Origin of the sequence: Mesorhizobium sp. M5C.F.Cr.IN.023.01.1.1, from assembly GCF_003997585.1 — a bacterium.
Classification (GTDB): Bacteria; Pseudomonadota; Alphaproteobacteria; order Rhizobiales; family Rhizobiaceae; genus Mesorhizobium; species Mesorhizobium wenxiniae.
Window position 1 is genome coordinate 1 of sequence record NZ_RZSU01000023.1, and the last position, 57382, is coordinate 57382.

A 57382-nucleotide genomic window follows, 5' to 3' on the forward strand; every position below is an offset into this window, starting at 1 on the left:
GCAATTCACTTCGGGCTCGCTCAGCGCCAGCGGCACTGCCAGCGCGACGGGCACCGACATCCAGGCCGACATCAAGGGCACGCTCGGTGACGTTTCTGTGCTGTCGCCGATGGTTGGCGTACCCGTCGGCGGGGCCGTCGATTTCGCGCTGACGGCGAGCGGCGCGCGCACGGCGCCGAATTTCTCGGTCTCGGCCGACAGCGACAGCCTGACGGCGTCGGGACGCACGGTCAGGACGATCAAGCTGGCGGCCACCGGCAAGGCCGACATTGCCAATCCCGCCGCCGATGTCTCACTGACCGGGTCCGTTAACGACCAGCCGCTCGATCTCAGGGCATCGTTGGTCACGCGTGACGGAAAGCGCTCCCTAAACGGGTTTAGCCTGTCGCTGGCCGACAACAAGGTCTCGGGCGATCTCGCTCTCGACGACAGCTTGCTGCCGCTCGGCACGCTGACACTCGAAGCGGCCGATATAGGCCCGCTGGCCGCGCTTGCCGGGCAGACGGCGGCAGGCGACGTGCAGGGCAGCATCCGCTTCTCTAATGATGGCGGCGCGCCGGCAGTCGCCGTCGATGCGACGAGCGGGTCTATTTCGCGCGGCGATCTGGCGGCGAAGACCATCACCGTCAACGCGCTGGTCGCCAACTATCTCAAGGCCCCGGCGATCTCTGGCACGATCAAGGCCGATACGGTCACATCGGGAACGACAATCATCAGCGGCATCGGTGTCGACCTGACGCGCGACGGCGACTGGACCGGGTTTTCCGGCGGCGCCACCGTCAAGGACATTCCGGCCACGGCCGAAGGCAGGGTGAAGATCGCGGACGGCACGACAAGCATCGAGATCGCTTCTGGTGACGCGACCATTCGCGGCATCAAGGCAGCGATCGCGCAGCCGTCGACCCTGAGCATCGCCAATGGCACGGCTAGCATCGAGAAGCTGATGCTCGATGTCGGCGGCGGATCGGTGACCGTGTCCGGCACCGCCGGCCCGACGCTCGACCTCGCGGCAGAGTTCTCCGCATTGCCGGCCGCCCTTGCCAATGATTTTTCACCCGGTCTCGACGCCGCGGGCTCGCTCGGCGGAACAGCGAAAGTGACGGGACCGTCGGCAGCCCCCAACATTCGTTTCAATGCGCAGCTCAGCGGCGCTGAGACCAGCCAGACCCGCCAGGCGGGGCTCGGGCCGCTCAATGTCGATGCGGCAGGCAGCTACTCCTCCGCCGGTGGCATTGCCATCGACCACGCGACGCTTGCCGGTAACAAAATTTCCGGCAAGGCCGCCGGCACCATCAATCCGAACGGCGCCAGCGATTTTGCGCTCGACCTCGCCTCGACCGGCCCGAGCCTGCCGCTGGCGCTTGGCAGCACCGAGAGCCCGATCAATCTCGAGTTGCAGGCGCTGTCGGTGGAGGTCGCGGGGCAGGGCATGCAATCGAGGCTGAATATCTCAGCTACACTGCCGTCGGTCGCCACCAATCTAGCCAAGGCCGAAGGCATCGCGCTTGCGCTCCATTCCGACGCCTTCGATCTGAAGGGCCGGACAGGGCCGATCTCCGGCACGGTGACGGCGGACAAGATCGGCCTGGACAACCCGACCATCGCGCCGCTGCTCGCCGGCAGGATCACTGCCAAGGTCGCCGGCGATCTCGCTGCCGATACCATCGTCATCGACAGCGGCTCGGTGACAAGCGAGGCACTGGACAGCGGCTTTAATGGAAGGGTCTCGCTGGCCGACGGCGCCATCGATCTCAACCTTAAGGCGGTTGCGGCTTCCGCAGCATTGCCGGCGGCAGTGCGCGGCGTGCTCGCCGAGCGGACGCAGCTCAGCGCGGCACTGAAGCGCGATGCCAATGGCAATATCACCGCCAACGCCATCAGGCTGGTATCAGGTGCATTCAGCGCCGACGGGCAGGCCAACCTCGCCGACAACAAGGTCAGCGCCGACGTCAAGGGCGTGCTGGCCGACATCTCGCTTCTGTCCGGGGATGCCAAGGGCGCCATAACGTTTGCGCTGAACGCGCAGGGCGCCGGTACAGCGCCGGACCTGTCGCTGACGGTCGACAGCGACCGGCTTTCGGTGGCGGCGCGAGAAATCACAGGGCTAAAGCTCATCGCGACGGGGAAGGGCGACATCGCCAGCCCGGCCGCCGATATCTCGCTCACCGGATCCGTCAATGACGAGCCACTCGATTTCAAGGCGTCGCTGGTAACGCGCCAGGGAAAGCGGTCCATAAACGGACTAAGCCTGTCGCTGGGCGACAACAAAGTTTCGGGCGATCTTGCTCTCGACGATAGATTCCTGCCGCTCGGCACGGTGGCGCTGGATCTGCCCGATATCAGTCCGCTCGCAGCCCTGGCGCTGGAAGAAGCTAACGGCGACGTGCGTGGCACGATCGCCTTCTCGAAGACCGGCAATGCGCCTGATGTCGCCATCAAGGCGACCACAGATTCAATTTCGCGCGGCGATCTTTCGGCAAAGACGGTCACCATCGATGCGCTGATCGCCAACTATCTCGCCGCACCGGTGATCTCCGGAAAAATCCGCGCCGACAGCGTCACCTCCGGCGGCACCGTCATTCGCGGCATCGATGTCGATCTCACCCGCGACGGCGACTGGACCGGCTTTTCCGGCGGCGCCACCGTCAAGGACATTCCGGCCAGGGCCGCCGGCCGCGTCAGGGTTGCCAACGGCGCTACAATGGTCGAGCTCACCTCCGGCCAGGCGACCATGCGCGGCATCAAGGCGGCGATCGCTCAGGCCTCGACCATCACCATCGCCAACGGCACCACCAGCCTGGACAGGCTCGCGCTCAACCTCGGCGGCGGCACGGCGACGGTTTCGGGCAAGGTCGGGGAGGCGCTCAATCTCAACGCGACGCTGGCGCGGGTGCCGATGTCGCTCGCCAACAGTTTCTCGCCGGGCCTCGATGCTGCCGGCTCGATCTCCGGCACGTTGAAGGTGACGGGCGCGCCGGCCAATCCGGCCGTCGCCTTCAAGATCGACGCCGCAGGTGTCCAGACGTCGCAGACTCGCGATGCCGGTTTCGGCGGCATGGGAATTTCGTCCTCCGGCACGTATTCGGGCAACAGACTGACCTTCGACGCCAACATGAGCGATGCCGCCGGTCTCGGCCTCAAGGGCGGCGGCACGATGACAACATCAGGCACGCCCACCCTTGATCTCGACTTTTCCGGCAAGGTGCCGTTCGCCTTCCTCACCCGGACACTCGCCGCGCAAGGCCTGTCCTTGAGCGGCACGGCCGACGTCGATTTGAAGGTGCGCGGCCCGGCGACGTCGCCGGTGATTTCAGGCACGGTCCGCACGTCAGGCGCCCGCCTGATCGATGCACGCTCGGGACTTGCGATCAACGATATCACCGCCGATGTGGCGATCGCCAGTAGCGTGGCCAGGATCAACCGCCTGACCGGCAATTTGTCGACGCGCGGCAGCCTGTCGGCCAGCGGCACGGTCGGGATCAATCCGGCGCAAGGTTTTCCGGCCGACCTGTCGGTCAAGCTCGTCGACGGCCGCTACACCGACGGCAGGGTGGTCACCGCCAATCTCGGTGGCGACCTGACCATCAAGGGGCCGCTCGCGTCGGCGCCGGTGATCTCGGGTACGATCAACCTGGCCAAGACCGTCATCACCGTTCCCGAGAAGCTGCCGGGCTCGCTTGCGACGCTCAACGTCAAGCACAAGAACGCACCGGCCGCCGTGCGCGCGCAGGACAAGGCGTTGCGCCCGGCGACGGCGAGCGGCGGCAGCGGTGGGGGCGGCCTCAATCTCGATGTCACGGTCAACGCGCCGAGCCAGATATTCATCCAGGGCAGGGGTGTCGATGCCGAGCTCGGCGGTTCGCTGCGGCTGACCGGTCCGGCATCGTCGCCGCAAGCCGTCGGCACCTTCACCTTGCAGCGCGGACGGCTGACGATCCTCGCCAAGCGGCTGACCTTCACCGAAGGCACGGTCGGCTTTTCAGGCTCGCTGGTGCCTTATCTCAACCTCACAGCGACATCGACGACGAGCAGTGCCACCGTCACCATCGTGGTGTCGGGCGAGGCGACCAATCCGAAATTCAACTTCTCGTCGGTGCCTGCCCTGCCGGAGGACGAGGTTCTGGCGCAGTTGATCTTCGGCCGCTCGATGTCGAACCTGTCGCCGCTGCAGATCGCCCAGCTTGCCGAAGCCGCCGCGCAGCTGGCCGGTGTTGGTGGCTCGACGTCGCTGCTCCAGAACCTGCGCAGCGCGATCGGCGTCGACGATCTCGACGTCATCACCGACGAGGAGGGCGGCACCGCGGTCTCGGCGGGCAAATATCTCAACGACCGCACCTATGTGACCATCCAGAAGGGCGACAAGCCGGGTTCGGGCAAGGCGGCGATCGATCTCGACGTCGGGCGCGGCGTCAAATTGCGCGGCGAGGCCACAGACGCTGGCGAAGCCAAGGGCGGCGTTTTCTACGAGCGCGAGTACTGAGGCCGGGCCGACGCGAGAGGGCCTGGCAATCCGACAATTGTCGCCGTTCTGGCACCCTGTCCGGGATCGGCCGGCGCTGGGCAAAGCTTCGCGCATGACGCCGGAAATCGGAACCGATTTTCGGTTAGGGATTATGCGCAAAATCAAAGTGCTACAGCGTCTTTTGCGCGCCCCAGGGGACGCGCGGCGCTGTCGTAATGTCTCAGTTTGATCGATCCCGGAGATTCGAACGAAATCTGCCGGGCAATAGCAATTTTGCGCCAAGACTGTCGTTATCACGCGAACTGCTTCCCTTCCAAAGTTGCACATTCCTTGGCATGTTCCCAACCCGTGCCGTTTTTGACATCATGGCCCGGATGCGGAATGGTAAAAGGCAGAAAGCCAACAATGGGAGTTTCGTGATGACAATCTACAAGAGTAATGGCGATCGCGTTCCGGATCACATCCATGCAATGGCCGAAGAAGCCAAGGCCGGACGTGTCGACCGCCGCGAGTTTCTGGCTCTGGCCAGCGTCTTCGGCGCGTCCACGGCGATGGCCTATGGTATGCTCGGCCTCGCCGACCCGACGCCGGCGAGAGCGCAGGACGTACAGGGCAAAAAGGGCGGCATATTGAAGGTCGCCATGTGGATCAAGGATCCGAAGGATCCGCGCAAGGCCGACTGGTCGGAAATCGCCAATGCCGAGCGCCAGGCACTCGAGCCGTTGGTCAAGTACACAAACGAATTCACGTTCCGCCCCTACCTGCTCGAGAGTTGGGACGTCAACGACGACGCCACCGAATACACGCTGCATGTGCGCAAGGGCGTCACCTGGAACAACGGCGATCCGTTCACCGCGGATGACGTCATCTTCAACTTCAAGCGTTGGGCCGACAAGAAAGCCGAAGGCAATTCTATGCCCGGTCGTCTCGGCTCGCTGGTCAAGGACGACAAGCTGGATGAGAGCGCAGTCACCAAGGTCGACGAACACACGGTCAAGCTAAAGCTCAGCACGCCTGATATCGCGCTCATTCCCAACGTGTGCGACTATCCCGGCCTCATCGTCCACAAGACCTTCGACGAAAAGGGCGGCGATTTCAAAGCCTGCCCGATTGGCACCGGCCCGTTCGAGCTCGTCTCCTACGATGTCGGCCAGAAAGTCGTCTACAAGCGCCGCGAAGACAACAAGTGGTGGGACGGCGAGGTCTTCCTCGACGGCATCGAGTTCATCGACTACGGCACCGATCCCGCGGCTACGGTCAGTGCCTTCGAATCGGGAGAGGTCCATACCAATTTCGAGACGTCGGCCGACTATGTGTCGATCCTCGACGGTGTCGACCTAGTCAAGTACGAGGTGGTCACCGCAGCGACCATCGTCTGCCGCACCAATGTGGCCAACAAGCCTTATGACGATCAGAAGGTCCGCAACGCGCTGCAGCTCGCAGTCGACAACGCCGTCGTGCTGCAGCTTGGCATGGCCAATGCCGGTACTGTCGCCGAAAACCACCATGTCAGCCCGATCCATCCGGAATATTACGAGCTGCCGAAGATTGCCCGCGATCCGGCCAAGGCGAAGGCGCTGATGGAGGAAGCCGGTCAGGCCGATTTCGAGCACGAGCTGATCACGGTCGACGAAGACTGGCACAAGAATACCGGCGATGCGATCGCCGCGCAGATGCGCGACGCCGGCATCAAGGTGAAGCGCACGGTGCTGCCCGGTTCGACGTTCTGGAACGACTGGACGAAGTATCCGCTGTCGATGACCAACTGGAATATGCGGCCGCTCGGCGTCCAGGTTCTGGCGATCGGCTACCGCACCGGAGAAGCCTGGAACGAAACCGCCTGGTCGAATCCCGAATGGGATGCCAAGCTCAACGCCGCGCTCGCCGTTGCCGACGCCGCCAAGCGCAAGGAGATGATGAAGGACATCGAGCAGATACTGCAGGATTCCGGAATCATCATCCAGCCCTACTGGCGCAAGCTCTACAGTCACTCGGTGGCTGCCGTTAAGAACTACGCCATGCACCCGACCTTCGAGCGCGACTACGGCAAGGTCTGGCTCGACGAGGCCTGATCGGATCGAAGCCAAAGGGGAGGGAGGGCGTTGTTCCCTCCCTCCTGTTTCGAACATGATCCAAATGTGGGATCAGCGCAAAAAGGTGCTGACTTTTCAGGCCGGCTCATGCGACAAATCAAGGGTTGACAGCACCTGACCCCAACCCGATCGGCAGGGGGCCGCCATGCTTTCCTTCATCCTTCGACGCCTCGGCACCATGGCATTGACGATGCTGTGCCTGACATTGGTCGTCTTCTTCCTGATCAATCTCGACCCCAATCTGAAAAAACTGGCGATCAGCCAGACCGAAATGCACACCTCGGCCGAGCAGCTCGAAAGCTGGCTGGTCAACCATGGCTATCGCCAGAATTTCTTCTCCCGCTATGGCCAATGGCTGGGTATCGTGCCCAAACAGCCGGTCACAGACCCGGCAACGGGCAAACCCGCGCGACGTTTTTCGTTCTGCAACGATCCTGTCGAGCCAACGTTCTCCGGCGTGCTACAGGGTGATTTCGGCTGCTCGACCAAGTTCAAAACGACGGTCGCGTCGAAGCTTTTCCCGGCACTCGGCGCCACCGGTATTCTGATGTTCTGGGTGCTTGTGGTGATGGTGCCGATCTCGCTTCTGATCGGCATCCTCGCCGGCATGCGAGAAGGCTCGCGAACCGATCGAACGTTGTCCGTCGCCTCGATCGCCTCGACGGCGACGCCCGAATATGTGTCGGGCGTCATTTTCACCGTCATTTTCGCCTCATGGCTCGGCCTGCTGAACGGTTCGGCGGCTTCGGCCAGTCGGGGCATCACCTTCTACAATTTCACTTTGCCTGTGATGACGCTGGCGATCTACGGCATCGGCTACATCGCCCGCATGACCCGCGCCTCGATGGTCGAGGTGATGACGCAGCAATATATCCGCACCGCGCGGTTGAAGGGCCTCTCCTTCGGCAGCGTCGTGGTCAAGCATGCGCTGCGCAACGCGCTGATCGCGCCGTTCACCGTCATCATGCTGCAATTTCCCTGGCTGCTCACCGGCGTCGTCATCGTCGAGGTGATGTTCCGCTACCAGGGGTTTGGCTACACGCTGGTCGAGGCGGCCGGCAACAACGATATCGATCTTTTGCTTGGCTGCTCCCTGGTCTCGGTGTTCATCGTCCTGATCACGCAGCTCATTTCCGATGTCGGCTACGCGTTTCTCAATCCGCGCATCAGAGTTCAATAGGGGATCGAGCGGATGCAGCTTGAATATATCGGCGCCTTCGATGTGGTGCTTGGCGTGCTTGCGCGTTTCTGGCCGGTCTGGATTTCTCTCGTCCTGGTGATGGGGGTGAGCTTCGCCTACAAGAAGAGGCTTGGCCTCTACGGTCAGCTGTTCGACAGCAGCGTCGGCATCGTCGGCGTCGGCATCTGCCTGTTCTGGCTGTTCACGGCGATCTTCGCGTCGACCATCTCGCCCTTCAATCCGCTTGTCCAGATCCCGATCATGAAGGATGCGCTGCCGGGCGCGGTCGAGCCGCAATCGGGACTTGTCTATCTGTTCGGCGGCGACAAGCTTGCCCGCGACGTATTCAGCCGCATGGTCTATGGCAGTCAGATCGTGCTGATCATCGCGCCGGCGGCGACCGGCTTCGCGCTGATGGTCGGTATCACGCTTGGCCTGCCGGCCGGCTATTATGGCGGCAGGATCGATACGGTGCTGTCCTTCCTCGCCAATCTCGTGCTGGCCTTTCCGGTGATCCTTCTGTTCTACCTCTTGGTGACACCGGGCATCATGGAGACGCCGATTCCCTATGCGATGGCCGGGCTGTTCTTTCTGTTCCCGATCATCTTCTTCAGCGTGCTGTTCTGGACGCGCTACAAGAAGCGGCCCGACCGCCTTTACATCCTCCTGGGGCTGACGCTGATCATTGGCGGCTGGGTCTATGCCGGCTTGGTCTTCGATGCCGACCCGTTCAGGATCATCCATATCGATCCCAACCAGCTCAACATCTTCGTGGCGGTGGTGTTCGCCTCCAGCCCTGGCGTGTTCCGCATCGTGCGCGGCCTTGTCATGGACATCAAGACGCGCGACTATGTGGCGGCGGCGCAGACGCGCGGTGAATCGCCCTGGTACATCATGCTGTGGGAGATCCTTCCCAATGCACGCGGGCCGCTGATCGTCGATGCCTGCCTGCGTATCGGCTACACCACGATCCTGCTCGGCACGCTCGGCTATTTCGGCCTGGGGCTGGCGCCTGAGAGCCCGGACTGGGGCACTGCGATCAAGGACGCCAGCCGGCTGCTGCGCTCCTTCATCCATCCGGCGCTGCCGCCGACGATCGCGCTGATGTCGTTCGTGCTGGGCCTTAATCTCTTGGCCGACTCGCTGCGTGAACAATCGATGAAAGATTGATGGACGGGTTCTCGACCCGATATGCTTGAAAGAACAAGGATTGGAGCGACCCATGAATGAGGCAGTTCGAAATCCCGCCGAGCCGATTATCGAGATCGAGAACCTGTCGATCTCCTTCTTCACCCGCAAGGGTGAGATACCGGCCGTTATGGACTTCTCCTGCACGGTCATGCCTGGCGAAGCGATGGGCATCGTCGGCGAATCCGGCTGCGGCAAGTCGACCGTGTCGCTCGGCATCATGCGCGACCTCTCCAACATCGGAAAGATCGTCGGCGGCCGGATAAAGTTCCAGGGCAAGGACATGGGCGAGCTGTCCGACGAGGAACTGCGCGCCATCCGCGGCAACAAGATCGCGATGATCTACCAGGAGCCGATGGCCAGCCTGAACCCGGCGATGAAGGTCGGCCAGCAACTGATGGAAGTGCCGCTGATCCATGACAAGGTGTCGAAGGAAGAGGCTTATAGACGCGCGCTGGAAATGGTGCGCGCGGTCAGGCTGCCCGATCCCGAGCGCATGATGCGCTCCTTTCCGCACCAGCTTTCCGGTGGCCAGCAACAGCGTATCGTCATCGCCATGGCGCTGCTGTCGAAGCCGGCGCTGCTCCTGCTCGATGAGCCGACGACGGCGCTCGACGTGACGGTGGAAGCCGGCATCGTCGACCTGGTCAAGGGGCTCGGCGAGAAGTTCGGCACCTCGATGATCTTCGTGTCGCATAATCTCGGCCTGATCCTGGAAACCTGCGACCGCATTACGGTGATGTATTCGGGCGAAGCGGTGGAGACCGGCAAGATCAAGGACGTCTTCGACCGGATGCGCCATCCCTACACGCAAGGCCTGTTCCGCTCGATCCCGCTGCCCGGCGCCGACAAGAATTCGCGGCCTCTGATCTCCATACCGGGGCAATTGCCGCTGCCGCACGAGCGGCCGAAGGGCTGCAATTTCGGCCCCCGCTGCCACCATTTCGTCGAGGGCGTCTGCAACGCCGCCGAAATCCCGATGATCGCGGTCGACGGCCATGAAGGCCATTTTTCGCGCTGCGTGCGCTTCAACGAGATCGACTGGGAGGCGCTGCCGCCCGGCGCCAAGAAGGTCAACGAGCGCGTCGAGCCCGGCGCGCCGGTGCTCAAGATCGAGGACCTCAAAAAATACTACAAGGTCGGCGGCAGCGAAGTGTTCGGCTCAAGCGAGGGCCGCGTCGTCAAGGCCAACGAGACGATCTCCTTCATGGCGCGCGAATCCGAGACCGTCGCCATTGTCGGCGAGTCCGGTTGTGGGAAGTCGACGCTGGCCAAGGTGCTGCTCGGGCTGGAGACGGCAAGCTCGGGCAGCGTGACGCTCGGCAACCAACAGATCCAGTCGACCGGCGTCGAGAAGCGCAGTGTCGAGACGGTGTCGTCGATCCAGATGGTGTTCCAGAATCCGTTCGACACGCTCAATCCCAGCCATACGGTCGGTTCGCAGATCATCCGCACGCTGGAAAAGTTCAATGTCGGCAACACGGTCGCCGATCGCCGTCAGCGCATGCTGGAGCTTCTCGACCTGGTAAAGCTGCCGCGGGCGTTCGAGACCCGCAAGCCGCGCCAGCTCTCAGGCGGCCAGAAGCAGCGCATCGGCGTGGCGCGGGCCTTTGCCGGCGACGCCAAGGTGGTGGTGGCCGACGAGCCGGTTTCGGCGCTCGACGTGTCGGTGCAGGCGGCGGTGACTGAGCTCCTGATGGACATCCAGCGCAAGAACAAGACGACGATGCTGTTCATCAGCCACGATCTGTCGGTGGTGCGCTACATCGCCGACCGCGTCGTCGTCATGTATCTCGGCTATATCGTCGAGCAGGGCACGACCGACCAGATATTTTCGCCGCCCTATCATCCCTATACCGAGGCGCTGTTGTCGGCGATCCCGATCGCCGACACCAGCGTGATCAAGAAGCACATCGTGCTGGAGGGCGACATTCCGTCGGCGATGAACCCGCCAACCGGCTGTCCGTTCCAGACGCGTTGCGGCTACAAGAAGCTGGTGCCGGAGAATCTTTGCGAGACGCAGGTGCCGCCGGTGAAGAATCTCGGCGACGGTCATTTGAGCCTGTGCTGGCTTGCCGACGACGTGCTAGCGAAAATGGAGCCGGTAATCAAATTCGACAAGGAGCATGCCGCCCATGAGGGGTTGCCGGACGACGCGCCGCAAGGCATCGGTCCAGGCTTTGCCGGCGCTCCGCCCAAGCGTCCGCGCGGCAAAAGGCCGAAGCTGACGGATGGCTAGATCCTTGGCTTCATCAACGCGCGCATTGGCGTAGCTGCGCGGCGTAATCCCGGGCCATCTGTTCGGTGGCCCGCGCATAGCGCTGCACGCCGGCATCGCCGCGATTCCCACGGCCATAGGCCGTCCAGCCGAGATAATAGGCCAGATAGAGATTGTAGGTGTCGTTGCGGGCGACGCCGAGCGTGTCTGATGTCTTGGAATGATACCAGCCGACGAAATCGACGGCATCGGCAAAGCTGGTGCGGCGCGCCGCCCAGCTGCCGGTCTCGCTTTGATACTGCGCCCAGGTGCCGTCGAGCGCCTGCGAGAAGCCGGTGGCGCTGGAGACACGTTTCCAGGGAATGAAGCCGAGAAGCTTGGTGCGCGGCGGCCTGGCGTTGCTCTTGAAACCGGATTCCTTGCGCACCGTCGCCATCAGCACGGGAACCGGCACGCCGTATTTCTGCTCGGTACGCTCGGCCGCCGCCTGCCAGTTGTCGAACCAGCCGTCATTCTGGTCGAACACGGCGCAGACATCGTTGATATGGCGTGGCGGCGTCGCGCAGGCCGACAGCGCCAGCAACACTGTAACAGCTACAATTTTACTAAAACTCGACCTACCCATTGGAACAGGATTAGGCCGAAAACATAAAAGGAATCTTGCTGCGTTCCTTAACGGCCCATCGGCCGCTTTGGTCCCGGCAGAGGCGAGGGTAGATATTCCGACGTTTTCTGTCGCTTTTGTCGGCGTGAAATTCCCGATATGCCGCCTTGGCTAAAATCACGCCCGCATGTGGCGGATTTCTGACAGCCCGATCCTCGTGCCGGCGCTTTGATGCGCCGCATGAACGAACCGAGACGCAAGCGCGGCGCCGAGCGAACCAGCAACCGGGGACTGGCCGCCATTCCGCAACTGCCGTTGCGCCGCGTGACAAATCCCTATCCGCCAATGGCGATGCTCTCGGCCGACCAGATCGAGGCTATCCACCAGGCGTCGATGCACATTCTGGAGAATTTCGGCATCGAGGTGATGAGCCGGCGGGCGCTTTCGCTGTTCGAGAATGCCGGGGCCAAGGTCGATCAAGCGTCGATGACCGTCCGCATCGACCGCGGTATGGTCGACCGGGCACTGCGGACGACGCGGTCGAGCTATACGCTGACGCCGCGCAACCCCGGCCGTACCGTTCATCTCGGCGGCAACACCATCAATTTCACACTGGTCGCCGGGCCGCCCAATGTGCATGACATGGAACGCGGCCGCCGCGCCGGCAATTTGCGCGACTATTGCGATCTCACCCGGCTGGCGCAGCATTTCAACTGCATCCACATGCTGGGCAATCAGGTCTGCGCTCCGGTGGAACTGCCGGCCAATTCACGCCACCTCGACACCTATTTCGCCAATCTGACGCTGACCGACAAAAGTTTTCACGTCTCGGCGATCGGCCGCGGCAGGGCGCTCGACGGCATCGAAATGATGGCAATCGCGCGCGGACTGACGCTTGATCAGATGCGCGACGACCCCGGCGTCACCACCATCATCTCGGTCAACTCGCCGCGCCGCTTCGACGAGATGATGGCCGAAGGCCTGATGACCATGGCCGAGTTCGGCCAATCGGTTGCGGTGACGCCGTTCACGCTGATGGGGGCGATGAGCCCGGTGACGCTTGCCGGCGCGCTCGCCCAACAGAACGCCGAGGCGCTGTTCGGCGTGGTCTTGACGCAGCTTGTCCGCCCTGGCGCCCCGGTCATGTATGGCGCCTTCACCTCCAATGTCGACATGAAGTCCGGTGCACCGGCGTTCGGCACGCCGGAGAACACCAAGGCCAACATCGCCTCCGGGCAGCTGGCGCGGCGCTATGGACTGCCCTACCGGACGACGCCGGGCTCGGCCTCCAACGCCGCCGACGCGCAAGGCACCTATGAGACGCTGATGGCGCTGTGGGGCGCGGTGCTCGGCCACGGCAATCTCGTCTACCACGCCGCCGGCTGGCAGGAGGGCGGGCTGACCGCGTCGTTCGAAAAGTTCATCATCGACGTCGAGATGATCCAGCACATGATGGAGTTTTTGCGCCCGATCGAAGTCAACGAGGCCGAACTCGCCGTCGAGGCATTGGGGGCGGTGCCGACCGGCGGCCATTTCTTCGGCGAGCCGCACACGCTGGAGCGCTACGCCACCGCCTTCTATCAGCCGATGCTCTCCAATTGGCAGAATTACGAGGCCTGGCAGGAGGCCGGCGGGCTTGATGCCACGGCGCGGGCGACGCGGCTGTGGAAGAAAGCGCTGGAGGATCATGTCGAGCCGGCGATGGATATTTCCGTGCGCGAGGCGCTGGAGGCGTATGTGGCAAAGCGCAAGGAAGCGATCGGGCAGGGCGAGCCGTGATGTCTTTGGTATCGGGTCCGCTCAACTCCTGTCATCCCGATTCACTAAACCGTCCAACTCGCTAAAATAGACGAGAAAATCCATGAAATCGCATGCAAAGGTCGTGGTCATTGGCGGAGGCGTCGTCGGCTGTTCCGTGCTGTTCCATCTCGCCCGTCACGGCTGGACCGACATTGTGCTTCTGGAGCGTGACGAGCTGACCTCCGGCTCGACTTGGCATGCGGCCGGCGGCATGCATACGATCAATGGCGATCCCAACGTCGCCAAGCTGCAGAAATACACGATCTCGCTCTATAAGGAGATCGAGGAGCTGTCCGGCCAGGCGACCGGCGTGCATCTGACCGGCGGCGTGCTTTTGGCGGCGACCGAGGCGCGGCTCGACTGGCTGCGCGGCGTCGTTGCGAAGGGCCGCTATCTCGGCATCGATCTCGAGGAGATTTCGCCGAGCGAAGCGGCCGAACTGATGCCGCTGCTCGACCCGAAGCAGTTCGTCGGCGCTGTCCGCAACAAGGAGGACGGTCATCTCGATCCCTCGGGGGTCACCCACGCCTATGCCAAGGCCGCGAGAAAACTTGGCGCCGAGGTTGAGCGTTTCACCAAGGTCGAGGGCATCGTGCGCCGCCCCGACGGGCTGTGGCGCGTCATCACCAACAAGGGCGAGGTGGTGGCCGAGCATGTCGTCAACGCCGGCGGTCTATGGGCGCGCGAGGTCGGCCGCATGATCGGGCTGGAACTGCCGGTGCTGGCCATGGAGCACATGTACCTGATCACCGAGGACATGCCGGAAGTCGCCGCCTGGAACCAGAAGACCGGCACGGAGATCATCCACGCGGTCGATTTCGACGGCGAGCTCTATCTGCGCCAGGAGCGCGGCGGCATGCTGATGGGTACCTATGAGAAGGCCAATAAGCCATGGTCCGAATTTTCCACGCCGTGGAATTTCGGCCACGAACTGCTGGAGCCCGACATCGACCGCATCGCGCCGTCGCTGGAAGTCGGCTTCAGGCATTTCCCGGCCTTCCAGAACACCGGCATCAAGCAGATCATCAACGGTCCCTTCACCTTCGCGCCGGACGGCAACCCGCTGGTCGGACCGGTGCGCGGCCTGCCGGGTTTCTGGGTCGCCTGCGGCGTCATGGCGGGTTTCTCACAGGGCGGCGGCGTCGGCCTGGCGCTGGCGAACTGGATGATCGAGGGCGATCCCGGCGCCGACATCTGGGCGATGGATGTCTCGCGCTACGGCGACTGGGCGACGATGGCCTACACCAACGCCAAGGTGCGTGAGAATTATTCGCGGCGTTTTTCCATTCGCTTCCCCAATGAGGAGCTGCCTGCCGGGCGGCCGCTCAAGACCACGCCGGTCTATGACCTTTTGTCGGCCAAGGGCGCGCAATGGGGCGTGGCCTATGGGCTGGAAGTGCCGCTGTGGTATGCGCCCGAGGGCGTCAAGGACGAGTTCTCGTGGCGGCGCTCGAGCGATTTCCAGCATGTCGCAAAAGAGGTGAAGACGGTGCGGACACGTGTCGGCCTGTCGGAAATCTCGTCATTCGCCAAATACAGGGTGACGGGCGAGGGCGCGGCGGGCTGGCTCGACCGCCTGCTTGCCTGCAAGCTGCCAAAACCCGGCCGCATGACGCTGGCGCCGATGCTGAAGGAAGACGGCAGGCTGATCGGCGACTTTTCGCTGGCCAATCTCGGCAGTCCCAATTCCAACGGGGAGGACTGGTTCCTCGCCGGCTCCGGCATTGCCGAGCAGTATCACATGCGCTGGTTCGAGGCGCATCTGCCGCAAGATGGCTCGGTCCGTATCGAGGCGCTGGGGGCGAAGCTGACGGGCCTGTCGATCGCAGGACCCAAGGCGCGGGACGTGTTGGCCAGGGTTACGCGGGCGGATGTGTCGAATGCGGCGTTTCCGTTCATGGCCACGGCCAAGATGGATGTCGGCATGGCGCCGTGCCTGGTCGGCCGCGTCAGCTACACCGGCGATCTCGGCTACGAGATCTGGGTGGCGCCGGAATATCAGCGTGCGGCGTACCAGACCCTGATGGCGGCTGGCGAAGAATTCGGCATCGGCCTGTTCGGCTCGCGCGCGCTCAATGCGCTGCGGCTGGAGAAGAACTACGGCTCGTGGGCGCGCGAATACCGGCCGATCTATGGTCCGCTGGAGGCCGGGCTCGATCGCTTCGTCGCCTACGGGAAAGAAACCGATTTCATCGGCAAGCAGGCGGCACTCGCCGAGCGCCGGCAAGGCGGCAAACTGCGGCTGCGTGCCTTTGTCGTTGATACGGCAGACGCCGACGTCATCGGTGACGAGCCGATCTGGTTCGACGGCGCCGTGCGCGGCTGGGTCACGTCAGGCGGCTACGCGCATCATTCGAAGACGTCTGTGGCTATGGGCTACGTGCCGAAGGAAATCGCCGACAAAGCCGACGGTTTCGAGATCGAGCTCTTGGGTAAGCGCTTTCCCGCGCGCGTGCAGCCGACACCGCTGTTCGACGCGAATCTCGAGCGGATGCGTGGGTAAGGCGCCGCTGGTGGCGGCTCAAGCGCTGCGGCGGTTGTCCAGCGCCAAGGCGCCGGGACCGGCGAACACCAGATAGAGAAAGGTGAAACAGAAAGAGATTGTCGCATCGCCGCTATTGTTGGCGGGGAAGAAATCGCGCGGCATGTGCGCCATGAAATAGGCGATCGCCATCTCGCCGCAGAGCAGGGACGCCACCGGCCGGGTCAGGAGCGCAAGCGGGATGCCGTCGGCGAATTCGAGGTGCCGGCTGCCAGGGGCAGCCCGCTCAAGGTGCCGGCGTGTTTGCTGACCGGGAAAATTGAACAGCTTCTGTGTGCCGTGCTCGATGAACTGCAACGCGGTCATGATGCGCAGAGCGCTCAGCACCTGCGGCTGATATCTGGCGAGGTCGTCGAACGGCTTCAGCTAAACTCCATTTGCCCCGAACCGGCCATAGATTATCGCCCGGCAGGGACCATTCACTTCGCATGGCCTGCCACCAACAATCGGTGATTGGATGTTCCTCGCCCTTTAAATATTTTCTCTCTGGGGTTGTATTACAATCGCTATAGTTGTAGTAATAGCCAGACACTCCAAACCATGTGGGTTCCGTTTGCTATGAGAAAAGTTGTCGTGAGCCTATTCGCCATCCTTGCAGGGACCAGCGTCGCCATGGCCGACGACGCCGGCTGTGCTGCTTTCAAATGGCCGGTGACGCGCGAGCAGGCCCTGTTTGCGGCAGCGCCCGCCGCACAGTCCGGGGCTGGCCTTTCGGTTGGCGAGGCTGCAGATGTCGCGTTGGCGCCGGTCGACACGATCAGCTTCACCGTTCCGCCGGAACGCGTGCCGGCAGCCGGTACATTCGGCGCGACGGCAAGCGTGGCCGTGCCCCCTGAGGGAGAGCTCCAGATCAGCCTGTCTGATGAGGCCTGGGTCGATGTCGTTCAGGACGGCAAAGCCGTGAAGTCGGCGGCTTTCAGTCGTATGAAGACCTGTCCAGGGATCCGCAAGAGCGTGCGCTTCAAGCTGGCCGCCGGACCGGCCACCGTGCAGTTCAGCGGCGCGAAAAAAGAGACCCTCAAGGTCGCGGTGCTGACGCCGGAGTAATTCTCGAAGGGGCCGGAACGACAGGCTCCTCCTTGTCCTGCCGGACATTTCCCCCAATTGGGTCCCAATTGGGGGAGATCGGCCACTGCTGCCGACGTTGTTACCGCACCGGCGCCGTCAGTGCGAAATGGGCGCCTTGTGGGTCCGTGCACATCACAATCCAGCCGCCGCCGGGGACCTCCATCGGGCCCATATGGATCTTGCCGCCATTGTCGGTTACGCGCTTGGCTGCCGCGTCGATGCTAGGCACATTGAAATAGAACTGCCAGACCGGCACGGGAATCTGCTCGGGCTTGTTCATCATGCCGCCGATAGGTTCGCCGCCGGCGGTAAAGAGCTGGTAGATGCCCATCGGCCCCATATCCATGGCGTCGCCCTTGGTCCAACCGAACTGGTCGGAATAGAAGTCGAACGCAGCCCGCCAGTCGGTCGTGTAGAGTTCATGCCAGCCGACATGGCCGGGAGTAGTGGCCGGCACCGGCGGCTGGTCGGGGCCAATTGGCTGCAGGAAGTTGAAGGCCGCGCCTTGCGGATCGGCGACGACGGCAAAGCGGCCGACGCCCGGAATGTCATCGGGTTCGCGGTGAACCGCACCGCCGGCCTCCTTCAGCGATTTCGTCGAGGCATCGACATCCCTGGTGTGGATGTAACCGACCCACGCCGGCGGCATACCCATCTTGCGCACTTCATCCGGCTGCGCCATCAGCCCGCCGACGCCGCGCTCGCCGACATTCATGACGATATAGCGCGGCATGCCTGGTGCGCCGTCGAAGGCCTGCGCCTTCCAGCCGACCACGTCGGTATAGAATGCCTCGGCAGCGTCGAGATCAGTTGTCATCAGCTCGTACCAGAAGAAGGGCATCGGGGACTTTGACATTGTCATCCTCCTTGGGTTTCCAGTTGTGGATTGTGGTTCGATCCATCCTAGGACGATCTTGGCGACAGAAATCCGACATCTGGGCCACAAATCGATGGCGGCAAGGCGTCCCTCATTTCGCAATCTTGCGCATGTTGCGGTTTTCGACTTTGCTTGCCGTCAACGAGGGTTGTTGATCCATGCGCCGGATGTCGCTCACTTCAGAGCTTGTCGCGCAATGCCATCGGGAGGAGGCCGATCCCGGTCCCGATGGAAGTTGGACGCAACTGAACGATGAGGATTTCCAGACCCTCGCGTCGCGGCTATCGAGTGAAGCAGACGCGGGCCCCTTGTGGGTGTTCGCCTATGGCTCGCTGATCTGGAAGCCGGCTTTCGAGTCCGTCGAACAACAGCGCGCCACCGCTTTCGGCTGGCACCGGTCCTTCTGTCTCGACATTGCCCGCTGGCGCGGCAGCGCTGCGCAGCCGGGACTGATGATGGCGCTCGAACGAGGTGGGCGATGCGATGGTGTGATCTACCGCTTGCCGGAGGGGGAAAAGCCGCTGCAGATCGAAAAACTGTTGCGGCGCGAGATCGACGATCACGAGAGTGTCGGCTCGGTCAGATGGCTTCCGGTGCGTACGGCTCAAGGCACGCTCTGGGCGCTGGGCGTCGGCGTAACCGGCAGGGGCACCTCGCTCAATCAGCCCTTGGAAAATGTGGCGCGGGTGCTGGCCAGGGCATGCGGGCATGTCGGGTCCGGCGCCGAATACCTCTACAACACCGTCCATCACCTGGAAGCGTTCGGCATTCGCGACCGCAATCTGCGGCGGCTGCAGGAACTGGTCGCGCACGAGATCAGGTCGATCCATGGCGGTGCCCCTGATCTTGACCTCCCCTCCGCACAGTAATCGCGCGTAAAATCTCAAAAAACATGAGTATCTTTATCATGTTTTACTCAGCCTTTTCAGCGGCTTGCGTCAAAAATTGACCAATTGATAAAAAAACAAAACGTGCTAGCCTTCCCCAAAACAACAAGGAATGGGGAAGCGGAATGGCGACTGGTCATTTCAAGCAGGGCATTGCCGGCGGCCGGCTTTCGCCCGAACAATATGCGGATAATTTTTCCGACCTGCATCCGCCGCTCGATCATCATGAGGCGTTGGTCGAGTCCGATCGCTGCTATTTCTGCTATGACGCGCCGTGCATGAACGCATGCCCGACCTCGATCGACATCCCGCTGTTCATCCGCCAGATCTCGACAGGCAATCCGATCGGCTCGGCCAAGACGATTTTCGACCAGAATATTTTGGGCGGCATGTGCGCTCGCGTCTGCCCGACAGAGACACTGTGCGAAGAGGTCTGCGTGCGCGAAGTGGCGGAAGGCAAGCCGGTGCAGATCGGCCGCCTGCAGCGTTATGCCACCGACGTCGCCATGGCTGAGAATAAGCAATTCTATGCGCGCGCCGCCCCGACCGGCAAGACGATCGCCGTGGTCGGCGCCGGACCGGCCGGCCTTGCCGCCGCCCATCGGCTCGCCCGCCATGGTCATGAGGTGACCATCCTGGAAGCCCGCCCGAAAGCCGGCGGTCTCAATGAATACGGCATCGCCGCCTACAAGAGCATCGACAATTTCGCCCAGGCCGAGGTCGATTATATCCTGTCGATCGGCGGCATCGATATCCAGAACGGCAAGGCGCTCGGCCGCGACTACCAGCTGTCGGACCTGACAAGGAATTACGACGCGGTGTTTCTCGGCATGGGGCTTGGCGGCGTCAACGCGCTGCGCGCCGATGGCGAGGACGCGCAAGGCGTGACCAATGCGGTGGAGTTCATAGCGGAGCTTCGCCAGGCCAGTGACCTTGCCAGCCTGCCGGTCGGCCGGCGGGTCGTCGTAATCGGCGGCGGCATGACTGCGATAGATGCGGCGGTGCAATCGAAGCTGCTCGGCGCCGAAGAGGTGACGATCTGCTATCGGCGCGGGCAGGAGCACATGAACGCTTCCGACTTCGAGCAGGACCTGGCCGCCGCCAACGGCGTCATCATCCGTCACTGGCTGCAGCCGAAGCGGGTCATTGCCGCAGGCGGCAAGGTGTCTGGCATTGAACTCGAATACACGGCAATGGATGGCGACAAGCTCGTCGGCACCGGCGAGCGGCTGACGCTCACCGCCGACCAGGTGTTCAAAGCCATCGGCCAGAGCTTTGTCCCGGCTGCGCTCAACGGCAGCGGTGCCTTGCTTGCTTTGGAGGGCGGCCGCATCAAGGTCGATGTCGAAGGCCGCACTTCGTTGCCAAATGTCTGGGCCGGCGGCGACTGCATCTTCGGTGGCGACGACCTTACCGTCTCGGCCGTTGCACAGGGCCGCGACGCGGCCGAATCGATCCACCGGGCACTGACCTCGAACGGGAGGGCATGAGCATGGCAGACATCCGCAACAATTTCGTCGGCATCAAATCGCCGAATCCGTTCTGGCTGGCTTCGGCACCGCCGACCGACAAGGCCTACAACGTCATCCGAGCCTTCAGGGCGGGCTGGGGTGGCGTGGTGTGGAAGACGCTTGGCGAAGAGGGGCCGCCGGTGGTCAACGTCAACGGTCCGCGCTACGGCGCGATCTGGGGCGCCGATCGGCGCCTGCTCGGCCTCAACAACATCGAACTGATCACCGACCGCGACCTGCAGGTCAATCTGCGCGAGATCAAGCAGGTCAAGATGGACTGGCCCGACCGAGCCATCGTCGTGTCGTTGATGGTGCCTTGCGAGGAGCATGCGTGGAAGGCCATCCTGCCGGTGGTCGAGGAGACGGGGGCCGACGGCATCGAGCTCAATTTCGGCTGCCCGCACGGCATGTCGGAACGCGGCATGGGCTCGGCGGTCGGCCAGGTGCCGGAATACATCGAAATGGTGGTGCGCTGGTGCAAGGCCAACACCCGCATGCCTGTTATCACCAAGCTGACGCCCAACATCACCGATGTGCGCAAGCCGGCGCGTGCCGCCCTTGCCGGCGGCACCGACGCCGTCTCGCTGATCAACACCATCAATTCCATCACCGGCGTCAATCTCGATAGTTTCGCACCGGAGCCGACGATCGACGGCAAGGGTTCGCATGGCGGCTATTGCGGCCCGGCGGTGAAGCCGATCGCCATGAACATGGTGGCCGAGATCGCCCGCGATCCGGAAACGCACGGGCTGCCGATCTCCGGTATCGGTGGCATCACCACGTGGCGTGACGCCGCCGAATTCATGGCGCTCGGCGCCGGCAATGTGCAGGTGTGCACGGCGGCGATGACCTATGGCTTCAAGATCGTGCAGGAGATGATCGCCGGCCTGGAAAACTGGATGGACGAGAAGGGCCATGCCTCGCTGGACGACATTATCGGCCGCGCCACGCCCAACGTTACCGACTGGCAATATCTCAACCTCAACTACGTCGCCAAAGCGCATATTGACCAGGAGGCCTGCATCAAATGCGGCCGCTGCCACATCGCCTGCGAGGACACTTCGCACCAGGCGATCACCGCAATCGTCGACGGCGTCAGGCATTTCGAGGTGATCGAGGCGGAATGCGTCGGCTGCAATCTCTGCGTCAATGTCTGCCCGGTCGAGAACTGCATCACCATGGAGCCGCTCGCGGCTGGCGTGATGGACCAGCGCACCGGCAGACCGGTGTCGCCGATCTACGCCAACTGGACGACGCATCCGAACAATCCGATGGCCAAGGTGGCGGCGGAATAGGGCGCAGCCTGTTGTGGAAAAGCGGCGCCTGCGGGCGCCGCTTTTTCAAATCGTATTGCAGATAATAATTATCCACGATAATATGTATCCATGAATTGGAGATCAGCACAATGAAGCTGGGCGAGGGCGTCGAAGCGGCCATCCACTGTGCCGCGATGCTTGCCGGCATGGAAGGCGCGGCGACCATGCCGGGTGCTGCTATGGCGGAAGCGTTCGGCCTGTCGCCGAGCTATCTCCTCAAGCATCTCAACGCGTTGACGGCGTCGGGCATCCTGGAATCGGTGCCGGGGCCATCGGGCGGTTACCGGCTGGCGAGGCCGGCCGAGCGGATAACGCTGCTCGACATCGTGCTCGCCGTGGAAGGAGGCGAACCGGCCTTCCGCTGCGGCGAAATCCGTCAGCGCGGGCCGGTCAGGCTCGATGCATCGGTCTATGTCAAACCTTGCGGCATCAACGTCGCGATGCTGAAGGCCGAGCGCGCCTATCGCGCCGCTCTTGCCGAGGCGCGGCTGTCCGACATCGTGGCGGGATACATGAGCGATGCCGATCCTCGTTCAGTCGCCGCAAACTGCGCCTTTGTCGAGCGCCATCAACGACCGCGGAAATCGAGTGCAACCAAGCAAGCATGAAAGGTAAAGCGATGAAACAGAGGCTGCAATTTTTCGGTGCGGCGCCGGAGATCATGAAAGCGGTGTCGGCGCTCAACAAGACGGTCGACGAATGCGGGCTCGAGAAAAGCCTGTTGCACCTGATCAAGCTGCGGGCGTCGCAGATCAATGGCTGTTCGTATTGCGTCGAGATGCACAGCCGCGAGGCGCGCCATGACGGCGAGACCGAACAGCGGCTTTATCTCGTCTCCGCCTGGAAGGAATCGCCGCTGTTTTCCGCGCGCGAACGCGCTGCCTTCGCCTGGACCGAAGCGGTGACGAAGATCGCCGATAACGGTGTCTCGGACGAACTCTATGCGCGGACGCTCGAGCATTTCTCGGAAGAGGAACTGGTCAAGCTGTCTGTCGCGCTTGGCATGATCAACACCTGGAACCGGCTTTGCATCCCGTTCCAGGCCATTCATCCGATGCCGGCGGCGAACGCCGCCTGAGCGGTCGAACCGGCGCGCGGCCTTGCGCCGCGTGCCCTTTTTTTTTGGAGATCAATAAGATGTTGGCGAATTTTGAGAATGAGATTCTTCTTGTCGCCCGCCTGCTGCTTGGCGGCGCGTTCGTCTTTGCCGGTCTGCGCAACATCCAGAATGCAGGCTTCCTGACCAAGTTGATGGCGACGCGCGGCGTGCCGCAGGCGCGGCTGATGCTGTGGCTGGGGATCGTACTGCAGATCGTCGCCGGAGTTCTGGTGATATCAGGTGTCTGGACCGCCGCCGCCGCTCTGTGCTTGGTGCTGTTCCTAATTGTCGCCACCCCGATGTTCCACAATTTCTGGGATCACCAGGGTCCGGAGCGCGCCGCCCGCATCAACGGCTTTGTCGCCAATGTCGCGCTGACGGGTGGGTTCCTGGCGCTGGCGGCGCAGCCGCTTTAACGGTTCGGCGGCCGCCTCGCGGAGGCGCCACGGTCTTTGGCGACAGACAGCTTCCGCGCCGCGAGGCCGATGCGGAAGAGCCGCCGACGATCACGGCATGTGAGGATTTCTCGCTCGTGAAACCTATCTCGACGTTAAGGTAGCCGACTGATGCCCGACGAGATCGAGGCTCAGTGTCCGCAATTGCTGTCTCGCCTTTGCGTCATAGGCCTGCGCATCGGCGCGCGATTCCTTCTGGCCGTCGAAATAGAGGCCGCTCCGCCCTTCGAGCGCGGGCGACGTGGCAAGGTTGAGGATGGCATCGGCGCCGGTCTCGACCGAACTCCACGGCGTGACGCCGGCTTGCCGGACCATGGTGGTGTTCATGTAGCTTGCAGGATGCAGGCTGTTAGCGGTGACGCCGGTGTTCTTCAGTTCCTGTGCCAGGTCGATGGTGAACATGATCTGCGCCAGCTTGCTCTGGCAGTAGGCGCGGACGCCGTCATAGTTGCGGGTCAGCATGAGATCGTCGAAATCGATCGCCTGCTGGCCGGCCGAGGCGACATTGACAATGCGCGCCGGCGCACTCGCCTTGAGCAGCGGCAGAAGCTCTGATGTCAGCAGGAAGCCGGCGAGATAGTTGACGGCAAAGCGCAGTTCGTAGCCGTCGGCGCTGACTTGTCGTTTGGTGCCGGCGGTGCCGATGCCGGCATTGTTGATGAGGATATCGAGCCGGCCCGTGCGCGCGCGAACAGCGTCGGCGAGACGCCGGACTTCGGCCAGGGACGAGAGGTCGCCGACGAGAAGCTCGGCCTTGCCGCCAGCGGCTTCGATCTCAGCGACGACATTCTTGCCCCGTGTCGCATCACGGCCATGCACAAGGACCCGCGCGCCGCCGGCGCCGAGCCTTTGCGCGACCACGCGGCCGACGCCGTCCGTCGATCCGGTGATGAGGACGGTCCTGTCTTTCAGTTCCATGCCTGGAGCCTCCATGTTGTTGCTCTGGGTGAGATGTGGCATCCGATACACCTGTAAAGCATGTCAGATATCCGACGGCCGGCAGCATGGCGTTCGAGCATATGAGTTTTTCGATAGAGGACGGCTCGGATATGAAGCTGATCGTCTACACGCCACTCTCCGAGCAGAACTTGATCGCCAAGCTGGAAAAGCTGCTGGAAGCATTGCGGCCGAGCGGCGCAGCGCCTGAACCATCGAGGTCAGGTTTTCGGTTTCAGCCCTTCGATGAACAGCTGCTCGAGAAATCTTGCCGCATCCTCGAAACGGCCGTCACCGCCGCGGTTGGGCCCGAGCACGGCGCGGACCTGAACGTCGAAATCGGCATAGTGCTGCGTCGTCGCCCAGATCGAGAAGATCAGGTGCCAGGGGTCGGTGCGGGCGATCTTGCCGGCGCGCATCCAACTCTTGATGATGGCGGCCTTCTCGTCGACCAGCGTCTTCAGCTCGCCTTCAAGCATCGGCATGATGCGCGGCGCGCCCTGCAGGATCTCGTTGGCGAACAGCCGGCTTTCCCTAGGAAAATCGCGCGCCATTTCGAGTTTGCGCCTGATGTAGCTGCGCAATTCGGTTAAGGGATCGCCGATGTCGTCGAGTTCGCGCAACGGCGCCAGCCAGGTGTCCAGAAGCCGCTGCATCAGCGTCTCGTGGATGTCCTCCTTGCGGCGGAAATAGTAGAGCAGATTCGGCTTCGACATTCCGGCGGCTTCGGCGATCTGGTCGATGGTCGAGCCGCGAAAGCCGTTGGTTGAGAAGACCTCGAGCGCCGCCCCCAGGATGAGCTCGCGCTTTTCCTGCTGGATGCGGGTGCGGCGCGGGGCAGGGGTGTCCATGCCTGTCGTCATCCTCGCAGGACATTGCCGCGAGGGTCATCTGGACCAATTCTCTGGACCAGTTTTTCTCCGGCCTGTGGAGCGCGCCTCAGCTGCCGCATTTCCGCTAGTAATCCCTTGACCGCCGTCAGGGCGGTGCTAACGTTTGTCCAATCGGTCAAAATTTGCGTAGCACGAAAACGCAGCAGAGACCAAGTGTCGGGAAGACCAAGCGTTAGCCGCACCGAAACAGGTTACAAGGGGAAGTCTTGGTCATGTCCAACCGGCTAAAGGTCACGCCGAACGATCTCAGCGCATTCTGGATGCCGTTCACGGCGAACCGGCAATTCAAACAGGCGCCTCGCATGATGGTGTCCGCCAAGGACATGCATTACACGACCAGCGACGGGCGCAAGGTTCTCGACGGCACCGCCGGCCTGTGGTGCGTCAATGCCGGCCACTGCCGGCCGAAGATCACCGAGGCGATCCAGCAACAGGCCGCCGAACTCGACTATGCGCCGGCCTTTCAGATGGGCCACCCGATCGTCTTCGAACTGGCGAACCGTTTGGTCGACCTCGCGCCGAAGGGCATGGACCACGTGTTCTTCACCAATTCCGGATCGGAATCGGTGGAGACCGCGCTGAAGATGGCGATCGCCTACCATCGCGCCAAAGGTGAGGGCTCACGCACCCGCCTGATCGGTCGCGAGCGCGGCTATCACGGCGTCAATTTCGGCGGCATCTCGGTCGGCGGTATCGTCACCAATCGCAAGATGTTCGGCACGCTGCTCGGTGGCGTCGACCACATGCCGCACACGCATCTTCCCGAGAAGAATTCGTTCACCAAGGGCGTGCCCGAGCATGGCGCGGAATTGGCCAACGAACTGGAGCGCATTGTTGCGCTGCATGATGCCTCGACCATCGCGGCCGTCATCGTCGAGCCGGTGGCCGGTTCCACCGGCGTCATCCTGCCGCCGAAGGGCTATCTCGAGAGGCTACGCGAGATTTGCACCAAGCACGGCATCCTGTTGATCTTCGACGAGGTCATCACCGGCTTCGGCCGCCTCGGCACGCCGTTTGCCGCCGACTATTTCGGCGTCACCCCCGATATTATGACGACCGCCAAGGGCGTCTCCAATGGCGTCATCCCGATGGGCGCGGTGTTCGTCAAGAAGGAGATCCACGACGCCTTCATGACCGGCCCCGAGCATATGATCGAGTTCTTCCACGGCTACACCTATTCGGGCAATCCGATCGCCTGTGCGGCTGCGCTCGGCACGCTCGACACCTACAAGGAAGAGGGGCTGCTGACCCGCGGCGAGGAACTGGCGCCGTATTGGGAAGACGCGCTGCATTCGCTGAAGGGCGAGCCGAACGTCATCGATATCCGCAACATCGGCCTGATCGGCGCGATCGAGCTGGCACCCATTCCCGGCAGTCCGACCAAGCGTGCCTTCTCGGCCTTCGTCAAGGCGTTCGAGCGCGGCGCTCTGATCCGCACCACCGGCGACATCATCGCGCTGTCGCCGCCGCTGATCATCACCAAGGGCCAGATCAACGAATTGATCGACCATGTGCGTGAAGTGCTGAGGGCGGTGGACTAGATACTCGACAACGTATAGGGCGGCGACGGGAACCGTCGCCCTATATGTGAATAATGAGAGGAAGTTGAATGGCCGCTCCCGGCGAGAATCTGCGAATCAATTCAGACCGTTTGTGGGATTCGATAATGGAGATGGCGAAGATCGGCCCCGGCATTGCCGGCGGCAACAATCGCCAGACATTGACCGACGAGGACGGCGAGGGGCGGCATCTGTTCAGGCGCTGGTGCGAGGCGGCGGGGCTCGAAATGGGCCTCGACGAGATGGGCACGATGTTTGCCCGCCGCGAAGGCGCCGACCCTGATCTGCCGCCGGTCTATGTCGGCAGCCATCTCGACACCCAGCCGACCGGCGGCAAGTATGACGGCGTGCTCGGCGTGCTTGGCGGGTTGGAGATCGTGCGCTCGCTCAACGAGCTCGGCATCAAGACCAAACATCCGATCGTCGTCACAAACTGGACGAACGAGGAAGGCGCGCGTTTCGCGCCGGCCATGATGGCATCCGGCGTCTTCGCCGGCGTCCTCGACCAGGCCGACGTCTATTCCCATGTCGACAAGGACGGCAAGAAATTTGGCGAGGAGCTCGAACGCATCGGCTGGAAGGGCACCGAGAAAGTCGGCGCGCGCCAAATCCACGCCTTCTTCGAGCTGCATATCGAGCAAGGTCCGATCCTCGAGGACGAAGGCATCGACATCGGCGTCGTCACCCATGGCCAGGGACTGAAATGGCTGCAGGTGACGTTGACCGGCAGGGAGGCGCATACCGGCTCGACGCCGATGCCGAAGCGCCGCAACGCCGGGCTCGGCATGGCGCGGGTGATCGAGCTGGTGCACGAGATCGCCATGGACTACCAGCCCGATGCCGTAGGCGCGGTCGGCCACATGGAAGTCTATCCGAACTCGCGCAACATCATCGCCGGACGCACCGTCTTCACCATCGACATCCGCTCGCCGGAAAAGGAGGTGCTCGACGCGATGGACGGGCGCATCCGGGAAGGCATCGACACGATCTGCGAGGCGCTCGATATCAAATATCAAATCGAGCAGGTCGGCCATTTCGATCCGGTCGCTTTCGATCCGGGCTGCGTCAAGGCTGTGCGGGATGCGGCGGAGCGCTTGGGTTATACGCATCGCAACATCGTCTCCGGCGCCGGCCATGACGCCTGCTGGATCAACCGCGTCGCGCCCACCGCAATGGTGATGTGCCCTTGCGTCGACGGGCTGTCGCACAATGAGGCTGAGGAAATCTCCAAGGAATGGGCGGCGGCCGGCGCCGACGTGCTGTTCCACGCGGTGGTGGAAACAGCGGTGATTGTGGAGTGAACTAGAAACCAAGATTTCGAACGCCGCTCAACAAGAAGCGCGAGAAAAACAAGGGAACAAAAATGACCAAAGTCATCAGGAATGGCACCATTGTCACCGCCGATCGCACCTGGAAGGCCGACCTGCTGATGCAGCACGGCAAGATCGTCGCCATCGGCTCCAACCTACATGGCGACCATGAGTTCGACGGCACCGGCTGCTATGTCATGCCGGGCGGCATCGATCCGCACACCCATCTCGAAATGCCGTTCATGGGCACCTACTCGGCCGATGATTTTGAGAGCGGCACGCGCGCCGCACTTGCCGGCGGCACCACGATGGTCGTCGATTTTTGTCTGCCGTCGCCGCAGCAATCGCTGCTTGAGGCCTTGCAGATGTGGGACAACAAGACCTCGAAAGCCTCCTGCGACTATTCCTTCCACATGGCGATCACCTGGTGGGGCAAGCAGGTGTTCGACGAGATGGCTGATGTCGTCGACAAGGGCATAACCTCGTTCAAGCACTTCATGGCCTACAAGGGCGCGCTGATGGTCGACGATGACGAGATGTATTCGTCGTTCCAGCGCTGCGCCGACCTTGGCGCGCTGCCGTTGGTTCATGCCGAGAATGGCGATGTGGTGGCGGCGCTTTCGCAGAAGCTTCTGGCTGCCGGCAACAACGGCCCGGAGGGGCATGCCTATTCGCGCCCGCCGGAGGTCGAAGGCGAGGCGACTAACCGCGCCATCATGATCGCCGACATGGCCGGCGTGCCGCTCTATGTCGTGCATGTCTCCTGCGAGCAGGCTCACGAAGCCATTCGGCGGGCGCGGCAGAAAGGCATGCGCGTCTTCGGCGAGCCGCTGATCCAGCATTTGACGCTCGACGAGAGCGAATATTTCAACAAGGACTGGGATCATGCGGCGCGCCGCGTGATGAGCCCGCCCTTCCGCAACAAATTGCATCAGGACTCGCTGTGGGCCGGCCTGCAGGCCGGATCGCTGCAAGTGGTGGCGACCGACCATTGCGCCTTCACCACTAGCCAAAAGCGCAACGGCGTCGGCGATTTCACCAAAATCCCGAACGGCACCGGCGGGCTCGAGGACCGCTTGCCGGTGCTGTGGACGACGGGCGTCAACACCGGCCGGCTGACGATGAACGAATTCGTCGCGGTGACCTCGACCAACATCGCCAAGATCCTCAACATGTATCCGAAGAAGGGCGCCATCGTTGAAGGTGCGGACGCCGACATCCTCGTCTGGGACCCGAAGCGCAAGAAGAAGATCACGGCCAAAAAGCAGCAGTCGGTGATCGACTATAACGTCTTCGAAGGTTTTGAGGTAACCGGCCTGCCGCGCTTTGTCTTCTCGCGCGGCGAACTGTCGATCCAGGAAGCTGAGGTCAAGGCGAAGCCCGGCCATGGCGAGTTCGTCGCTCGCGAGCCGAATGCAGCGGTCAACCGGGCGCTGTCGACCTGGAAGGAAATTTCCGCACCGCGCAAGGTGGAACGCACCGGCATTCCGGCGACCGGAGTGTGAGCTTGGCGCGTTCGGCAGCGATCGCCTCCCTGGTTGTGGCGAGCATTACCCGCGTACCGGCAGCGACTGAGATTCTTGCCGGTTCCTATGGCAATGATGTCGGTTGTGCCGGTGTATGGCGCGGCTATCAGAACAGCGATGCCTATGTCGTGCTGACCGCCGACGGCGTCGAAACCTATGGCAGCGGCTGCCGGTTCGCGCGGCAACTGGTGACGGCGCCTGGTACGCAGTCGTTGAGCTCGACCTGTTTCGCTGAAGGCGAGGAGGGAACGACGACTGAGACCGTCAAGGTCACCAACAAGGGAGCTGACGGTTTCTTCGTGACCATTCCCGGCCTTGAAGAGATAGGGCCGTTGAAGTCATGTTCGTGACGGTGCCGATGATGGCCTCTCCGTCGGTGCCGACCTCAGGCGACCAGCCCATCCAGTTCCGGCAGCAGGACGACACTTTCCTGTTCGTTGGGATCGGTGCGGGCGATGACCGCCGAGGCCGAACTGTCGCTCAGATTGGCCGGCAGATGCGGCACCCCGGCAGGAATGTAGAAGAGGTCGCCGGCCTTGACCACGATCTGCTGTTCGAGCCGGTCGCCATACCAGGTATGAACCTCGCCGGAGAGCACATAGATCGCCGTTTCATGGCTTTCGTGCATATGCGCCTTGGCGCGGGCACCGGGCGGCATGGTCAGCAGGTGCATGCAGATGCCGGTCGAGCCGACCGTCTCGGCGGCGATGCCGGCGAAATAACTCAGTCCCTGCTTGCCTTCATAAGAGCTTTCAGGGCGGATAAGATGACACGTGGGTTTGGACGACATCTGGGATGCTCCGGGCGTCGATCGAGTGGGAACTCTCAGTCGGATAGGACGGGGCGAGTGGAAAGCAACATCGCGGCAAAATCAACCGGATTCCGCCCGGCGCAGCAGCGGCGCGAAAAGGCAGGCTGCGGCCTATGACGGGAACATCGCCAGCCGTCGTTTCGGCAAGCAAGCTCGGCCTGACCTTCCAGACCAATGACGGCCCGGTGCAGGCGCTGTCGAATGTCGACCTGACCATCGGCAAAGGTGAATTCGTCTCCTTCATCGGGCCGTCCGGCTGCGGCAAGACGACCCTGCTGCGGGTCATCGCCGATCTGGAAAAACCGACCTCGGGAAGCATCTCCGTCAACGGTATGACGCCCGAGCAGGCGCGCCAGAGCCGCGCCTATGGCTATGTCTTCCAGGCGGCGGCGCTTTATCCGTGGCGGACGATCGAGCGCAACGTGGCGCTGCCGCTGGAAATCATGGGCCTGTCGAAGACAGAGCAGGCGGCGCGGATCAAGCGCACGCTCGACCTCGTCAACCTGGGCGGCTTCGAGCAGAAATACCCGTGGCAGCTTTCCGGCGGCATGCAGCAGCGCGCCTCGATCGCGCGGGCGCTGGCCTTCGACGCCGATCTGCTGTTGATGGACGAGCCGTTCGGCGCGCTGGACGAGATCGTGCGCGACCATCTCAACCAACAGCTTCTGGAGCTTTGGGAGCGGACCAACAAGACCATCTGCTTCGTCACCCATTCCATTCCCGAGGCGGTCTACCTCTCGACGCGGATCATCGTCATGTCGCCGCGTCCGGGCCGCGTCAGCGACGTCATCGAATCGACGCTGCCAAAGCAGCGGCCGCTCGACATCCGCGAGACGCCGGAGTTCCTGGCGATCGCGGCACGCGTCCGCGACGGGCTCAGGGCAGGACACAGCTATGATGATTGAGGTGGTTCCTCGTCTCCCCAATGGGGGTGGTGGGCCCACCCATGCTTTCGTCATCCTAGGGCGGAGCCGCCGCGAAGCGGCGGGCGTAGAGGGAGCGGCCAACCACGCCTTCGTCATCCTAGGGCGAAGCAAGGAGCGAAGCGACGCGGCGCAGACCCTAGGATCCATGCCGTTAACTTCGCGCTCCGCAGCGGTGCGGAACATCGCTCCCTGTCTTGAGGGAACGTCGGCTGCCGTGGCTTGGCCGGTGGATATTCTGGACCGCTTGGGCCATTCCGCCGAAGTCACGGAATGGATCCTAGGGTCTACGCCCGCCGCTTCGCGGCGGCTTCGCCCTAGGATGACGAAGGCGTGGTTGGCCGCGCTCTCGATTTGCGCCGCTTTGCGGCGGCTCCGCCCTAGGATGACGAAAGCGCGGTCACTCTCTCGCGTCACGCAGAGCGTGTGCCAATCTGGCGAGGGCTGCTAGATGGATAGCTTTCGCGACAAGATCGTTCCGGTGACCTCGATCCTCGCTGGCGTGGTGGTTGTCTGGTATGTTTTCTCCGTCATCCTCAACGCGCCGTTCCAGCGCGATCTCGACCGACGTGCCGGCGAGACGCCGGGGGTTGTGGAATTCATCGGCAAGACGATGTCGCAGCCGAAGCCGACGCTGCCGGCGCCGCATCAGGTGGCTGTGAATTTCTTCGAGAACACGTTTCTGCGCAGCGTCACCAGCAACCGCAGCCTTGTCTACAATGCCTGGGTGACGTTGTCCTCGACGCTGCTCGGCTTTGCCTTCGGCACGGCGCTCGGCATCGTGATTGCCGTCGGTATCGTGCATGTGGCGACGCTCGACCGCAGCCTGATGCCATGGATCATCGCCTCGCAGACCATTCCGATCCTGGCGGTGGCGCCGATGATCATCGTCGTGCTGGCGGCGATCGGCGTCACCGGGCTGATCCCGAAGGCGCTGATCTCGACCTATCTGTCGTTCTTCCCGGTGGCTGTCGGCATGGTCAAGGGTTTGCGTTCACCCGAGCTCACCCATCTCGACCTGATGCACACCTACAATGCCAGCCCCTCGCAGACCTTTTGGAAATTGCGCGTGCCGGCGTCGGTGCCGTTCCTGTTCACCTCGATGAAGGTGGCGGTCGCCGCCAGCCTGGTCGGCGCCATCGTCGGCGAACTGCCGACCGGCGCCGTCGCCGGCATCGGCGCCAAGCTGCTTGCCGGCGCCTATTACAGCCAGACCATCGACATCTGGTCGGCGCTGGTTGCCGGCTCGGTCGTGGCAGCCCTGCTGGTTATGGTGGTCGGCATGGCCGGGCGCATGGTCGACCGCGCCATGGGCGGGAGGCCGGCATGAGCGATCTCCTCAGCCTTTCGTCAATCACGCCTCGTTCCTGGCAGGGGTATGCCGCGCTTGTCCTTCTTGCCGGAGCGCTCCTTCTTTGGCCGCTTGTCAATGCCACGCCCGGCTATGGTGTCGCCACCGTGGCTTTGATTTTCTTTTTGCTGCTTCTGGCAATCGCGGCCGATAATTTCCCACCGGTGATTGGGGTGGTGTTGCTCTTCTTTGGCGCGCACGGCGCGGCGTGGATGCTGCTCGCCGGCATAACCGGCAATGAGGGGACCGCTCGCGCATCCTTCTATTTACTGCTTGCCGCGGCATGGCTCCTGGCCTGGCGCTGCGTGACAGCCCTGTCCGCGCTTCACCCGACCTCGCGCTTTGCGGCGACCGCTTTGAGGCTGATCATCCCGGCGATCTTCGGCGCCTGGATCCTGATCATCTGGGAGGCGGTGACGCGCGGCGCGGGCATCCCCTTCATTCTGCTGCCGCCGCCAAGCGCCATCGGCGTGCGCATCACCAATTCGCTGCCGGTGCTGGCCGCCGACGTGCGGCAGACCATCTTCAAGGCGGTGATCTTCGGCTATGTGGTTGGCAGCGGCGCCGGCTTCTTCGCCGCCATCGCGGCCGACCGCGTGCCGTTCCTGCGGCGCGGGCTTTTGCCGATCGGCAACATGGTGTCGGCGCTGCCGATCATCGGCGTGGCGCCGATCATGGTCATGTGGTTCGGCTTCGACTGGCAGTCGAAGGCCGCCGTCGTCATCATCATGACCTTCTTCCCGATGCTGGTGAATACGGTCGCCGGCCTTGCCGCCTCCGGCCACATGGAGCGCGATCTGATGCGCACCTATGCGTCGAGTTACTGGCAGACGCTGTTCAAGTTGCGGTTGCCGGCGGCAGCACCCTTCATCTTCAACGCGCTGAAGATCAATTCGACGCTGGCGCTGATCGGCGCCATCGTCGCGGAGTTCTTCGGCACGCCGGTGGTCGGCATGGGATTCCGGATTTCGACCGAGGTCGGGCGGATGAACATCGATATGGTCTGGGCCGAAATCGCAGTTGCAGCACTTGCGGGTTCGGTCTTTTATGGCGTGGTCGCTCTTTTCGAGAGAGCCGTTACGTTTTGGCATCCCTCCGTCCGTGGTGGATAGGGCGGTGGCGGGCTTGGAATCAGGAGCGCATTGAAGGTCCTGATCCTAAAGGGTGAACACTTAACTTCAGAGGGTAAAAACATGAAAAGACTTGTTATTTCGATGCTGGCCGGCGCGATGTCGCTTGCCGCGTTCCATGCCATGGCCGCGGACAAGGTGACGCTGCAGCTGAAATGGGTCACGCAGGCCCAGTTCGCCGGCTACTACGTCGCCAAGGACAAGGGTTTCTATGAGGCTGAGGGTCTCGACGTCGAGATCAAGCCGGGCGGCCCCGATATAGCGCCGGAGCAGGTGATCGCCGGCGGCGGCGCCGACGTCATCGTCGACTGGATGGGCGGCGCGCTGGCCGCCCGCGAAAAGGGTGTGCCGCTGGTCAATATCGCCCAGCCGTTCAAGAAGGCCGGCATGCAGCTGGTCTGCCCGAAGGACGGCCCGGTCAAGACCGAGGCCGACTTCAAGGGCCATACGCTCGGCGTCTGGTTCTTCGGCAACGAATATCCGTTCTACGCCTGGATGAACAAGCTCGGCCTGAAGACGGATGGCGGCCCGGACGGCGTCACTGTGCTGAAGCAGAGTTTCGACGTGCAGCCGCTGATCCAGAAGCAGGCGGATTGTATCTCGGTCATGACCTACAACGAATACTGGCAGCTCATCGACGCCGGCTACAAGCCGGAAGAGCTGATCGTGTTCAACTACTCCGCCATGGGCAACGACCTGCTTGAGGACGGGCTCTATGCCCTGGAGGACAAGCTCAAGGATCCGGCCTTCGAGGACAAGATGGTGCGTTTCGTGCGCGCCTCGATGAAGGGCTGGAAATACGCCGTCGACAATTCCGACGAGGCGGCCGGCATCGTCATGGACAATGGCGGCCAGGACGAGAACCACCAAAAGCGCATGATGGGCGAAGTCGCCAAGCTGATCGACAATGCCGACGGCAAGCTCGACCCGGCGACCTACGCGCGCACCGCCAAGGCGCTGCTCGACCAGAAGATCATCACCAAGGAGCCGACTGGCGCCTACACGACCGCCATCACCGACAAGGCGATTAAGTAGGGCCATCAATAGGGCGGTCGGGTAGAGGCGATCAACCGGGCCTATGCAGCCTGCAATTCGAAAAAGGGGCGGGCGACCGCCCCTTTTTGCTGGGTTGTAAAATAGCCGTTACCGGTGGAAACATCCGCTCGCCACAACCGTTGTTCCAGTGCATCCCGCTTCAGCGGATGTCACCGCCAACGGAGATTCCCATGCGAATGCAATCCTTCTCGCCGATGCTTTCGGCGCTGGCCGTTTCGGCTTCCGTCCTATGCGCTTCACCGGCCTTGGCCGACATGATGAAGATGAAGGCGACGCTCGATGGCGCTCAGCAGAATCCGCCCATCACCACGGAGGGCAAGGGTACCGCCGCTCTCGTCTTCGACACCGCCACGAAACAGCTCACCTGGAACGTGACGTATTCAGGTCTCAGCGGCCCGGCTACGGCCGGACATATTCACGGTCCGGCGGCAAAGGGTGATAATGCCGACGTCGCCGTCCCTTTCAAGGGCGCTCCGAAAAGCCCGTTCAAGGGGGCGGCGATTCTGACCGACGCGCAGGCTGCCGACCTGATGGCCGGCAAATACTACATCAACATCCATACGGCGGCCCACAAGGACGGCGAGATCCGCGGACAGATCGAGAAGGCGGCGACGATGTAGCCAAGTCTTGCGCCGACGGTGGGTAGCCCTTCCTATCGGATCACGACCTGTCTCTTATCTGGGTCATCGTGCGGGTTGGCGTGATGGCCTCGGGGTCGAGCCTGATCTCGACAATCGACGGCTTGCCGCTGGCACGCGCGCGTTCGAAGGCCGGCGCGAAGTCGGCCGTCTTCTCGACCGTTTCGCCATGGCCGCCATAGGCGCGGGCCAAAGCCGCAAAGTCGGGATTTCGCAGATCGGTGGCGACGACACGGCCCGGATACTCGCGCTCCTGATGCATGCGGATGGTGCCGTAGATGCCGTTGTTGACGACGACGACGATGATCGGCAGATCGTATTGCACGGCGGTGGCGAACTCCTGCCCGTTCATCAGGAAGCAGCCGTCGCCGGCAAAGGCTATCACATCGCGCTCGGGGAACAATTCCTTGGCTGCGACCGCTGCCGGCGTGCCGTAGCCCATCGAGCCGGAGGTGGGGGCGGCCTGCGTGGCAAAGCGCCGGGAACGGTGGAAACGGTGCACCCAGGTCGCGTAGTTGCCGGCGCCGTTGGTGAGGATCGCGTCGTCGGGCAGCATTTTTTCGAGATAGTTCATGATCGGTCCCATCTGGACGGCGCCGGGACCACTTTCGGGCGGTGTCGACCAGTCGAGATAGGCGGCGTGCAGCTTCGGTGTTTCATCCCCCCAGACCGGCGTGGCGGCTGGCTTGCGCCCGGCGAAGGCTTCGACGAACGCGGAAGGCGAGGCGTTGATCGCCAGCGTCGGCCGATAGACACGGCCGAGCTCGCCGGCATCGGCGTGGACATGGACCAGCGTCTGGTCGGGGTAGGGGCTCTTGAGCAGCGTGTAGTCGGAGGATGGCATCTCGCCCATTCGGCCGCCGATCAGCAGCACGAGGTCGGCCTGCTTGATCGCGGTGGCGAGCTTCGGGTTGATGCCGATGCCGACATCGCCGGCATAGTTCGGATGGAGATGATCGAACAGCATCTGGCGGCGGAAGGAGCAGCCGACCGGCAGCGACCAGGCCTCGGCGATCGTGCGCATCCGCGCGACGGCCTCCGCATCCCAGCGCGTGCCGCCTAGGATAATGAAGGGGCGCTTCGCCTTGTTGAGGAGCTTTTCGAGAGCATCGAGCTCGGCCTCGCCCGGCCGCGTTTCGACCGGCGTGTGGGGCAGGGCTTCTGGCGCCTCGGCAAGGCTGGTCAGCATGTCTTCCGGCAGCGAGATGACGACCGGTCCGGGGCGGCCGGACGTCGCCACCGCGAAGGCCCGCGTGACCAATTCAGGGATGCGCGAGGCATCTTCGATCTCGACCACCCATTTGGCGATATCGCCAAAGAACCTGACATAGTCGACCTCTTGAAACGCCTCGCGCCCCTTGGCATGGCTGGCGACCTGGCCGATGAACAGGATGACGGGAACCGAATCCTGCATGGCGATGTGGATGCCGGCCGAGGCGTTGGTGGCGCCGGGTCCTCGGGTGACGAAGCAGATGCCGGGCTTGCCGGTCAGGCGGCCATGGCAATCGGCCATCATCGCAGCACCGCCCTCCTGGCGGCAGACGATGGTGCGGATCGTTGAATCGTGCAGCGCGTCGAGCACCGCAAGATAGGATTCCCCGGGCACGCAGTAGATGCGGTCGGTGCCGTTGGCTTCGAGCGCATCGACGATCAGTTGTCCGCCGGTCTTCATTTTCCTGACCTCTCCAGTTCGGCAAGGATTTCTTCGGTGTGTTCGCCGAGACGCGGCGAGGGCCGCTCATAGACCAGCGGCGTGCCCGACATGACCATCGGCGCGCGCACCGAGGGCAAGAGATTGCCGTGGCCGTCGTCGAGGTCGAGCCGCATGCCGCGCGCGATGGCCTGCGGGTCGGCGAACATCTGCCCGATCGTGTTGATCGGGCTGGCAGGCACACTTGCCGCCTCCAGTTTAGCCAGCAGCGGATCGCGATCGAAGGTTTTCAGCGCCTCGATTATATGCTCGCGCAGCTTCGCTCGGTTGGCGACCCGGGCGGGATTGGTGGCGAAATCGGGGTTCGATGGCAGATCGTCCAAGCCGATGGCCGCGCAGAATTTGGCGAACTGGCCGTCATTGCCGATCGCCAGGATGATATGGCCGTCCTTCACCGGGACCACTTCGTAAGGCGCAATGTTCATATGCGCGTTGCCCATCTGCACCGGCGATTTTCCGGAGATCAGATAGTTGAGGTTCTGGTTGCCGAGCGCCGAGATCTGGGTGTCGTAGAGCGCCATGTCGATGTGCTGGCCTTCGCCGGTCTTCTCGGCGTGGCGAAGCGCGGCCTGGATGGCGATCACCGAATACAGGCCGGTGAAAATGTCGGAGACGGCGACACCGGCCTTTTGCGGCTCGCGGCCGGCCTCGCCGGTGATCGACATCATGCCGGCCATGCCCTGGATGATGAAGTCATAGCCGGCGCGCGGCGCATAGGGCCCGTCCTGGCCGAAGCCGGTGATCGAGCAATAGATCAGCCGCGGGTTTATTTCCCTGAGGCTCTCATAGTCGAGGTCGTATTTCTTCAGCCCGCCGACCTTGAAGTTTTCGATCAGAACGTCTGATGTGGCGACCAGCCGGCGCACTGTCTCGGCGCCCTCGGGCGTCGAGAAATCGACGACGATGGAGCGCTTGCCGCGATTGCAGGAATGATAGTAGGCGGCCGAGAGGTTTTCGCCGTCATGGCTCATGACAAAGGGCGGACCCCATTTGCGGGTGTCGTCGCCGCCATCCGGGCTCTCGACCTTGATGACGTCGGCGCCGAGATCGGCGAGCAGCTGCCCCGCCCACGGTCCGGCCAGGATGCGGGCGAGTTCGATTACGCGGACACCTTTCAGCGGAGGCTCAGTCATGGATCACCGTGATTGATCGGAAACGCAGCCTGTATCAATCCCGCGTGATGCTGTCACGGTTCTTGCAATGGGCCAAACCCGATCTTGTCGATGTCGATCATGGTTGTTTCAGCACGCTGTCGGCCCATGCGGCGAAATCGTCCATGATTTTATCTCGATTCACCTCGTTCAGACTTTCGTGGCGGGTCTCGGCGTAAACCTTTGAAACGAGATTCGAAAAACCCATCCTGTGCAGGCGGCCGGCGAGATGGCTGACCGCCTTGCCGCCGTCGGTGGCGGGGTCCTTTTCGCCGCCGACCAGGCAGATCGGCAGGGTCTTGCGGACACCGGAAAAATTAGTGTCGTCGGCGCCGTCGAAGACGAACCCGAACAGGTCGCGCCACATCGACACGGAGGCATCCCAGCCGCATAGCGGATCGGCGATATACTTGTCGACTTCGGCTGCGTCGCGCGACAGCCAGTCGAATGGCGTGCGGTGATCGGGGACGGCTTTGCCCCAGGCCTGGAAGGTCAGTCTCGGCAGCATGCGCGACGGCATGTCGGAGCCGAGCCGGAATTTTTCCCAGGCCAGGATGATTCGCGCGGCACGGCTGGCGAGCCCGGCGGAAAAATTAGCGTTCCAGATGGCGGCGGCGTGCAGGCGGCTCGAATGATGAAGCATGAAATTCAGCGCGACGAGGCCGCCCATGGAATGGCCGAAGACGATGACGGGCAGGCCGGGGTGGTCGCCGGCGATCAGGTCGTGCACAGCCGCGACATCGGCGATGACCTTGGCGCCGCCGTCTGTTTGAGCGAACCTGCCGAGCGGAGCGTCTGGCGCCTTGGTTGCGCCATGGCCGCGATGATCATGGGCGTAGACATGGAAGCCGCGCTCACCCAGAAAGGTAGCGAAGCGGACATAGCGCGCGGCGTGTTCGGCCAGTCCGTGATTAATCTGGACGACCGCCCGCGGGCGGCCCTCGGCGCGTTTCACATAAAGGTTGAGCTCGGCGCCGGTCGGCGATCGGAGCGCGCGTCGCTGGCTAAATGACATTGTCGCTTGGTCTCCAACGCGTCTTTGACGCCCGCGGACGTTTGTGTGCGCCGAGGCCGGTTTTGCGTCAATCCGTTGGCTTTGTTTTCCGCAGTGCTGTTCTTGCGTCGCAACGCGGGTAATCGCAATTCTGACATGGAGAACTTGATACCAAGAGAGGGCGGCAGTCTGTTGCCGCAGCATTTTTCACCGGGGTACTTTTATGCATACGCGGACAGGTCTGGTTTTCGAATTTGCGCTTGTCGCCGCGTTGCTAACGGGTGCTGCTCGGGCCGAGGTGAAGATGAGCGGCTCGTTCCTGGCCGACGCCACCTGTCCAGCGACACAGGCCATCAAGAACGGCAAGAATCCCGGCAAAATCTCGACCGATGCTGGACAGAGCTACGAGCTGCTGGCTGGCAACAAGGATGCTCCCACGCACTATCTGATCCGAGTGCCGGGCGCCGACCCCGAGCGCCGCTGGGTGAAGGTCGATTGCGGCCACGTTTTGGGCGGCAGTGCAACCACGGAACCGGCAGCTCCCGCGCCCGCCGGCCAGGAGAAGCCTGCTGCGCCGGCTTCTGGAAAACCCGAATATGTCCTCGCGCTGAGCTGGCAGCCGGCGTTCTGTGAAACCAAGCCCGGCAAGACCGAATGCAAGGCGCAGACCGCGGCCGGTTTCGAAGCGAGGCATTTCACCTTGCATGGGCTGTGGCCGCAGCCGAACGGAAATTTCTATTGCCAGGTGGCAGCGGCCGACAGGGCGAACGACAATCCGGCGCACTGGCGGGACCTGCCGCCGGTCGAGCTCGACCCGAACACCCGGTCGGAGCTCGATCGGGTGATGCCAGGCACCGCATCCGCTCTCGACAGGCATGAGTGGATCAAGCATGGCACCTGTTACGGCAAGGGCCAGCAGGAGTATTTTTCCGATGCGCTGAATTTGACGCGTGCGGTGAATGCTTCACCGGTGCGTGATCTTTTCACACAAAACGTTGGCCGGGATCTGACCTCCGACCAGATCCGTGCCACCTTCGACAGTGCTTTCGGCACTGGAGCCGGCGAGCGGGTTCGCGTCTCCTGTCTGAACGACCATTTGAGCGGCAGGCGGCTGATCGGCGAACTGACGCTCGGCCTGGCCGGCCCGATCGGCCCGAACCCTTCGCTCAGTGAGCTGTTGCTGGCATCAATGCCGACGAACAATGCCGGCTGTCCGAAAGGCACCGTCGATCCGATCGAGTTCCAGTGACACGGAATGCCTATGCGCCGATGCCGCGCGCTGGCCTGGTCCGTGGGAGGCTATCGGCCTCGTGGCCGCCCGGTTCGCCGACAACGCGGTCGCGGCCGGTCGATTTGGCTTTGTAGAGGCGCTGGTCGGCCAGCGCAAAGACATCGGCAAGGCAGCGGGTCGTGTCGCTGACGGTGGAGATGCCGGCGCTGACGGTGATGTCGAACCGGCTGGTGCTTGCCGATGTCTTGACCGCCTGCCTGATGCTTTCGCCGAGCAGCCTGGCGACCGAATGCGAACGTGAGCAGAGGATGGCGAATTCCTCGCCGCCGATCCTGAACACCTGATCCTCGGGATCGACAATTTCGCCAAGCAGGGCGGCGACGGATTTCAGCACCTTGTCGCCCTCGGCGTGGCCGAAGCGGTCGTTGATCGATTTGAAATGGTCAACATCGATGATCAAGAGGCTGAGCGGCTTGGCCGTTCGCAGACTGGCGCCTACACAGCGGCTTCACCGTCGCTGTCGAAGCGTCCCCGGTGCAGCAGGCCGGTGAGGCCGTCGCGGCCGACATGCTCGACCAGCGCCTCGTAGCGCTCGCGATAGGTCAGCGTGTCGAAAATATCGGACAGGCCGCGCGGCGCCGGAATCTGCCGCGCCTCGAACCATTTGATATAAGCGACAAGCATGGTGCTGTAGGCAAGTGCTGCCGCCATCTTGGCGAACCAGCCGCCAAAGAAAACCGCGATCGGCGCGCCGGTGACGAAGTGCAGCGCGGTGAAAAATCCAGCCTGGTCGAAAGTGAGCACGCAAGCGACGGAGATCAGGATGCGGAAGAACAGCGCTTTGCGAAGATAACGCCCAAACTTTTCGTAAAGCAGGATGATCAGGATAGCGTCGACGAAGAGCAGCGTCGTGCCCCACACCATCAGCCAGCCCATCTGGTCGATGAAACCGATGTCGGGAAGTTTGCCCTTGGGAAGCGGTGCGATCTCATGCAGGCGCAGGACCAGCACAAGCCCGATCATCAGGGCATTGCCAAGCAACAGGCCATAGATCGGCTGCCGGACGGTTGCCGCGTCTTCCTTGATGTAGAGCAACAGCAGCATCACCAGCTTGCCGGAAAACAGCACGGCGGACCCGGGCGAAACCATGCCGAACGGCAGCGCGACGTAAAAGACGCTGGCGAGGTAGGTTTCCAGGAAATGCATGGCCCCGAGGGCGCAGACAAAAACGCCGAGGCCGATACGGTGCCTGAACCGGAAAAGCGTGACCATGACGCCGAAGTAGAGAGCCGCTTCGACAAGGAGCAGAAAACTGTTCAGCAACGCCGTCGATCCGATCTTTCTCTGCAGAAATCGCGGCTTGCTGGCGATTCCCCATCCATCACCTTTCTGACGCGGAATGATTAACCGGAGCTTTCGTCGGGCTATGCAGCGAACCGAAAGCGAAGACAGGTCGATGAGCGTGTCCGGCCCGAAGATAGGTCCGAAATGCCAAAACAGTTTGCCGTTCGGCGCGGCATCGCCTACATAGCGCCCAACTTCCATTCAATCCGACATTACAGTCGACTTTTCAGGGAAAGCGCGCGTGGCACGCCAGTTCATCTATCACATGGCCGGCCTCAACAAGGCCTATGGCACCAAGAAGGTGCTCGAGAATATTCACCTCTCCTTCTACCCCGACGCCAAGATCGGCATCCTCGGCCCGAACGGCGCGGGCAAGTCGACCATCCTCAAGATCATGGCCGGCATCGACAAGGAGTGGAGCGGCGAGGCGTGGCTGGCCGAAGGCGCGACTGTCGGTTACCTGGCGCAGGAGCCGGCGCTCGATGCGAGCAAGACCGTGTTCGAGAACGTCATGGAAGGCGTCGCCGCCAAGACCGCGATCATCGAGCGCTACAATGAATTGATGATGAACTATTCCGACGAGACGGCCGACGAGTCGGCCAAGCTCCAGGACGAGATGGACCGGCTGAACCTGTGGGATCTCGAACAGCAGGTCGAGATGGCGATGGAAGCGCTGGGCTGCCCGCCCAAGGAAGCCGACGTCACCAAGCTGTCGGGCGGCGAGCGCCGGCGCGTCGCGCTTTGCCAGCTCCTGCTGCGCCAGCCCGACCTTCTGCTGCTCGACGAGCCGACCAACCATCTCGACGCCGAGACGACAGCCTGGCTGGAAAAGCATCTGCGCGCCTATCCGGGCGCGGTGATGATCATCACCCACGATCGCTACTTCCTCGACAATGTCACCGGCTGGATCCTCGAGCTCGACCGCGGCCGCGGCATTCCCTATGAGGGCAACTACACCAAATATCTCGAAGCCAAGGCCAAGCGGCTCAAGCAGGAGGGCCGCGAAGACGACGCGCGCCAGCGGGCGATCGGCCGCGAGCGCGAGTGGATCCAGTCCAGCCCGAAAGCCCGGCAGACCAAGTCGAAAGCGCGCATCCAGGCCTTCCAGGATCTGCTGGATGCGGCCGACAAGCGGCGTCCGACCGACTCGCAGATTGTCATTCCGCATGGCGAGCGGCTTGGCAATGTGGTGATCGAGGTCGACGATCTGTCGAAGGGCTTTGGCGACAAGCTGCTGATCGATGATCTCGAATTCAAGCTGCCGCCGGGCGGCATCGTCGGCGTCATCGGCCCGAACGGCGCCGGCAAGACGACTTTGTTCCGCATGATCACCGGTCAAGAAAAGCCGGATGCCGGCACGATCCGCGTCGGCGAGACAGTCAAGCTCGGTTACGTCGACCAGAGCCGCGACGCGCTCGACCCGACCAAAACGGTGTGGGAAGAGATCTCGGGCGGCGCCGAAGTGGTCAAGCTTGGCAAATACGAAGCCAATACGCGCGCTTATTGCTCCTCGTTCAACTTCCGCGGCCAGGACCAGCAGCAGAAGGTCGGCAACCTTTCCGGCGGCCAGCGCAACCGCGTGCATCTGGCCAAGATGCTGAAGACCGGCGGCAATGTGCTGCTGCTCGACGAACCGACCAACGATCTCGATACGGAAACGCTGGCGGCGCTCGAAGACGCGCTGGAAAACTTCGCCGGCTGCGCCGTCATCATCTCGCACGACCGCATGTTCCTCGACCGGCTGGCGACGCACATCCTGGCCTTCGAGGGCGATAGCCATGTCGAATGGTTCGAGGGCAATTTCGAGGATTACGAGCAGGACAAGATCCGCCGGCTCGGCCCTGATGCGATCAATCCGCACCGCATGACGTATAAGCGGCTGACGCGGTAGGGTTCTTATTTTAGGGCGGCGAATCTCAAATGATCTGAGGAGCTGAAATGGCCGACTGGTCCGCCGCCCAATATCTCAAATTCGAGGACGAGCGCACGCGGCCGTCGCGCGATCTCGTCGCGCAGGTGCCGGTGGAGGCACCGCGCCGGGTGGTCGACATCGGCTGCGGGCCGGGCAATTCGACGGAATTGCTGGTCGAGCGCTGGCCGAGCGCGCAGGTCAGCGGTTTCGACACCTCGCCTGACATGATCGAGAAGGCGAGGGCACGTTTGCCTGATGTGACCTTCGAGCTGGCGGATGCGACGGCGTGGCAGCCCGAACAGCCGGTCGACGTGATCTTTGCCAATGCGGTGTTCCAATGGCTGCCGGAACATCCGGCTGTTTTCCAGCGGCTGATGGGATTTTTGGCGCCGGGCGGCGCGCTTGCCGTGCAGATGCCCGACAATATGGGCGAGCCCTCGCACCGGCTGATGCGGGAGACGGCGGCCGAAATGCCGTTTGCCGAAAAGCTCGCGGGTGCTGCGCGCGGGCCGCTGCCGCCGGTGTCGTTCTACTACGATCTTTTGTCGCCGTCCTCCGACCGGCTCGACATCTGGCACATTGCCTACAATCATCCGCTGGCCGGCGCCGAAGCCATTGTCGAGTGGCTGAAGTCGACCGGGCTGAAGCCGTTCCTCGATCCGCTCGACGAGACCGAGCGCCGGTTTTTCCTCACGCGCTACACCGCTGGGATAACCGAAGCCTATCCGAAGACGGCGAACGGCAAGGTGCTGCTGCGTTTCCCGCGCCTGTTCATCGTCGCGCGGCGCTCCGCTTAGCCACACCGAGAGGCAATGCCGGGCTGCGCTTGACCCGGTTTTGCCGCCAAGCGCATTTCAGCGGTGCAAGATCGGCGTCTTTTGCCTCAGGCACTTGATTTAAGCCGGCGTAAACACCCACCAGGTACGAAAAACAGTTGCGCCCAGCCTTCGCGGCGCCCACATCAAGCCGCAACGCTGCGCATGGGGACGAACTGAAAAATGCATCGCGTCATCATCAGCGGCATCGGCGTTGAAATCCCCGAGCCTTCGATCACCAATGAAGAACTGGTCGACAGCTTCAATGCCTGGGTCGAGATGGAGAATGTCCGCCGCCAAGCTTCGGGCGAGACGCTGCTGCAGAAGTCGGACAGTGCCTTCATCGTCCATGCTTCGGGCGTTAAGACCCGCCATGTGATCGAGCGGGAAGGCATTCTCGACCCGACCCGCATGGCGCCGCGCATTCCGGCGCGGCCGGACGATGCGCTGTCGCTGGAGGCTGAGTTCGGCATCGCGTCGGCCAGGATAGCGCTCGACCATGCCGGCCTGGAGCCTGGGGATATCGACCTGGTGATCTGCTCGGCCTCGCATCACCAGCGGCCCTATCCGGCGATCGCCGTCGAGATGCAGCAGGCGATGGGCACGAAGGGCGCCGGCTTCGACATGGGCCTTGGCTGCTCGTCGGCGGCGGCGGCATTGCACATTGCGGTCAATCTGGTGCGGGCCGGCGCCCACAGGCGCGTGCTGGTGACGACGCCCGAGATCATCACCGGCCATCTCAATTTCCGCGACCGGCAGACGCATTTCATCTTCGGCGATGCTTCGGTCTCGATGATCGTCGAGGGGCTTGCCCAGGGCGACAAGCGGCCGGGGCGCTTCGAGGTGCTCGACACGCGCACCTGGACGCAGATGTCAAACAACATCCGCACCAATCTCGGCTATTACACACGCACCGCCCAGGACGATCCTTATATGATCAAACTGGAAGGCAATCTGATCAAGCAGGTCGGCAACAAGGTGTTCAAAGAAGTCACCGTCGCCGGGCACAAGTTCATCGTCGAATTCCTGGCCGAGCACGGGCTGACGCCGCAAGCGATTCGGCGCTTCTGGCTGCATCAGGCCAATGCCCGGATGAACGCCATGATCCTGAAGCTGTCGTTCGGCCACGAGGTCGGCCATGACCGTGCGCCGATGGTGCTGGAGCGCCTCGGCAATACCGCAGGCGCCGGCGCGATCGTCGCCCTGTCGGAGAACCACGCCGACATGAAGGCCGGCGACTATGGCCTGCTCTGCGCCTTCGGCGCGGGCTATTCGATTGGCGGGGCGCTATTGCGCATGCTCTGATTTGTCTTGACGCGAACGGCACCAGCATTAGCGGGCGCCGGTTGTAATAGCATCAGTCTGCTTGATGCATCAGTGCTTTAGACTGGACCTGATGAGCTCACTGCGGCTAATTGCACGCGTCACGCACGGAGCGAAGCCTATGCTGCATCTCTTCCCCGAGACCGAAAACCCGGTCGACATCATCCCGGCGCGGAAGCTTGCCGCGCAGGTGGCCGCGCTTTACGTCGCGCCATCAGATCATTTCGAGACACGCGCGGTGGATGAATTGCGGCTCGGCTTCAACGGCATCGATGGCGATTTCCACGCCGGCGCGACGCGGCGCTCCGGCGGGCGCGAGCCCTGGTATCCACGCGGCACCGAGATGCGTAACGAGCGGCAGCTGTCGATCGTGGCGGCGGACGAGCTGGCGATCGTCGCCCAGCGGATGGGCATCCCCGAGATCAAGCCGGAGTGGATCGGCGCCAATCTGTTGATCGAAGGCCTGCCGCATCTCTCCATGCTGCCGTCCGGCACGCTGCTGTTCTTCAAAGGCGGCGTCACCATCAAGGTCGACGCGCAGAACGGGCCTTGCCGCATCGCCGGGCGATCGGTCGCCGAAAATGCCGGAATGGCCGACCGCGAGGGCGGCGCTTTGCTGTTCCCGAAGGCGGCAAAGCGGTTGCGCGGCCTCGTCGCCTGGGTCGAAAGACCAGGCCGCATCACGACCGGCGAGGAGATTTCGGTGCGTGTGCCCGAGCAGTGGATTTACCGCGCGTAGCCACCCTCGGGTCAGGGATAGCGCACCGGGCTCGACCAGGTGGGATCCTCGTGCTTTTGCCAATAGATCGCCATGAGGCGCCTGGTAATCGCGCCGACCTTGCCGTCCGCGACCGGAACGCCGTCGATCATCGTCACCGGCATGATGCCGCCGGCAGTCGAGGTGATGAAGACCTCGTCGGACTGACGCAGCGCCGCGACGCTGACATCGGCCGCTGTGACGGCAAGCCCGGCCACCGCGCAGAGATCGAAGACGGTGCGGCGGGTGATGCCAGGCAGCACGCCGACAGCCGGGGTCGACAGTTTACCGTCATCCACGCAAAAGACGTTGAAGCCGGGGCCTTCCGCGACATTGCCGTTGAAATCGAGGACCAGCGCGGTCTCGGCGCCGCGCTCATAGGCGTCGTAGAGGCCTCGCACCAGATCAAGCCAGTGATAGTTCTTGATCGCCGGGTCGATCGAAGCCGGTGGGATGCGCACCTTGTCGCTGATCGCCACATGCAGGCCGCGCTGCAATTGTTCGGCATTGGCGACCGAGCCGAAGCGAACGGCGAAAGCCATGAAGCGGTTGACCGCGTCGCGCGGGTCGCGGCTGAAGGTCGGCGAGGCGCCGCGCGTGCACAGCATCTCGACATAAGCGGCGCGATGGCCCGACAGCGCCACGCAATTGTGGAGGATTTCGGCCACGCCCTCGCGCTCGAATGGGATTGTCATGCGCAGCTTTTCCAGCCCGCCGAAGAAGCGATCGAGATGCAGATCTAGGCGGAAGAAGCGGCCGTCCCAGACATGCACCGTGTCGTAGGTGGCGTCGGAATGCAGGAAGCCCCAATCCAGCACCGAGATCTTGGCTTGCGACATCGGCAGGTATTGCCCGTCCAGGAAGGCAACACCTTCCGGATAGGAGTGCGGGTCTATGTGATGGGCGGAGAGCGAGGGCAGTGGTTTAGTGTGCCGATCGGCCGGCTTGCTCATCACGTCCTCGGTCGGATCGTTTTTCGCCGATCAGATGGCGGGATAGAGCGGCAGAGTACAAGACACAGGCTGGGCTTGCCGCTGGGCCATCGAGAGAAGTTGTTAGTCCTCATCGTCATCCTCGAGCAGACGCGTGGCGCGCCAGCGGGTCAGCACGATGTTGGTCTGTTCCACGACGAAGAAACGCGCCGAGTCGCGGTCGTAGCCTTCGGCCAGCAGTTTTTCGTAGTCGGTGTGCACGTGACGGATATGGGCGATGGTTGCCAGCCACACGGCGATCGTTGGCGGCAGGCTCTTCATATGCACCGCGCCGGCGTCGGCGCGGATCTTTTCCATGTCAGCATAGGGCGCCAACGGCAAAAGTGCCGTCAGCGCCTTGGCGATGGCGCGGCGACGGCCGGTTGGCGCGCTCATTGCCCGTTCTGTCCCGGGGGCCCGTCCTGTCCGGGCTCGTCCCGCCCGGCAATGGTGGCGTCCGCAAAGGCATCGGTCGAAGCGAAATAAGGCTTGATGTCGATGACCGGCGTGCCGTCGAGCACGTCGATCGCATCGATATCGATACGGCCCGTGTCGATGTCAAGGGCGACGAGCTTGGCGATATGCAGCCCGACAGGGTTCGGCCGGGCAGGGGAGCGCAGCGAAAAAACCCCTTTCGGTTCAGCCGCGTGGCGGGGTTTCTGAACAATCAGAGTCCGCGGTGCGTGGTGCAGCCAGGACAGGATGATGACGTGGCTAGCGCGTTCCAGCCCGAGCAGGCCGTTACGATAGCGCTGGTCGATCGTGAGAACCGCCGGCTGTCCTGTTTCCCGGGCGGCTTTCATGTTCTTGGGGCAAGTTTCCCGCGTGGTCCAGAGCGAGGCGATGCGGCCGATGAAGACGACATGGCCGTCCGGCGGCATAACAGCCGGATCGCTTTCCAGAAGCTTTTCGCCGTTGCGCGTTTCGAACATGGTTGTCCCCGATCATGCTCCGGCTTTGCGCGATCCACCACGCATGCGTCATTTTCTTGTCCGGAAGCGACATAGCGCTTGCAAGGCTATCAAAATCGACATAAACATATGTTTATATCTTTTTCAAAGAGAATGCTCGCATGCATGTCGCACTCGACACCATGGTAGATACATTGAAGGCGGCGGCCGAATCCAGCCGGTTGCGCATCCTGGCGTTGCTGTCGCGCGGCGACCTGACCGTTTCCGATCTCACCGAAATCCTCGGCCAGTCGCAGCCGCGCGTCTCGCGCCACCTGAAGCTGCTGCTGGAGGCGGGACTGATCGGCCGTTACCAGGAGGGCTCATGGGCCTTCTTCCGGCTGTCGGATTCGGATGCGGCGCGGGATTTCGTGCTCAGGCTGATCTCCGGCATCCGGGCTGCCGATCCGCAGGTCGAGCGTGACCTCGAGCGGTTGGCGGCGGTCAAGCGCAAGCGGCAGGATCGCGCCGCCGAATATTTCTCGGTAAATGCCGCGAGCTGGGACCATATCCGCTCGCTGCATGTGCCGGACCGCGCGGTGGAGGCGGCGCTGCTCAAGCTCGTCGGCAAGCGGCCGTTCCAGTCGATGCTCGATCTCGGCACCGGCACCGGGCGGCTGCTTGAGATCTTTTCGCCGCTCTACCGGCGCGGCATCGGCATCGACATGTCGCGCGAGATGCTGACGGTGGCGCGCGCCAATCTCGACAAAGCCGGCATTTCGAATGCGCAGGTGCGCCAGGGCGACATTTTTGCGCCGCCGGTCGAGCGCGACGCCTTCGATCTCGTCACCATGCACCAGGTGCTGCACTATCTCGACGATCCCGCCCGCGCCATCCGCGAGGCAGCAAGGCTGCTGCGCCCGGCAGGCCGGCTGGTGATCGTCGATTTCGCTCCGCACGCGCTGGAATTCCTGCGCGACGCGCACGCGCATGTGCGGCTCGGCTTTTCCGACCGGCAGATCACCGAGTGGTTTTCCGATGCCGGGCTCGACCTCGAGGACAGCCAGGAATTCGAGCCGCGCGGCGGCAACGAGGCCAGCCTCACCGTAAAACTGTGGCTCGGCCGTGACCAGCGCATGCTGATCGCCGATCCTTCCAACCACGCACAACCGGCCAATGCCTATCCGATAGGGGAAACCGCCTGATGAACCAGTTCCGCTTCTCCCGCCGCCCTGACATTGGCGACAAGATCCGGGTTTCGTTCGAGTTCTTCCCACCGAAGAGCGATGAAATGGAAGCACGGCTGTGGGACACAGTTACCCGGCTGCAGCCGCTCAAGCCGAAATTCGTCTCCGTCACCTATGGCGCCGGCGGTTCGACGCGCGAGCGCACGGCACGCACGGTCAAGCGCATCCTCAACGAAACGGTGCTGACGCCGGCGGCGCACATGACGTGCGTTGATGCGGCGCGTCACGAGGTCGATGAGGTCATTCAGGAATTCGCCGAGATGGGTGTCACCCGCTTCGTCGCCTTGCGGGGCGACCCGGCCGAGGGCGTCGGCGCCGCCTATCGTCCGCATCCGGACGGCTATGCCAATGGCGCCGAACTGGTGGGGGCGCTGAAAGGCGTCGGCGATTTCGACATCTCGGTCTCCGCCTATCCGGAAAAGCATCCGGAGAGCCCGGATTTCGCCACCGACATTGACATGCTGAAGCGCAAGGTCGACAATGGCGCGACGCGGGCGATCACCCAGTTCTTCTTCGACAACGACCTCTACGAGCGCTATGTCGAGCGGGCACGGCGGGCCGGCATCTACATCCCGATCGTGCCGGGCATATTGCCGGTCCACAATTTCACCCAGGTCGCCAATTTCTCGTCGCGCTGCGGCGCGCTGGTGCCGGCATGGCTGGCCGAGCGCTTCGACGGGTTGCAGAAGGACCCGCAGACGCACGCGCTGGTGGCGTCCGCGGTGGCGGCCGAGCAAGTGCTGGACCTTGTCGAGCGCGGCGTCGGCGATTTCCATTTCTACACCATGAACCGGGCCGATCTGGTCTTCGCCGTCTGCCACATGATCGGCATCCGCTCGCATGAGGCTGAAGCTGCGGGGTCTGCTGCGGCGTAAGTCCCGGTCGAGTCTCTGGAAATGCAAAAAGGCCGGGTAAAAACCCGGCCTTTTCAATGACTTGGACTATTCGGTGCGGATCTTCCGTTGCTTTGGCGGGTCTACGGAAGAACGCCCATAATGAGGGCCCCGATGAATGCAAACGCAGCACAAATCATCAATGCGTTGATTGGCCTCGTGAGTCCCATGTCATAGCCTCCTCTTAAAGAGCTATGGCCAGAGTCTAGGGTCATTTGTGCCACAGGCAAGCGGAAAATATGTTGCAATGCGACGACATTGTGGAATTTGCGACCGGCTCTTTGCCGTTAGGCATTGAATCTCTTCGGCAAAATCCCGCTTCGGACCTGTGCATAAAATGTGACGAAGCTGGGGCAGCGATGGATTATGGCAGCGCTACCGCCGGCGAAAATCGGAATCGATTTTCGGGTCGATGCGAAGATTCAACGAGTTAGAGCGTCGTTTGCGCGTCCAATACGAAGCTCTAACGCTGGCGGCCGAACAGGCGGCCGTCGATGGTGACGAGGCCGAGCGCGATCAGTGCCATACCGCCGAGCTCGAACAATTCGAGCCGTTCGCCCAGGAACAGAAAGCCGAGCAGGATGGCACTGGCCGGCACGATCAGCGTGACCAGCGAGGCGTTGGTGGCACCGGCCGAGGCGACGAGGTTGAAATAGAGGATGTAGGCGAAGGCGGTGGACAGCAGGGCCAGCGCCAACACCGCTGCCCAGACCGGCGGCGAGGCCGAAAACAGGTTGGCAGTGCCGTGGCTAAGCAGCATGATCGGAATCATGATGATGGTCGAGGCGGTCAATTGTCCCGTGGCGATGACCGGTGACGGCACGCCCTTGAAGCGGCGGGCAATCATCAGGGCGACCGCATAGGACAGCGACGCACCGACCAGCGCGAATTTCGCCCAGACCGGTCCGCCCAGCCCGGCAAGCAGGCCGGGACCGATCATCACCGCCGTGCCGACGATGCCGAGCGCGATCCCGGCAAGCTTGTTCCAGGAGAGTTTTTCATCTGATGTCAGCGCGTTGGCGAGGATCAACGTCCAGAACGGCGTCGTCGAGTTGAGCACCGAGGCGACACCGGCGCCAAGTTCAGTCTGGCCGGCGAAGATCAGCGAGAAGGGAATGACGTTGTTGACGAGCGCCAGCAGGAAGAACAGACCGGCATGCGGCAAGGCGAGGCGGAACGACGGACCGCGCAGGCCGAGATAGAGATGCAGCGCCAGCGCCGCGATCGTGACGCGAAACAGCACCAGCACCAGCGGCGGAATCTCGGCAACCGCAATGCGGGCAAAGAAGAACGAGCCACCCCAGATCGCACCGAGCAACAGAAGCTGTGCCCAGTCTTTCAGGGCCATGGGGCCGCGCATTGCCGTCGTCGTTGTGACCGCCATGTATGGTCCTCCCAGATGGCCCTGAATGCCAAGTCAATCAGGCGTCTGTTCAGGCCATATTCCTTTTGATGGCAAGGGCCACCCGAAACCAGATCAGTGGGCTAGGCCAGGTACGCTTCGGCCACGCCTCATGGATTTCCATGAGGTGCAGCCGGAGGGGTGCCGAAGTAGAGTGGGCCATGAGTTCGCCAGCCGAGATCATGAGTTCACCGGCCCAGATATCGCGGAGACGTGCTACACGCAGCGTCGACAATCCCCAGCCCTTCTTTGCCCGGCAGGAGAAACCGATGATGCCCGTCTGGTCGCGCCCGCAAGTTCTTCATCTGGGACTATTTTTTGTGGCATATGTCTTGGGCTGCGGTTTCGCCCAGGCGCTCGCAATCGTCCCCGGAATAACGGTTTCCATTTGGCCTCCGGGCGGCGTTTTCATCGCGACGCTCATCCTCACCTCTCCTTACAGTTGGCCGTGGTGGATACTGGCGGGTTGCCTGGCGGAGATGTTCGCGCAGTTCGTGTGGTTCCACAGTCCGCTGCCTGCGGGCTTTCTGATCTTTGTCGGCAACGCCCTTGGCGCAGCTGTCGGCGCAACGCTTGTGATCCGGGCATGCGGGCGTCCGGTTCGGCTTGAAACTTTGCAGGAAGTCCTCGCATTCGTCGTACTAGGCGCGGGAGTTGCGCCGCTCGTCAGCGCGACGGTCGGAAGCGCGACGCTTGCGTGGTTTGGTGTGGAATCGCAAACCTTCACGGCGGTATGGCCGCTGTTTTGGATTGGGGACGCCACCGGCATCCTGCTCGTAGCGCCACCGGCACTGGTCGTGATCCAGTATTGGCGCAGCAAAACCCAACTCTCTCCCGCGCAGCGGGTGGAAGCCGGCGTCCTGGGTCTGATCTTCCTGGGGGTCGGCCCGCTTTCCTTGAGCGACGTCTATCTGCCCACCCCCTACATCATCATGCCGCCCCTTCTTTGGGCCGCGGCGCGCTTCGAGTTCAGAGGCGCCGCCGTCGCCTTGACGCTGCTCGCCCTGATCACGATGGCACTCACGATATCCGGTGACAGCCAGTTTGTCGGCGATCCCGAGTCCCAGAGACAAAGGCAGGTCATGCTGCAGCTTTTCCTGGCGATCTCGGCATTTTCGGCCCTTATCGTGGCCGCCATATCCCGGCAGCATCAGCTGGCGCTGGCCACATCGCGAGACCGCGAACGGGAGCTCTCGCAGCTCGTCGATATGGTTCCGAGCCACGTCTGGCGTCTAACGCCTGACGGCGAGCCGATTTTCTTCAACAAGCGCATGGTCGATTTTCTCGGCCTGGACGTGGCGGATACGATCAAGCCGGGCATGAGCCGCTTGACGGCAATGATAGAGGCCAGCGTCCATCCGGACGACAGAGCAGCGTTCTCGGACACGCTGCACCACTGTCTCGCCACCGGCGAGGTCTTTGCGATGCGGTACCGCTTACGCCGTCTCGACGGGGTCTACCGCTGGATGTCGAGCCGCGCCGCGCCGATGAGGGATCAGGACGGGCGCATCGTCCAGTGGTACGGCCTCTGTCACGACATTGACGACCAGATGCACGCCGAACAGGCGCTACGGCGCAGCGAGCGGCAGTTGCGGGAGACGATCGACGCCGTGCCGGTCCGCATCTGGAGCGCAAAGCCTACGGGCGGGCCGGTCTACTTCAACAAGCGTTACCAGGACCATTTCCGCTCCGTCATCGCGGATTTCGAAGCTCTCGAGGAGCCGCGTATCGAGCAACTGCTGCAGGAGCTGATCCATCCCGAAGATGTTCCCGAGGTACAGAACACCCTACGGAATTGCTTCGAAACCGGTGGCATGTCCACGATGCGATTTCGTTGGCGCGAAGAGCACGGTGCGTACCGCTGGGCGGAATGCAGGGTAGAGCCTCGGCGTAACGAAGAGGGTGAGGTCGCGGAATGGTACGGCGTTTCCCTCGACATCGACGATGAGGTGCGTGCGCAGGAAGCCTTGCGCGATAGGGAGCGCGAGCTCTCGCAGCTCGTGAACATGGTTCCCGTCCATATCAGGCGTCTGACGCCGAAAGGCGAGCCGACCTTCTTCAACAAGCGTTTGCTCGACTTCTTCGGCTTGTACGACCTGGCCCAACTGGACAAGCCTGACATGAGCCGGCTGGCGGCAGCCATACAGACCCTCGTCCATCCCGACGATGCACCTCTCCTGCTCGACACGGTTCACCGTTCCCTAGCCATCGGGGAGCCCTACTCCATGAGGTACCGTATGCGTCATGCGGATGGCGCGTATCGCTGGGTCGACGGCCGCGGGGAGCCGGTGCGGGACCAAAGCGGTGCGATCGTGCAATGGTACGCAATTTCCATCGACATCGATGGGGAGGTTCGCGCGCAGGAAGAGCTGCGTCTGGCGCAAGCAAGTTTAGCGCGTGCGAGCCAGGCAGCCAGCCTTGCCGAGCTCTCGGCGTCCATCGCGCATGAGGTGAACCAACCACTGGCGGCGATCGTCGCCAACTCCAGTGCATGCCACCGCTGGCTTTCGGCCGAACCCCCAAACCTCGATCGCGCGAAAATCACCGCCGAGCGCATCATCCGGGACGCCAACTCGGCAGCGGAAGTTGTCAGTCGAATCCGCGCCTTGTTCAGGCAATCCGTGGAGCCGAGGAATCGCACGATGCTCGGTAGCATCATAGCCGAGGCGCGCGATCTTATGGCCGAGGAGGCTGCGCGGCGGCGCGTTCGCCTGGATGTCGATGTCGGAAGCAGCTTGCCGCTTCTCGCCCTCGACCGCGTACACATCCAGCAGGTTCTGGTGAACCTCATTCGAAACGGCATGGATGCGATGGACTCCATTGCGGGTGATCGGGTTCTTGGGGTGAGGGTCGGCCGCGTGGGCGATGTGGTCCAAACGGAGATCAGTGATCGCGGCCCGGGGGTCGCGTTTCCCGACAAGATATTTGAGCCGTTCTTCACGACGAAGGGGAACGGAATGGGCATGGGGCTCGCGATCAGCCGTTCGATCGTCGAATCGCATGGCGGACGCCTGTGGGCGGAGAAGAACGAACCGCAGGGAGCGACGTTCGTCTTCACCTTGCCTATTGAAACGAAAGCGGCGCCATGACCACGGATGACCATATCGTCTTCATCGTGGACGACGATGCGCGCCTACGGGAAGCACTGAGCGAGTTGCTCGATTCGCACGGCATTCGCGCCGCAGCGTTCGGATCGGCCGGCGAATACATCAGTGCGGACAAACCGGACGCCCCGGCATGCCTCATCCTCGATGTCGAGCTGCCCGACATAAACGGCCTCGATCTGCAGAGGCAGATTGCGAAGGGAGATCATCCGCCGATCGTTTTCATAACAGGGCACGGCGACATTCCGTCATCTGTCCAGGCGATCAAGCATGGCGCCGTGGACTTTCTCACCAAGCCCTTCAGCGATGCCGATCTTATGTCTGCAATCCATACGGCGATAGCCGAGGATCGGGAAAGGAGATCGGCGCGCGCTGAACTAAGCGTGCTGAGGCGACGCTATCTCGAGCTGACGCCACGCGAACGCGAGGTGCTGCCGCTGGTGGTGAGCGGTCTTCTCAACAAGCAGGCTGCCGCCGAACTGGGGATCAGCGAAGTCACGCTGGAAATCCATAGAAGGAACGTGATGCAGAAAATGGCGGCGGCGTCGCTGGCTGATCTCGTGAGGATCGCGGAGCGGCTGGAGATACCAGTCACACACTCGCGCCGGGCGCGGGGGGGCCGGGCGTGACCAAGGGAAGACCAGTTGTTGCGGTTGTCGACGACGATCCAAGGCTGCTCGAGTCGCTGGAGGATCTACTGGAGTCGGCCGGGTATGCGGCCCGCAGCTTCTCGTCAGCGCGATCATTGCTCATCAGCGGGCTATCCGGCCTTGACGTTCTCATCACCGACATTGGGATGCCCGGCATGGACGGCTTCGAGCTTTTTGATCTGGTGAAGAGGGTGCGTCCGGACCTGCCGACGTTCCTGATCACCGGACGCGACGAGATCACAGATGCGGACAGAGTCCAGGGCGTCAGCGGATGCTTCCGTAAGCCCTTCGATGCGCAGGTCATGTTGGCAGCCATCGGCAATGTCTTACGCAAATCGAAAAATGGAGGCGAGCATGAGGGTTGAGCAGCCGCACTTACGGAGATCGGCTCCGTCGTCGTCGCATCGGAGGAGCGAAGCGGAGCAGCCACTCGTCATCATTGTGGATGACGATGCGTCTGTTCAGGAGGCGCTGTCCGAATTGATACTTTCCGCTGGATTCCAGCCTGTCTGTTTCAGCTCGACGCGCGAATTGCTCAATGCCGACGTACTGGACAGCTCCGGTTGCCTGATCCTCGATGTGCGAATGCCGGGATCGAGCGGCCTCGACCTCCAGCGCCATCTGGCCCAAACCGGCAACCCCAAGCCGATCATCTTCCTGACGGGGCATGGCGACATTCCCATGACCGTGCAGGCGATGAAGGCCGGTGCGGTGGACTTTCTGACGAAGCCAGTGCGTGACCAGACGCTGCTTGACGCTGTAATTGCAGGCGTTGCCATGGACGCCGCGCGCCGGGCCGCGTCCGCGGTCGTCAAACGCAACCTCGAACGCCTCGAGACGCTGACGCCACGCGAGCGCGAGGTTCTGCATCAAGTTGCGCGGGGACGCCTCAACAAGCAGATCGCCTTCGATCTCGGCATCAGTGAGGTGACGGTGAAACTGCACCGCGGCAACGTCATGCGCAAGATGGAGGCCGCATCCATCGGCGAGCTGATCCGCGCATGGGAGACGCTGCCGGCGGCAATGCGCGAGCTGGGTCAGGCGTAGTCCCGTTACGGCGACGTGCGGCAGCGCCCCGGCCAGGGGCGCTTGGCCGCCGGTTTCACTCATCGAAGGGCGCGTTTGCAACCAGATCGTCTGAGGATGTAACCTTATCCCCATAGCCGAAGACAAAACGGTTGCCGAAGTCGCGAATAAAGTTGTCGTAGGTCGTCTCGGGCACATTCTCGGCGATATGGCAAAAGCATCGTGTCATGCGCCGCTTCATGTCGAGCCGGGGAAATTCCTCGACGATCCCCGCGATCTCGCGGGGTGGAATAGTGTCATACTGAAGACCGACCACGTCCAGGCAAATGCCGGCTGTGCAAAGGGCAACCTCCGCCTCCTTGTAGAGCCCGATCGACGGCGTCGAATTGAGCGCGACGCTGTCCCAGATCAACTGAGCCCGGCGCTCGTCGACTCCGCCCTGCCGCGCAAAGGTCCTGGCCAGATCGGCTCCCTCGACCTCGAAGCGGCGCGGGCCGTTAAAGCGCTCGTTGAGCGTGACGTCGTGCA

48 protein-coding genes and 1 pseudogene (1 of these 49 cut by a window edge) are annotated in these 57382 nt (G+C 62.7%); 34 read left to right on the plus strand and 15 right to left on the minus strand.

Annotated features, from left to right (window positions below; genetic code table 11):
* The 5 genes from EOA78_RS12005 to EOA78_RS12025 form a co-directional block, all read left to right on the plus strand.
* Window positions 1-4480 (plus strand): translocation/assembly module TamB domain-containing protein (locus EOA78_RS12005; RefSeq protein WP_127315295.1); only part of this gene is annotated, 4480 nt, incomplete at its 5' end.
* Window positions 4481-4881: 401 nt separating this feature from the next.
* Window positions 4882-6534, plus strand: coding sequence for an ABC transporter substrate-binding protein (locus EOA78_RS12010; protein ID WP_029351582.1), 1653 nt, complete (start codon window positions 4882-4884; stop codon window positions 6532-6534).
* 166 nt (window positions 6535-6700) lie between these two features.
* Window positions 6701-7735, plus strand: a complete 1035-nt coding sequence (locus EOA78_RS12015; protein WP_029351580.1) for an ABC transporter permease — start codon at window positions 6701-6703, stop codon at window positions 7733-7735.
* Between the two features lie 12 nt (window positions 7736-7747).
* Entirely contained in the window at window positions 7748-8905 is a 1158-nt protein-coding gene (locus EOA78_RS12020) for an ABC transporter permease (protein ID WP_127315296.1), read from the plus strand.
* A gap of 52 nt (window positions 8906-8957) precedes the next feature.
* Entirely contained in the window at window positions 8958-11162 is a 2205-nt protein-coding gene (locus EOA78_RS12025) for an ABC transporter ATP-binding protein (protein ID WP_127315297.1), read from the plus strand.
* A gap of 13 nt (window positions 11163-11175) precedes the next feature.
* On the opposite strand, the gene EOA78_RS12030 is transcribed toward EOA78_RS12025, so the two are convergent.
* Window positions 11176-11766: a hypothetical protein gene (locus EOA78_RS12030; RefSeq protein WP_127315298.1), complete on the minus strand. Its 591-nt coding sequence runs from the start codon at window positions 11764-11766 to the stop codon at window positions 11176-11178.
* A 219-nt stretch (window positions 11767-11985) separates the two neighbouring features.
* Here EOA78_RS12030 and EOA78_RS12035 point away from each other — a divergent pair, with 219 nt between their 5' ends.
* Together EOA78_RS12035 and EOA78_RS12040 are read left to right on the plus strand one after the other, a co-directional pair.
* Window positions 11986-13524, plus strand: a complete 1539-nt coding sequence (locus EOA78_RS12035; RefSeq protein WP_164783727.1) for a trimethylamine methyltransferase family protein — start codon at window positions 11986-11988, stop codon at window positions 13522-13524.
* Window positions 13525-13606: 82 nt separating this feature from the next.
* Complete coding sequence (locus EOA78_RS12040) at window positions 13607-16048, plus strand: FAD-dependent oxidoreductase (protein WP_127315300.1); 2442 nt, start codon at window positions 13607-13609, stop codon at window positions 16046-16048.
* Between the two features lie 18 nt (window positions 16049-16066).
* Here the strand turns inward: EOA78_RS12040 and EOA78_RS12045 are convergent, their stop codons facing one another.
* On the minus strand, window positions 16067-16453 hold the full coding sequence (locus EOA78_RS12045; RefSeq protein ID WP_127315301.1) for a DoxX family protein: 387 nt from the start codon (window positions 16451-16453) through the stop codon (window positions 16067-16069).
* 174 nt (window positions 16454-16627) lie between these two features.
* On the opposite strand from EOA78_RS12045, the gene EOA78_RS12050 reads away from it, so the two are divergent.
* Window positions 16628-17134, plus strand: coding sequence for a hypothetical protein (locus EOA78_RS12050; RefSeq protein ID WP_127315355.1), 507 nt, complete (start codon window positions 16628-16630; stop codon window positions 17132-17134).
* Between the two features lie 100 nt (window positions 17135-17234).
* Here the strand turns inward: EOA78_RS12050 and EOA78_RS12055 are convergent, their stop codons facing one another.
* On the minus strand, window positions 17235-18011 hold the full coding sequence (locus EOA78_RS12055; RefSeq protein WP_127315302.1) for a VOC family protein: 777 nt from the start codon (window positions 18009-18011) through the stop codon (window positions 17235-17237).
* 179 nt (window positions 18012-18190) lie between these two features.
* Between EOA78_RS12055 and EOA78_RS12060 the strand changes: the two genes are divergently transcribed.
* The 6 genes from EOA78_RS12060 to EOA78_RS12085 all read left to right on the plus strand — a co-directional run bounded on the left by EOA78_RS12060 (window position 18191) and on the right by EOA78_RS12085 (window position 23261).
* Complete coding sequence (locus EOA78_RS12060; protein ID WP_127315303.1) at window positions 18191-18901, plus strand: gamma-glutamylcyclotransferase; 711 nt, start codon at window positions 18191-18193, stop codon at window positions 18899-18901.
* A gap of 143 nt (window positions 18902-19044) precedes the next feature.
* Window positions 19045-20409, plus strand: a complete 1365-nt coding sequence (locus tag EOA78_RS12065) for an NAD(P)-dependent oxidoreductase (RefSeq protein ID WP_127315304.1) — start codon at window positions 19045-19047, stop codon at window positions 20407-20409.
* 2 nt (window positions 20410-20411) lie between these two features.
* Window positions 20412-21725, plus strand: a complete 1314-nt coding sequence (preA, locus tag EOA78_RS12070; RefSeq protein WP_127315305.1) for an NAD-dependent dihydropyrimidine dehydrogenase subunit PreA — start codon at window positions 20412-20414, stop codon at window positions 21723-21725.
* Between the two features lie 110 nt (window positions 21726-21835).
* Complete coding sequence (locus EOA78_RS12075) at window positions 21836-22354, plus strand: Rrf2 family transcriptional regulator (RefSeq protein WP_127315306.1); 519 nt, start codon at window positions 21836-21838, stop codon at window positions 22352-22354.
* A gap of 11 nt (window positions 22355-22365) precedes the next feature.
* Window positions 22366-22824, plus strand: coding sequence for a carboxymuconolactone decarboxylase family protein (locus tag EOA78_RS12080; protein ID WP_127315307.1), 459 nt, complete (start codon window positions 22366-22368; stop codon window positions 22822-22824).
* Window positions 22825-22883: 59 nt separating this feature from the next.
* Window positions 22884-23261, plus strand: a complete 378-nt coding sequence (locus tag EOA78_RS12085; protein WP_127315308.1) for a DoxX family protein — start codon at window positions 22884-22886, stop codon at window positions 23259-23261.
* Window positions 23262-23384: 123 nt separating this feature from the next.
* On the opposite strand, the gene EOA78_RS12090 is transcribed toward EOA78_RS12085, so the two are convergent.
* Window positions 23385-24218: an SDR family oxidoreductase gene (locus EOA78_RS12090; RefSeq protein WP_127315309.1), complete on the minus strand. Its 834-nt coding sequence runs from the start codon at window positions 24216-24218 to the stop codon at window positions 23385-23387.
* Window positions 24219-24457: 239 nt separating this feature from the next.
* Window positions 24458-25087: a TetR family transcriptional regulator C-terminal domain-containing protein gene (locus tag EOA78_RS12100; RefSeq protein ID WP_164783728.1), complete on the minus strand. Its 630-nt coding sequence runs from the start codon at window positions 25085-25087 to the stop codon at window positions 24458-24460.
* Window positions 25088-25341: 254 nt separating this feature from the next.
* On the opposite strand from EOA78_RS12100, the gene EOA78_RS12105 reads away from it, so the two are divergent.
* From EOA78_RS12105 to EOA78_RS12120, 4 genes are all read left to right on the plus strand, one after another.
* On the plus strand, window positions 25342-26670 hold the full coding sequence (locus tag EOA78_RS12105) for an aspartate aminotransferase family protein (protein WP_127315311.1): 1329 nt from the start codon (window positions 25342-25344) through the stop codon (window positions 26668-26670).
* 68 nt (window positions 26671-26738) lie between these two features.
* Window positions 26739-27989, plus strand: a complete 1251-nt coding sequence (locus EOA78_RS12110) for a Zn-dependent hydrolase (RefSeq protein ID WP_127315312.1) — start codon at window positions 26739-26741, stop codon at window positions 27987-27989.
* A gap of 62 nt (window positions 27990-28051) precedes the next feature.
* Complete coding sequence (gene hydA, locus EOA78_RS12115; protein WP_127315313.1) at window positions 28052-29503, plus strand: dihydropyrimidinase; 1452 nt, start codon at window positions 28052-28054, stop codon at window positions 29501-29503.
* Window positions 29500-29874, plus strand: coding sequence for a hypothetical protein (locus tag EOA78_RS12120; RefSeq protein ID WP_245477479.1), 375 nt, complete (start codon window positions 29500-29502; stop codon window positions 29872-29874). The genes hydA and EOA78_RS12120 overlap by 4 nt, the downstream gene beginning before the upstream one ends.
* Before the next feature lie 35 nt (window positions 29875-29909).
* Here EOA78_RS12120 and EOA78_RS12125 read toward each other — a convergent pair whose 3' ends face one another.
* Window positions 29910-30314, minus strand: a complete 405-nt coding sequence (locus EOA78_RS12125; protein WP_127315315.1) for a cupin domain-containing protein — start codon at window positions 30312-30314, stop codon at window positions 29910-29912.
* Between the two features lie 134 nt (window positions 30315-30448).
* Here EOA78_RS12125 and EOA78_RS12130 point away from each other — a divergent pair, with 134 nt between their 5' ends.
* The 5 genes from EOA78_RS12130 to EOA78_RS12155 all read left to right on the plus strand — a co-directional run bounded on the left by EOA78_RS12130 (window position 30449) and on the right by EOA78_RS12155 (window position 35415).
* Window positions 30449-31240 (plus strand): ABC transporter ATP-binding protein, encoded by a 792-nt coding sequence (locus EOA78_RS12130; protein ID WP_095518685.1) that lies wholly within the window; start codon window positions 30449-30451, stop codon window positions 31238-31240.
* A 469-nt stretch (window positions 31241-31709) separates the two neighbouring features.
* Window positions 31710-32588: an ABC transporter permease gene (locus EOA78_RS12140; protein WP_127315316.1), complete on the plus strand. Its 879-nt coding sequence runs from the start codon at window positions 31710-31712 to the stop codon at window positions 32586-32588.
* Window positions 32585-33721: an ABC transporter permease gene (locus tag EOA78_RS12145; RefSeq protein WP_127315317.1), complete on the plus strand. Its 1137-nt coding sequence runs from the start codon at window positions 32585-32587 to the stop codon at window positions 33719-33721. Before EOA78_RS12140 ends, EOA78_RS12145 begins: the two co-directional genes overlap by 4 nt.
* Before the next feature lie 81 nt (window positions 33722-33802).
* Complete coding sequence (locus EOA78_RS12150; protein ID WP_127315318.1) at window positions 33803-34774, plus strand: ABC transporter substrate-binding protein; 972 nt, start codon at window positions 33803-33805, stop codon at window positions 34772-34774.
* 191 nt (window positions 34775-34965) lie between these two features.
* The gene (locus EOA78_RS12155) at window positions 34966-35415 is read left to right on the plus strand and encodes a CHRD domain-containing protein (RefSeq protein WP_127315319.1); all 450 of its coding nucleotides are present in this window, start codon (window positions 34966-34968) and stop codon (window positions 35413-35415) included.
* 40 nt (window positions 35416-35455) lie between these two features.
* Here the strand turns inward: EOA78_RS12155 and EOA78_RS12160 are convergent, their stop codons facing one another.
* From EOA78_RS12160 to EOA78_RS12170, 3 genes are all read right to left on the minus strand, one after another.
* Window positions 35456-37105 carry a thiamine pyrophosphate-binding protein gene (locus EOA78_RS12160; RefSeq protein WP_127315320.1) on the minus strand — a complete coding sequence of 550 codons (1650 nt, stop codon included), beginning with the start codon at window positions 37103-37105 and terminating at the stop codon, window positions 35456-35458.
* Window positions 37102-38277, minus strand: coding sequence for a CaiB/BaiF CoA-transferase family protein (locus EOA78_RS12165; protein ID WP_127315321.1), 1176 nt, complete (start codon window positions 38275-38277; stop codon window positions 37102-37104). The genes EOA78_RS12160 and EOA78_RS12165 overlap by 4 nt, the downstream gene beginning before the upstream one ends.
* Before the next feature lie 97 nt (window positions 38278-38374).
* A complete protein-coding gene (locus tag EOA78_RS12170; RefSeq protein ID WP_127315322.1) occupies window positions 38375-39310 on the minus strand; it encodes an alpha/beta hydrolase in 936 nt (311 codons plus the stop codon).
* A 202-nt stretch (window positions 39311-39512) separates the two neighbouring features.
* Between EOA78_RS12170 and EOA78_RS12175 the strand changes: the two genes are divergently transcribed.
* Window positions 39513-40538 (plus strand): ribonuclease, encoded by a 1026-nt coding sequence (locus tag EOA78_RS12175; protein WP_127315323.1) that lies wholly within the window; start codon window positions 39513-39515, stop codon window positions 40536-40538.
* A gap of 10 nt (window positions 40539-40548) precedes the next feature.
* Here EOA78_RS12175 and EOA78_RS12180 read toward each other — a convergent pair.
* Window positions 40549-41843: pseudogene (locus tag EOA78_RS12180) on the minus strand (GGDEF domain-containing protein).
* Between the two features lie 262 nt (window positions 41844-42105).
* On the opposite strand from EOA78_RS12180, the gene ettA reads away from it, so the two are divergent.
* The 4 genes from ettA (at window position 42106) to EOA78_RS12200 (ending at window position 46653) form a co-directional block, all read left to right on the plus strand.
* Entirely contained in the window at window positions 42106-43755 is a 1650-nt protein-coding gene (ettA, locus tag EOA78_RS12185; protein WP_127315324.1) for an energy-dependent translational throttle protein EttA, read from the plus strand.
* Window positions 43756-43802: 47 nt separating this feature from the next.
* Entirely contained in the window at window positions 43803-44573 is a 771-nt protein-coding gene (gene tam, locus EOA78_RS12190; protein WP_127315325.1) for a trans-aconitate 2-methyltransferase, read from the plus strand.
* A 201-nt stretch (window positions 44574-44774) separates the two neighbouring features.
* Window positions 44775-45896 (plus strand): beta-ketoacyl-ACP synthase III, encoded by a 1122-nt coding sequence (locus EOA78_RS12195; protein ID WP_127315326.1) that lies wholly within the window; start codon window positions 44775-44777, stop codon window positions 45894-45896.
* Between the two features lie 139 nt (window positions 45897-46035).
* Entirely contained in the window at window positions 46036-46653 is a 618-nt protein-coding gene (locus tag EOA78_RS12200; protein ID WP_127315327.1) for an MOSC domain-containing protein, read from the plus strand.
* Window positions 46654-46664: 11 nt separating this feature from the next.
* Here the strand turns inward: EOA78_RS12200 and EOA78_RS12205 are convergent, their stop codons facing one another.
* The 3 genes from EOA78_RS12205 to tsaA all read right to left on the minus strand — a co-directional run bounded on the left by EOA78_RS12205 (window position 46665) and on the right by tsaA (window position 48574).
* Window positions 46665-47624 carry a D-amino acid aminotransferase gene (locus EOA78_RS12205; protein WP_127315328.1) on the minus strand — a complete coding sequence of 320 codons (960 nt, stop codon included), beginning with the start codon at window positions 47622-47624 and terminating at the stop codon, window positions 46665-46667.
* Window positions 47625-47726: 102 nt separating this feature from the next.
* Entirely contained in the window at window positions 47727-48038 is a 312-nt protein-coding gene (locus EOA78_RS12210; RefSeq protein WP_127315329.1) for a DUF2293 domain-containing protein, read from the minus strand.
* Window positions 48035-48574 carry a tRNA (N6-threonylcarbamoyladenosine(37)-N6)-methyltransferase TrmO gene (gene tsaA, locus EOA78_RS12215; protein ID WP_127315330.1) on the minus strand — a complete coding sequence of 180 codons (540 nt, stop codon included), beginning with the start codon at window positions 48572-48574 and terminating at the stop codon, window positions 48035-48037. The genes EOA78_RS12210 and tsaA overlap by 4 nt, the downstream gene beginning before the upstream one ends.
* Window positions 48575-48714: 140 nt before the next feature.
* On the opposite strand from tsaA, the gene EOA78_RS12220 reads away from it, so the two are divergent.
* Window positions 48715-49737, plus strand: coding sequence for a metalloregulator ArsR/SmtB family transcription factor (locus EOA78_RS12220; protein WP_127315331.1), 1023 nt, complete (start codon window positions 48715-48717; stop codon window positions 49735-49737).
* The gene (metF, locus tag EOA78_RS12225; protein ID WP_127315332.1) at window positions 49737-50654 is read left to right on the plus strand and encodes a methylenetetrahydrofolate reductase [NAD(P)H]; all 918 of its coding nucleotides are present in this window, start codon (window positions 49737-49739) and stop codon (window positions 50652-50654) included. The genes EOA78_RS12220 and metF overlap by 1 nt, the downstream gene beginning before the upstream one ends.
* A 481-nt stretch (window positions 50655-51135) precedes the next feature.
* Here metF and EOA78_RS12230 read toward each other — a convergent pair whose 3' ends face one another.
* Window positions 51136-52056, minus strand: coding sequence for a DMT family transporter (locus EOA78_RS12230; protein WP_127315333.1), 921 nt, complete (start codon window positions 52054-52056; stop codon window positions 51136-51138).
* 287 nt (window positions 52057-52343) lie between these two features.
* Between EOA78_RS12230 and EOA78_RS12235 the strand changes: the two genes are divergently transcribed.
* From EOA78_RS12235 to EOA78_RS12250, 4 genes are read left to right on the plus strand one after another with little or no spacing between them, the layout of a single operon-like run.
* Window positions 52344-55163 carry an MASE1 domain-containing protein gene (locus tag EOA78_RS12235; protein ID WP_127315334.1) on the plus strand — a complete coding sequence of 940 codons (2820 nt, stop codon included), beginning with the start codon at window positions 52344-52346 and terminating at the stop codon, window positions 55161-55163.
* The gene (locus tag EOA78_RS12240; RefSeq protein WP_127315335.1) at window positions 55160-55807 is read left to right on the plus strand and encodes a response regulator; all 648 of its coding nucleotides are present in this window, start codon (window positions 55160-55162) and stop codon (window positions 55805-55807) included. Before EOA78_RS12235 ends, EOA78_RS12240 begins: the two co-directional genes overlap by 4 nt.
* Window positions 55804-56193: a response regulator gene (locus tag EOA78_RS12245; protein ID WP_127315336.1), complete on the plus strand. Its 390-nt coding sequence runs from the start codon at window positions 55804-55806 to the stop codon at window positions 56191-56193. Before EOA78_RS12240 ends, EOA78_RS12245 begins: the two co-directional genes overlap by 4 nt.
* The gene (locus tag EOA78_RS12250) at window positions 56183-56875 is read left to right on the plus strand and encodes a response regulator transcription factor (RefSeq protein WP_127315337.1); all 693 of its coding nucleotides are present in this window, start codon (window positions 56183-56185) and stop codon (window positions 56873-56875) included. Before EOA78_RS12245 ends, EOA78_RS12250 begins: the two co-directional genes overlap by 11 nt.
* A gap of 55 nt (window positions 56876-56930) precedes the next feature.
* Here EOA78_RS12250 and EOA78_RS12255 read toward each other — a convergent pair whose 3' ends face one another.
* Window positions 56931-57382 carry the 3' portion of a hypothetical protein gene (locus EOA78_RS12255; protein ID WP_127315338.1) on the minus strand. The gene runs 202 nt beyond the window's last position, so 452 of the gene's 654 nt are visible here — the last part of the coding sequence; its start codon lies off the right edge, out of view; its stop codon occupies window positions 56931-56933.

What these genes read in the sequence shown, in the direction of transcription:
- preA (WP_127315305.1), top strand. Translation starts at nt 20,412, where the DNA reads ATGGCAGACATCCGCAACAATTTCGTCGGCATCAAATCGCCGAATCCG.
- EOA78_RS12145 (WP_127315317.1), top strand. Translation starts at nt 32,585, where the DNA reads ATGAGCGATCTCCTCAGCCTTTCGTCAATCACGCCTCGTTCCTGGCAG.
- EOA78_RS12010 (WP_029351582.1), top strand. Translation starts at nt 4,882, where the DNA reads ATGACAATCTACAAGAGTAATGGCGATCGCGTTCCGGATCACATCCAT.
- EOA78_RS12235 (WP_127315334.1), top strand. Translation starts at nt 52,344, where the DNA reads ATGATGCCCGTCTGGTCGCGCCCGCAAGTTCTTCATCTGGGACTATTT.
- EOA78_RS12050 (WP_127315355.1), top strand. Translation starts at nt 16,628, where the DNA reads ATGTGGGTTCCGTTTGCTATGAGAAAAGTTGTCGTGAGCCTATTCGCC.
- EOA78_RS12015 (WP_029351580.1), top strand. Translation starts at nt 6,701, where the DNA reads ATGCTTTCCTTCATCCTTCGACGCCTCGGCACCATGGCATTGACGATG.
- EOA78_RS12105 (WP_127315311.1), top strand. Translation starts at nt 25,342, where the DNA reads ATGTCCAACCGGCTAAAGGTCACGCCGAACGATCTCAGCGCATTCTGG.
- EOA78_RS12020 (WP_127315296.1), top strand. Translation starts at nt 7,748, where the DNA reads ATGCAGCTTGAATATATCGGCGCCTTCGATGTGGTGCTTGGCGTGCTT.
- EOA78_RS12075 (WP_127315306.1), top strand. Translation starts at nt 21,836, where the DNA reads ATGAAGCTGGGCGAGGGCGTCGAAGCGGCCATCCACTGTGCCGCGATG.
- EOA78_RS12160 (WP_127315320.1), bottom strand. Translation starts at nt 37,105, where the DNA reads ATGAAGACCGGCGGACAACTGATCGTCGATGCGCTCGAAGCCAACGGC.
- hydA (WP_127315313.1), top strand. Translation starts at nt 28,052, where the DNA reads ATGACCAAAGTCATCAGGAATGGCACCATTGTCACCGCCGATCGCACC.
- EOA78_RS12200 (WP_127315327.1), top strand. Translation starts at nt 46,036, where the DNA reads ATGCTGCATCTCTTCCCCGAGACCGAAAACCCGGTCGACATCATCCCG.
- EOA78_RS12130 (WP_095518685.1), top strand. Translation starts at nt 30,449, where the DNA reads ATGACGGGAACATCGCCAGCCGTCGTTTCGGCAAGCAAGCTCGGCCTG.
- EOA78_RS12040 (WP_127315300.1), top strand. Translation starts at nt 13,607, where the DNA reads ATGAAATCGCATGCAAAGGTCGTGGTCATTGGCGGAGGCGTCGTCGGC.
- EOA78_RS12125 (WP_127315315.1), bottom strand. Translation starts at nt 30,314, where the DNA reads ATGTCGTCCAAACCCACGTGTCATCTTATCCGCCCTGAAAGCTCTTAT.
- EOA78_RS12220 (WP_127315331.1), top strand. Translation starts at nt 48,715, where the DNA reads ATGCATGTCGCACTCGACACCATGGTAGATACATTGAAGGCGGCGGCC.
- EOA78_RS12030 (WP_127315298.1), bottom strand. Translation starts at nt 11,766, where the DNA reads ATGGGTAGGTCGAGTTTTAGTAAAATTGTAGCTGTTACAGTGTTGCTG.
- EOA78_RS12150 (WP_127315318.1), top strand. Translation starts at nt 33,803, where the DNA reads ATGAAAAGACTTGTTATTTCGATGCTGGCCGGCGCGATGTCGCTTGCC.
- EOA78_RS12085 (WP_127315308.1), top strand. Translation starts at nt 22,884, where the DNA reads ATGTTGGCGAATTTTGAGAATGAGATTCTTCTTGTCGCCCGCCTGCTG.
- EOA78_RS12240 (WP_127315335.1), top strand. Translation starts at nt 55,160, where the DNA reads ATGACCACGGATGACCATATCGTCTTCATCGTGGACGACGATGCGCGC.
- EOA78_RS12065 (WP_127315304.1), top strand. Translation starts at nt 19,045, where the DNA reads ATGGCGACTGGTCATTTCAAGCAGGGCATTGCCGGCGGCCGGCTTTCG.
- EOA78_RS12205 (WP_127315328.1), bottom strand. Translation starts at nt 47,624, where the DNA reads ATGAGCAAGCCGGCCGATCGGCACACTAAACCACTGCCCTCGCTCTCC.
- EOA78_RS12060 (WP_127315303.1), top strand. Translation starts at nt 18,191, where the DNA reads ATGCGCCGGATGTCGCTCACTTCAGAGCTTGTCGCGCAATGCCATCGG.
- EOA78_RS12210 (WP_127315329.1), bottom strand. Translation starts at nt 48,038, where the DNA reads ATGAGCGCGCCAACCGGCCGTCGCCGCGCCATCGCCAAGGCGCTGACG.
- EOA78_RS12195 (WP_127315326.1), top strand. Translation starts at nt 44,775, where the DNA reads ATGCATCGCGTCATCATCAGCGGCATCGGCGTTGAAATCCCCGAGCCT.
- tam (WP_127315325.1), top strand. Translation starts at nt 43,803, where the DNA reads ATGGCCGACTGGTCCGCCGCCCAATATCTCAAATTCGAGGACGAGCGC.
- EOA78_RS12230 (WP_127315333.1), bottom strand. Translation starts at nt 52,056, where the DNA reads ATGGCGGTCACAACGACGACGGCAATGCGCGGCCCCATGGCCCTGAAA.
- EOA78_RS12025 (WP_127315297.1), top strand. Translation starts at nt 8,958, where the DNA reads ATGAATGAGGCAGTTCGAAATCCCGCCGAGCCGATTATCGAGATCGAG.
- tsaA (WP_127315330.1), bottom strand. Translation starts at nt 48,574, where the DNA reads ATGTTCGAAACGCGCAACGGCGAAAAGCTTCTGGAAAGCGATCCGGCT.
- EOA78_RS12170 (WP_127315322.1), bottom strand. Translation starts at nt 39,310, where the DNA reads ATGTCATTTAGCCAGCGACGCGCGCTCCGATCGCCGACCGGCGCCGAG.
- EOA78_RS12165 (WP_127315321.1), bottom strand. Translation starts at nt 38,277, where the DNA reads ATGACTGAGCCTCCGCTGAAAGGTGTCCGCGTAATCGAACTCGCCCGC.
- EOA78_RS12035 (WP_164783727.1), top strand. Translation starts at nt 11,986, where the DNA reads ATGAACGAACCGAGACGCAAGCGCGGCGCCGAGCGAACCAGCAACCGG.
- EOA78_RS12090 (WP_127315309.1), bottom strand. Translation starts at nt 24,218, where the DNA reads ATGGAACTGAAAGACAGGACCGTCCTCATCACCGGATCGACGGACGGC.
- EOA78_RS12110 (WP_127315312.1), top strand. Translation starts at nt 26,739, where the DNA reads ATGGCCGCTCCCGGCGAGAATCTGCGAATCAATTCAGACCGTTTGTGG.
- EOA78_RS12080 (WP_127315307.1), top strand. Translation starts at nt 22,366, where the DNA reads ATGAAACAGAGGCTGCAATTTTTCGGTGCGGCGCCGGAGATCATGAAA.
- EOA78_RS12055 (WP_127315302.1), bottom strand. Translation starts at nt 18,011, where the DNA reads ATGTCAAAGTCCCCGATGCCCTTCTTCTGGTACGAGCTGATGACAACT.
- EOA78_RS12155 (WP_127315319.1), top strand. Translation starts at nt 34,966, where the DNA reads ATGCGAATGCAATCCTTCTCGCCGATGCTTTCGGCGCTGGCCGTTTCG.
- EOA78_RS12140 (WP_127315316.1), top strand. Translation starts at nt 31,710, where the DNA reads ATGGATAGCTTTCGCGACAAGATCGTTCCGGTGACCTCGATCCTCGCT.
- EOA78_RS12100 (WP_164783728.1), bottom strand. Translation starts at nt 25,087, where the DNA reads ATGGACACCCCTGCCCCGCGCCGCACCCGCATCCAGCAGGAAAAGCGC.
- EOA78_RS12250 (WP_127315337.1), top strand. Translation starts at nt 56,183, where the DNA reads ATGAGGGTTGAGCAGCCGCACTTACGGAGATCGGCTCCGTCGTCGTCG.
- EOA78_RS12175 (WP_127315323.1), top strand. Translation starts at nt 39,513, where the DNA reads ATGCATACGCGGACAGGTCTGGTTTTCGAATTTGCGCTTGTCGCCGCG.
- metF (WP_127315332.1), top strand. Translation starts at nt 49,737, where the DNA reads ATGAACCAGTTCCGCTTCTCCCGCCGCCCTGACATTGGCGACAAGATC.